The following is a 57,671-nucleotide window of genomic DNA, read 5'->3' on the forward strand; positions in this document are numbered from 1 at the left end:
TGTACAGCGGTCTCGTTGATTGATGCCCCATATTCGTTCATATATTTAAGTACCTCTAGTTTAAAGGGCAGAGTGTAATTTGTATAGGATGAAGCAAGTCCTTCCATCCCATGTTTTAGATAGCGAGGGACCCATCTTTTCAGAGGGGATAAACCTACATTTCTTTCTTGTGCAATGGATTTATAGGATTTTTTCCCTTCTAAGTACTCTAAAACTGCATGTAAATTTTCGTCTATCGTATATTTAGTCAAAAAAACTGCACCTCCAATTGTTAGATGTTGTCTAACAATTGGGGTGCAGTTCACTCTTCCGGCTCTCTTTTTTGTAGTAAGAAAGAAATGTTTTTAATCTCATTGATGTTATCTGAGTGTGGATATTCAGCTTGAATTGAGATGAATAAGAGGGTATCCAAAATTGAGATCACTCTTTTACAAAAGTAAGGCGGCCCCTGTCGGAACCGCCTCCTATATAAACGAATGGCTAGAGTATACCTTGAGTCAGCATCGAGTCCGCCACTTTAAGGAATCCGGCAATATTGGCCCCAACAACTAAGTTGCCAGGCTCACCATATGCTTCTGCAGCCTCCACACTGTTTTTATAGATGTTTTTCATGATCTCATGCAGTTTGGCATCGACTTCTTCAAAAGTCCATGACATTCTGGCACTGTTTTGGGCCATCTCGAGTGCAGACACAGCTACGCCGCCTGCATTTGCTGCTTTTGCTGGTCCAAAAAGGACGCCGTTATTTAGGAATACTTCAATTGCCTCAAGGGTTGAAGGCATATTGGCACCCTCACCGACTGCCTTCACATTATTTTTGACCAATAATTTTGCGGCTTCTTCATCGATTTCATTCTGTGTGGCACAAGGCAGTGCGATGTCACATGGTAAAGACCAAATGCCGTAGCTTCCTTCATTGTATACTGCTTCCGGGTGCGCATCGACATACTCGCTCAATCGTTTACGTTCCACTTCTTTTAGACGTCTAACTGTATCTAGGTTAAGACCATTTTCATCATATATGTAGCCGTTGGAGTCACTGCAAGCAACAACTATAGCTCCCAATTGTGTAGCTTTCTCAATGGCATGAATGGATACATTACCAGATCCGGAAATAACGACAGTGCTGCCATGGAATTGTAGCCCTTTGTCATTAAGCATCTCTTCGACGAAGTAAACCGTTCCATATCCAGTTGCTTCTGTACGGGCTAAGCTTCCGCCATAAGTTAATCCTTTACCAGTTAAAACACCAGCATGGTAGCTGCCTTGAATCTTTTTATATTGACCGAACAGGTATCCGATCTCTCTTGCCCCGACTCCGATATCACCAGCAGGCACGTCTGTATCAGGGCCGATGTAGCGAGCTAGTTCCGACATGAAGCTTTGGCAAAAACGCATGATTTCTGCGTCCGATTTACCTTTTGGATCGAAGTCTGACCCGCCTTTCCCTCCACCAATCGGCTGGCCTGTAAGAGAGTTTTTAAAGATTTGCTCGAAACCAAGAAACTTAATGATGCTGGAATTGACAGTAGGGTGGAATCGAAGTCCGCCTTTGAATGGTCCGATTGCACTGTTGAATTGTACACGAAAACCACGGTTGACTTGAACATTTCCCAGGTCATCAACCCAAGAGACACGGAAGGTGATCATTCTCTCGGGTTCAACCAGCCTTTCCAATATCCCGCTTTTCATATATTCAGGATGTTTTGCAAAAACGGGTATCAATGAAAGGAATATCTCCTTTACTGCTTGATGGAACTCACTTTCATGAGGGTTACGCTCTTTAACCTGTGCGTATACTTGACTTACGAACTCTCTAGCAACTTGTAATTCCTCATGCTCGACTGCTTGTGAAGTTGTCATTGTTCTATCTCCTTTAGATAAAGTCATAAAATATTAATTAGGGTATGCATATCGGTTTTTATATAATACTTTCATGGTATAATTTAAAAACGAAACAAACAATCTGAATATTAGATAAATAGCATGCTTTTTTGATATGAAAGAGGGAGCTTAGATTGGAATTAAGGCAAATCGAATATTTCATTGAAGTGGCAAAGCGTGAACATATGACAGAAGCAGCAGTGGACTTGCATGTTGCCCAGTCTGCCGTCAGTCGACAAATCTACAATTTAGAAGAAGAATTAGGCATACCCTTATTTATCAGGGAAGGCCGAAAAATTAGATTGACGCCTATAGGACATACATTTTTAGCTCATATGGAACAAGCTATGGATATAATCGATCGTGCCAAGCGTGAGATGGCTGAAAGTCTGGATCCAGAAAGAGGGACAATCCGCATTGGCTTTCCAAGTAGTTTAGCTTCTTATATATTGCCAAGGGCCATTTCCGACTTCAGAGAAAGTTACCCGCAGGCGAAGTTCGCATTGAAGCAAGGTTCATATCGGTACCTGATAGATTCGGTAATAAAAGGTAACATTAACATGGCCCTGATTGGTCCTCTGCCGAGTAATGAAAAGAAAATCAAAGGTGAAACGCTATTTATTGAGAACTTAGTTGCCCTTTTACCAGAAAGTCATCCTTTGGCCTTGAAGAAATCACTAAGCTTAAATGAGCTTCAAGGAAATCCATTCATCCTATCTCCAAAGGGATATGTTTTGAGGGATCTTGTTATGAACGCTTGCAAACTGCATGGTTTTGAACCGGAAGTGGCATTTGAAGGGAAAGATACGGATGCTATAAAAGGCCTTGTGGCAGCAGGACTGGGTATAACCTTGATACCTGAGATTTCATTGATTGATAGCTTGCCTCGTTTTACGGTTAAATTGCCGTTAGTGGATCCATCCGTTACCAGGGCTGTAGGGGTCATTATTCCAACTGATAGGGAACTGATGCCAACGGAGAAATTGTTTTACCAATTTCTGAGGGACACTTTTGCAACATTGGAAGGTTTTCAATAGAAAATCCTTAAAAATATTAAAATGGGTAACTATTGGAAAGGTCATAAACCAGCTAGTGAGGGAATCCTATAAATCGGGTTCTTTTTTTTATCGCTATTGGACCGCTGCAGCAAGAGATAATTTATTTTGAAATAATACAATATTAGTTTTTATTGTGTGAAACCGTGTAAAAACCTTATTTGTGAAAGCGTTTTTATTTTATTAGAATAAAATTAGTCCTTACATTATCAGAAAATTCATGTTATTATACTGACAGACTATAGGTAGCGGATAGATATATTGCTTAGACTTTTAATATGGAGAAATTGATTTTTTTTGGTTTTTTTAAATAGAATATTCTGATGATTACAAGGAGTGGAGATAAAGTGAGCAGGAAAAAATACATCAGCGATCGAATGTACAAGGCATCAACAGGGATAGCCAACGCTGTTTTGGTTACATTGGGGATCGGGTTATTGTTTGAATCCATAGGGGGATATTTAGGTTGGGAGGTCTTCCTGGCAATAGGCGGGGCCGCAAAGGTCTTGCTAGCGCCAGCTTTAGGAGCAGGTATCGCCTATCAGCTAGGAGGAAATTCATTAATTATCTTTAGCGCCATGGCTTCAAGTGCTGTTGGAGGTGCTGCCATTCACAGAACGGCTGAGGGTGCCTTCACGATTGTTACGGGTCAGCCACTAAGTGCCGTCTTGGCAGCAGTAATTGCAACATATATAGGTAAGCGCCTAATCGGCAAAACGAAGTTGGACATCATGGCCATCCCAATGGGAGCAGTTCTTGTAGGTGGAGTTTCGGGATATGGCCTGGCTCTTGTTACCACACCATTCCTAACATGGATAAGCAGTCAAACCACCGCTGCGGTCGAGGGTTCTCCCTTAATCGGTTCCATGGTCATAGCCTTGGTATGGAGCATTTTATTGATGACACCAGCGTCTTCCGCTGCACTGGCGATCGCCTTACAATTAGATCCTGTTTCCAGTGCGGCAGCTTTAATCGGATGTACCGTTCAGTTTGTCGGTTTCACCGTCATGTCTTATAAAGATAATGATATGGGCGGGTTCCTAGCACAGATGGTCGTTACGCCAAAAGTTCAATTTCCTAACTTAATCAAAAAACCATTATATGTCGTTCCGCCTTTTGTGGCGGCAATCATCTGTGCGCCTATCGCTACCTTGGCATTCGATTTTCAAGTGCCGTATGAGCTTGGTGGTATGGGGTTAAGTTCAATGATTGCCCCGATTGCCATCATAACTAGTCAGGGGTTGTACACGTTCTTGGTTTATGTGGCAGTGGGTATGGTATTGCCAGCTGTAATCACACTTGCCTTGCATCGGGTATTGAAGAAGATGGGTAAAGTAAAACCAGGCGATCTGCATTTAGAAGTTTCATAATTAAAGTTTTCTTAGAAACCAGCCTGGTTAAGGAACCGGGCTGGTTTTTATTTATAAAGGGATTAGGGTAAAATGGGAAGGAAAGCATTTGCATAGATAGGATGATATATATGATGGGAAAAGAAATAGATATAAAAGTGAAAGCTAAGTTCGTGAGTAAAATCGGCAAGGGTTTTCCCTTGATTGTTAAAGAGTCGATATCCAACATTAATGATCTTCAGGAAGAGGGATCCTTAGTGCGTTTGTTGGATGAAAACAACCGTTTTCTAGCAAAAGGGTATTATGGTAAACAGAACAAAGGCTATGGCTGGGTGTTGACCAGAAGAGAAAATGAAAAAGTCGATCAAACCTTCTTTAACGGCAAAATCCAGGCAGCTTATGAATTCCGAAAGTCTTTTTTTGAAGATACTGAGACTACGGCTTTCCGCTTGTTTAATGGGGAAGGTGATGGAATTGGCGGCTTAATCATTGATCATTATGATGGTCACTATGTCATTAGCTGGTATAGCAAAGGGATATATTCCTTTAAAGACTACATCATTAAGGCATTGCAGGAAACGGTCGAGGTCAAATCGATTTATCAGAAGAAGCGATTTGATACAAAGGGGCAGTACGTGGATGAAGACGATTTTGTCATGGGTGAACAGCCAACGTTTCCGCTTCTTGTAAAGGAGAATGGAGTCCATTTCGCTGTTTATTTGAATGATGGGGCAATGGTTGGCGTCTTCCTTGATCAGCGCGATGTTAGAAGGAAAATCCGGGATGAATATGCAAAAGGGAAAACTGTGTTGAATATGTTCTCCTATACAGGGGCATTTTCCGTGTTTGCCGCTTTAGGCGGTGCTGTTAAAACAACGAGTGTCGACCTGGCGAATCGCAGTCTACCGAAGACGATCGAACAGTTCAGTGTGAATGGAATAGATCCTGAAGCTCACAATATTGTGGTGATGGACGTATTTAAGTATTTTAAATACGCAGTGAAGAAGGCTTTGAAATTTGAAATGGTCATCCTCGATCCACCCAGCTTTGCCAAATCGAAAAAGTTTACTTTCAGTGCCGGAAAAGACTATACGGATCTATTGAAGGATACCATTTCCATTACGGAAGACAATGGGGTCATTATCGCATCAACTAATTGCAGTACATTTGATATGAAAAAATTCAAGAGCTTCATTGACATTGCCTTCAGGGAAATGAATGGGAAATACGAGCTCCTAGAAGAATTTTCATTACCGGCAGATTTTAAAACAAGTTCTGAATATAAGGAGGGCAACTATTTAAAAGTAGTCTTCATAAAGAAAATTAAAGGTTGAAAAAGGGCGTCCACAGTTCCATTAGAGCTGTGAATGCCTTTTTTAATGAAAAATTGTTTCATGTGAAACGAACGGATATTCGGAATTCAAAAGTTTGGCCGTTCACTCTTCAAACCTTTTGATAAATGGAAAGAAGGTTTTATGCGAATGCTGTTAGCAATGCAAAACTGGGCTGCATAGTAGGTAAGCATAATCAGCGGACCAGAATAGGCAACATCATCGATAAATTTGTTCCAAGATAAAATGGAGTCGGAAATTACGAACAGAACCCCGCCGATGATTGCGGCCGCATTTCCGGTCATAAATGCCGCCCAGCCCATGAGGGAGATGACCGTTACATAACAGATGACAGGGATGATGAGGCTACTTTCACCTTTTTCAATTAAAGAAACTACAATTTCATGACCAATCCAAGTAGAGTAAATGCCAATAGGAAAAATCGTAGCGAATCGAAGCCATGAAAAGGTCCATAGTTTAAAGAATGCCGCAATATAGAAAAGGTGGCCGATTAAGAAGGCGGAAAGGCCGATGACGAACCAGATTAACAAACCATCTCCAAGCATGCAAAAGAATAAACCAAGAAGTATTAAGGATTGGTAACGATCCCGTCTACCCTCTGTTTTGTAGGCAAAAAGAAAAATCAATAACATGGGAATGATCTTGAACATGATTTTAATGATTAAAGGTTCTTCCGGTATAAAAAAAATATATAATAGTCCCGTGATAAGAATTGCAGCAGGTAAGCTTTTCATTAGCATTTCATTCCCTCCTTCAATGTTTAATTCTATGTAATGGGAAGGAACCCCTTGTCAATTAATGAACTGTTTTTAGGGGAAGTCGTGAAAATGAAAAAACTGACTCCTGGTTAACCAGGAATCAGTTCGATGTTTTATAGAATCATACGGCCGAATTTTCTTTAACGAATGCTTGTTTTAACCAGTTTTTCCCCTCAACAAGCCTTGTGACAAGCATGGCACAAACTGTGTTTCCCGTTGAGTTAAGCAATGTAGCTGGAGCATCGATAATCGTGGATATAACAGCAATGATCGGCAGGACTTCAACAGGGAAGCCGAATACGCTAAGAATCAACATTTCCCCAATCATCCCGCCCCCAGGAATGGCACCCATAACAGCCCCAACCAAAAAGGCAACTGCAAGTATACTTAAAATACTTGAAATGCTTGTCATATCCTTTCCGAATAAGCTGAATAGGAAAACAATTTTCATTATCCCGCCAAATACAGAACCATCTTTATGCATGTTGGCTCCAAGTGGGATGACAGTCTCCGCTATGTCCTTTGGCACACCCATTTTCTTGACCGATTCCAGGTTGACTGGAATGGACGCGGCACTTGAACAAGTTGCGATGGCTGTAATGGAAGGCGCCAGGGCATTTTTCCAAAAAAGTTTAACGCCATCTTTCCCCCCTGCAATAAAGGCATACAAAGTGAAGAAGCCGAAATAATAAATCAAGGCCAAGACTAGGTAAAGACTGAAAGTGCGGGCATAGCCTTCTAAAATCTGTGGCCCCAGCTGACCGATTATCGTCGCAAAATAAGCACCAAGTCCAATTGGGGCATAGTACATGACGATTTTGACGACCTTCATCATGATAGCTGTACCCGCTGTCAAAAACTCGGTAACCGGTCTTGCTTTCTCACCGACCAGTGCAGTGGAAAGTCCGATTAATACAGAGAAAACGATAAGCTGAAGCATATTGCTTCTGGAGAACAGTTCGGGAAAGTCGGAAACGGTTACTGTGTTGACCAACTGACTGAAAAATGAAACTTCTTCGATGGTCTCTTCAGAGGAACTCTTTTCCATCAGTTCTTTAATGGCTGTCGTATCTGTGCCTTCCAATGGATTGACGATGGTTGCCCCAATAAATCCAATGACGGCAGCTAAAGCGGCAGTTGTCAGGAAAACGATAACAATACTACCCATGATTTTGCCAAGACGATTCATTCCGCTCATATTGGCAATCGCTGAAGCGATGCTGAAAAATACCAATGGCACGATGATCGTGAACATCAGGTTTAGAAATAAGTCCCCTAGCGGCTGTATGACCGAGGTTTTCTCCCCGAAAACGACGCCCGCTATCCCGCCTATAATAATGGCAGTCAGTAATATTAAAGAGGACCGATAGTTTTTAATAAAGCTCTTCATTAAATTTCCGTCCTTTCAGGATGAAGATATCAATAAAAATATACTTCATTATCAACTCTAAAAGGAGGTTTGACAATATTTTTTTATAGGAAGGAATGTTAAAAGATAAAGCGCAATAAATAATAATAGGGAATGGTTTGTGAATATATGGTGAAGGAGGGATAGAATGGCATTCGTTGAGGTGGAAGAAGGCGTCCGATTGTTTTATGAAGAAAAGGGCCAGGGGAGGCCAATTATTTTTATCCATGGAGTATGGATGAGCAGTCGGTTCTTTAGAAGGCAGCTTCCGTACTTTTCAGATAAATATAGAACGATCCTACTTGATTTAAGAAGCCATGGCCAGTCAAATCATGTTCATTACGGAAATACGGTATCCGTTTATGCTAAAGATCTTCATGCGTTCATTGGTAAACTGGGATTAAAGGATGTCATACTTGTAGGCTGGTCGATGGGGGCTTTTGTCGTCTGGGATTACCTCAAGCAATTCGGCGAGGGAAATATTCATTCAACAGTGATTGTCGATGAATTGGCCTCGGATTTTAAGTGGCCCGATTTTGATATCGGTGCTTTTGATATTGGCACATTGATTGCCTTCATGACTGAAATACAAAATAATCGTTCCCTGTTTTTAAAAAGTTTCCTTGCCTCCATGTTTAAAAATGAATTATCAGTGGAGGATGCAAGCTGGATGCTTGGGGAAGTGACCAAAATGCCTGAATCCATTGCCAGTGCCATTCTATTTGACCAATCGATTGTTGACTATCGTGAATTTTTGCCTGAAATCAGGGTCCCCACCCTTCTCTGTTTTGGAAGGCATGAAAAAGTCATTCCGGTAGCTGCAGGGGAACATTTGCATGAAAATATCCCGAACTCCGTACTAGTAATCTTTGAAGATAGTTGCCATTGTCCATTTATGGAAGAAAGCGAGCTGTTTAATAAAACCGTGGATGGCTTTATTCAAAAAAGGCGTGAATCCGTAAAAGGTTGCTGATAACGGGATATAAAAAGAGGATGCAGGCTTCTTGCTGCATTCTTTTTTCATTATATTCTACATCTCTTATCATTATTTTTTCTATTAACTGGGCGGTTTTTGCTTGAAATAAAGGGAATACTGCAACAAAGGATGGCAATGCTGCATTTAATTCTTAATGATAATGAACGAAGGAAATATTTTTCTACCCTTTTGACAAGAGTTGGGCTATTATGAGGTGGATTTAAACTGGTAAATTCGTGATCTGTGAATGAAAGAAACTCATGCAGAAAGTGATGGAGAGGATAAAATGGAAGATCAGTTACAATACAATGAAATTATAGATGTATGTTTACTCGCGGGGAAAATCATGCTTTCGAACGGCGCTGAAACTTCGCGGGTGGAAGATACGATGGTCAGAATTGCAGCAGCGTTTGGATGCGGGGACTCACACAGCTTTTCAACACCAACTGGAATCATTTTTTCTTTGGATGGTATGCATCCAGCTTCTAAATTAATTCGGGTTTCCCAACGGTCTACTGATTTACACAAGGTAACACTGGTTAACAGTATATCCCGAAGCATTTCCAGCAAGGAAATGACGCTAGGAGAAGCCTTTTTACAGTTAAAACAAATCGAAAAGGCTGGGATGGGTTATCCAATGTGGGTTCAGGTCTTTGCTGCCTTTATAGCGAGCGGTTGTTTTTTAATCATGTTCCAAGGACAGTGGAATGATTTCTTCTGGTCCTGCATTGCGGGAGGGATGGGATTCTCTTGTCTGTTTTATTTGCATCGGTTATTGGAGGTTCGTTTTTTTGCCGAATTCATTGCCTCTTTAGTTGTAGGTCTAGTAGCATTGTTCTTTGTCCAAATTGGTGTAGGTACTCATTTGGATAAGATCATCATTGGATCGGTGATGCCGCTTGTGCCCGGGCTGTTAATTACGAATGCAGCAAGGGATTTAATTGCAGGTCATTTAGTTTCGGGCCTTTCCAAGGGTGCAGATGCAGGTTTAACAGCTTTGGCCATTGGGGCAGGAATATCGGCTGCATTTGTTTTCTTATGATGTAAGGGGGGAAGAAGGATGTTTGCACAGCTTATTACAAGTTTCATTGCCTCAGCCGCCTTTGGAGTCATTTTTAATGTACCGAAAAATTCATTGATACAATGTGGTGTTGTAGGGATGCTAGGGTGGGGCTTATACTTTTATTTGGTTGAAAATGAGATAAACAGCATCATTGCAACCTTGGCTGCTTCATTTATCGTAGCGGTTATCAGCCAGTATTTTGCTAAAAGGTATAAAATGCCAATCACAATTTTCAATGTTTCGGGAATCATCCCCCTTGTGCCTGGCGGTTTATCATATGATGCAATGAAACATTTTGTCGGAAATGATTTTTATACCGCGGTCCAATTGGCCGCAAAGGTCTTCATGCTGGCTGGTGCCATTGCAATGGGACTGATCTTTGCAGAAGTCATGAATCAGTTAGTGAATAAATACAGTAAAAGGAAAACAAGGTTGCGAAGTTAGAGGAAATGTTAAGGGATTTTGAAGGAATTCAACATTCCGGATAATTATGATTACAAAAGAAAGAGAAAGGAGAGCAGGGGGTAATACCTGGTTCTTCTTTCTCTTTTTAATATTTTAATATAATAAATAAATCTCGCTTATAAAGGATCTTTCATTCCAGTGTTAGCAGTAACCAATATTTCGTCGTATTTTTTTGCATCAGCTTTCTTGCTTGACAGCAATGTCCCGACGATGGCAGCGATAAAACCTATTGGAATGGAGACGATGCCTGGATTAGCAAGTGGGAATAATGGTTCTCCAACGAATATTGCTGCTCCCTCTACCGGTGACCAGACATTTGGACTTAGGAACACAAGTAATAATGAACTGACCAGTCCCACTATCATACCTGAGACAGCCCCTGCTGTGTTAAAGCGTTTCCAAAATACCGTGAAGACAATGATTGGCAGATTGGCACTGGCAGCGACGGCAAAGGCAAGTGAAACAAGGAACGCAACATTCATGTTTTGGGCAAATAAGGCAAGGATGATGGAGAGAACGGACACCCCGATGGATGCCCAACGAGCTGCAACGACTTGTTCTTTATCAGTGGCTTGACCTTTACGAATGATGTGGCCATAAAAGTCATGGGCAAAAGCGGAAGCTGCCGATAGAACGAGACCTGCTACAACAGCTAAAATGGTAGCAAATGCAACTGCAGACACGAAGGCAAATAGGAAGTCGCCTCCGATGGCTTCGGCAAGAAGTGGAGCGGCCATATTTCCAGCCGCATTCGCGGCTATGATTTTGTCGTATCCGACAAAAGCTGCCGCCCCAAAGCCAAGGAAAATGGTCATGATATAAAAGATGCCAATGATCCAAGTGGCATATACGACGGACTTTCGTGCTGTGATGGCGTCTTTTACCGTAAAGAAGCGGATGAGAATGTGAGGAAGTCCAGCTGTACCGAGTACAAGCGCTAAATTAAGTGATAAAGTATCCAATGGATCCTTGAATTTGTTACCAGGATTGAGGAAATCCCCGCCTAAAGGGGTGGCTGTTTTCATCTGATTGAACATCTCGATCACGCTAAAGTCGAATTTAGCCAGTACGATAATGGAAATGATGAATGTTCCTGCCATCAATAAAATGGCTTTTACGATTTGGACCCAGCTGGTGGCCGTCATTCCGCCAAATACTACGTAGACGGTCATTAAAATACCTACAATGATGACGGAGTATAGATAATCAATTCCAAGTAAGAGTTTTATAAGGGCACCTGCACCGACCAGTTGGGCAATCATATAAAAGGTTGAAATGGAAATGGTGTTAAGGGCAGCGACCCCGCGTACTTTCTTTTCATTAAAACGGGCAGCAATCATGTCCGCAAGTGTATACTTACCAAGGTTACGAAGCGGTTCTGCCACGATATAAAGAACGACAAGATAAGCAACCAGAAATCCTATGCTGTAGAAAAAGCCATCAAATCCAGAGAGTGCAACCATTCCGGCTATTCCTAAAAATGAGGCGGCTGACATATAATCACCCGCAATGGCCCACCCATTCTGCCAACCAGTCAGAGAACTGTCCGCCGTATAAAAATCCGCGGTCGTTTTCGTTCGCCTTGAAGCAAAGTAGGTAATGACCAATGTTAACCCAACAATGATTAAAAATAATATAAATGCAAGTATATTCATTGTAAATTCACCTTTATCCTTTCGCTTCTTTAACGATTTCTTCAACTAATTGGTCAAAAGTAGCAGCCTTCCGTGAATAAAGGATGCATAAGGTCCAGGTCATGATAAATTGAGCGAAGGCCAAGACCCATGCCCAACTGATTGCCCCAAATGCATATGTGTTAAGAACTTTAGAATAGGAAGTTAGTATAGGTAGGGTGAAATAAAAGGCCATGAAAAAGATGGATAGTGGGACAATGAAATTGCGTTTTTTCCTTAGGAGCTCTTGAAAAGAGTGTGATTGGACGATCTTAGTGTAGTCCGTAGAAGCGCTTACCTCGGTTTTCTTAGCTATTGAATCGTTTGATGCCAAGTTGGTTCCCCCTTCATTGAATATTATTTTGGTTTTCATTACCAATTTTTCTGATAACAGTATCAGTATATATTTTTCAGAATATATTGTAAATTTAAAATTGTGAAATAAATCTTTTTTCGTTCGACATAGTGTTAATTATTAAGGAGAGTAAAGGCTGACATAAATGTACGACCATGAAATCAAATCCGACCATTAAGGAAAAGTTAAGCTTCTTTCACGATACTTGCTTCAACGAAGGAAATCTGAAGGGAGCAAAATGATGAAAAAGTGGATGATGATAGGTACGGTTTTAGTGTTGGTCATTGGAGGGAGCCTTTGGCTTTTCATGAAGGACAATGCAAAGCCCGTCGTTGCAAAGACGATGACGACTACAGTAGAAAAGGGAGATCTTGAAGTTCAAATAAGCGGTTCCGGGTCGGTCGCCGCAATCAATAGTGAGGACCTTACTTCATCGGTAACGGATGAAGTGGATGAAGTTCTTGTAAAGAAAAATGAATTGGTTGAGAAGGGTGACGAACTGATTACCTTCTCGAATGGAAGTGACCCGATAACGGCCCCATTCGATGGTACTGTAACAACATTGGACGTAGAAGAAGGGGATCGTGTATCTAGCAGTGAGGTTGTGGCACATGTTACGGATTATAAAAAATTGAAAACTACGATCAGTGTTGATGAATTGGATGTTCCAAGTGTTAAAAAAGGACAAACAGTTGAAATAAAAGCCAGTGCTTTTGAAGATGAAACGTTCACGGGCCAAGTGACCAGTGTAGCAAAAGAAGGTACATATGAGAATGGAGTTTCTTCGTTCGATGTTACGATCAAAATTGATAAACCCGGTGATATTAAAATTGGGATGTCGACTGAAGTGAGCATTGTAACGAATAGCGTAAAAGATGTTTTATATGTTCCGATTGAAGCAGTCCAAATGGACGGTGAAGAGAAATATGTGAATATACAACAATCCGGTGCAACTGAAGGAGCTGCTAGTACAAAGTCAGCGGTTGAGACTGGAATCAGTAACGATAGATATATCGAAATAACTTCAGGTCTTGAAGAGGGCCAGAATGTTTCCTTGCCCATTACCATCAATGAAAGCGCAACTGGCAGTGGCGGCGAAGGAATTAGGGGAGGCCAAGGAGGCGAATTTCGAATGCAGAGTGGCAGCGGAATGCCGAGCGGCGGGATGTCAAGCGGTGGCGGAATGCCAAGCGGTAAGGGAGGTCAGTAATATGGCGAAACCCATCATAAAGATTAAGAACATGTCTAAATCGTATGAATTAGGCGGTGAAACGGTCAAGGCACTTCAAGATGTATGTCTTACAATCAATAAAGGGGATTTCATTTCTATCATCGGACCATCCGGATCAGGGAAATCGACGTTCATGAATATGCTTGGCTGCCTTGATAAGCCTGATACAGGTGAATACCTTCTAGATGAAAAAGAAGTAGAAAAAATGAAGGATAATGAGTTAGCTGCTATTCGTAACATTAAAATAGGATTTATCTTTCAAAATTTCAACCTGTTGGCAAAATTGACAGCGTTGGAAAATGTCGAACTTCCTCTGGTCTATAGAGGAGTAAGTGTAAAGGAAAGAATGAAGGTGGCCAATGCCTGTCTTGATATGGTAGGCCTGGGTGACCGGGTTAATCATTTGCCGACTCAACTTTCAGGAGGACAGCAGCAAAGAGTTGCGATTGCTAGGGCACTTGCAGGTAACCCTCCCGTTTTATTGGCGGATGAGCCAACAGGGGCTCTTGATAGTAAGACAAGTAAAGAAGTGTTGCAAATGCTGAAAGATTTAAACCAAAAGGGACAAACAATCATTCTTATAACGCACGACCTGGAAGTGGCAAAAGAAGCCACACGTGTCGTACGGATACAGGATGGTCAGCTATTTGAAAACGGAGGTGATTGGATTGAACCTGAGCGAATCAGTGAAGATGGCTATATGCAGTATCAAAACCAATAAAGTCCGTGCATTTTTAACGATGCTTGGGATTATTATTGGAGTTGCCTCTGTGATTGTCCTAGTTTCGATTGGACAGGGATCCTCACAGTCCGTTCAGGATGAGATCAACAGCTTGGGAACGAACTTGTTAACGGTAAGTGTCACGGATACGGATTCTGTGGAGCTGACGGATGACATAATTGAACAGTTTAAAGACCTGGACGGGATATCAGATGTTGCACCTGTTGTCACTGGACGAGTTTATGCTAAAAACGGTGAAGCTTCGGCACAAGTTTCCATGACAGGCACAACTTCTTCCTACTTATCAGTGAGGGATTTAGAGCTTAGTCAAGGCCGCTTTTTAACGGATATGGAAACGGAATTACGTTCTAAGGTTGTTGTTTTGGGGTCAGATACAGCTGATACGCTTTTTGAAAATCAAAAAGCGGTGGACCAGAGCGTTCTTATTGGCGGTGTTTCCTATCGAGTGATCGGTGTTTTGAAGTCAGTAGGCACCTCAATGGGGTCGAGCGGGGATGATGTAATCATTGCACCGATCACTACTGCCGAACGGGCTACGGGCAGCACAACAATCGGAACGGTATATTTAAAAGCCAAAAATGAGAATATCGTAGAGAGGGCGATGTATCAGGTACAAGGGACGATGACCACATCATTCCCGGAGCAAAGTGACAATTATTCGGTGTCCAATCAGGAAGACCTGATGGATACAATGAGCTCAGTTTCAGATACGTTCACTCTCATGCTTGGCGGTATAGCGAGCATTTCGTTACTTGTAGGCGGTATTGGAATCATGAATATCATGTTGGTCTCCGTTTCGGAGAGGACGAAAGAAATAGGGATTAGAAAAGCAATTGGTGCGAATCGGAAATCCATCCTTCTTCAATTTTTAATTGAAGCGATGTCCTTGAGCTGCTTAGGAGGGTTATTGGGTGTCGGAATTGGATTGGGGATAGCTAAATTGGTTTCCGTTTTTTCAACTTTAACGATTAGTTATTCATGGTCGGTGACACTGTTGGCTTTCTTATTCTCCATATTAATCGGTATAATCTTTGGCGTATTTCCTGCAAATAAGGCATCTAAATTGAATCCAATCCAGGCACTGCGTCACGAATAAATATGCAAATTTTAGGAAAGCGGCTATAAAAAGCCCGCTTTCTTTTGCTTATGAAAAAGGATAAAATCAACATATATCGCAATTGAAACGGTCAGGAGGGGAACTCTGTATGAAGATTTTGGTGGTTGAAGATAATGTTTCATTATTAGAATCGATCCGGCAAATTCTGACGGATGAATATGAAGTCGATACAGCGAATAATGGGGAAGATGGATTATTCATGGCCCTGCAAAGTATATACGATATCATTATATTGGATGTAATGCTTCCGGGAATGGATGGATTTGAAATTGTACGGAAAATCAGGGAAGCAAAGATTGATACAAGCGTCTTGTTTTTGACGGCAAAAGATGCGCTTGAGGATCGGGTCAGAGGCTTGGAGATGGGTGGCGATGATTATTTAGTCAAGCCGTTTCAAGCACCGGAACTTAAGGCCAGGATACGTGCTCTCCTTCGCAGGAGTGGTATTTTATCGTTGGAGCAGCATGTGAAGTATCGTGGAATTGAATTGTTGGAAAGAGAAAAGGATATATTGGTTGATGGAAAGATCATTAAAATGACCTTGAAACAGTATGAACTACTTGAGTATCTCATTCAGAATAATGGGAAAATATTGACCCGAGAGCAGATTTTCGACCGTATTTGGGGGTTTGACTCAGATACGACGATTGCCATTGTGGAAGTGTTCATCCATCATCTAAGAAAAAAGTTGGAACCTTTCAATTATCATAAAGATATTCAAACGGTTCGGGGAATTGGTTATATGTTAAAACAACCATAAGGGGATCATTATGTTCCAAAAAACACGGCTTCAATTAACATTATTGAATTCTATCGTCTTTATTGTCTTAATAGCCATATTAAGCAGAACGATTTATTTCTATACGGAAAATCAGATCTATAGGGATGTCAATGATTCACTTGAAAAGGATTACAGGGATTTCAATCATGGAGGCATGCCAGGCGGACGTCCGCAAGGTGAGTTTCTCTTAGGACCGGGACCGAGTGTCATCGTTTGGGGACCGGAAGATACGATCATTGAGCCAAGGCTGAGTGTAGACAATTTCATTAAGGTTAATGAATCAGAATTTTACCCTAAAAAGTTTGATGAGATTGAAGAAATATCGGTAAATGGGCCGACGTATCGTGCACTTTCCACCAAGGTCGATACGGAATATGGAGAAATGACCGTACAATTCATCCGGAATGTCGATTCTGAAAAAGATATGCTTAATCGCTTGTTGCTCATATTATTTGTTGGTGGAGGAATTGGAAGTCTAGTGGCGATAGGCGCAGGCTATCTTCTGGCAGGACGGGCTCTCATACCAGTCAAGAAATCCTGGGATCAGCAACAACAGTTTGTCTCGGATGCTTCGCATGAAATCCGAACGCCGCTTGCCGTCATTCAATCGCGGGCTGAATTGCTATTTCAATCACCGAACGCGACTATCGAGGAAAAGGCCGTCGATATATCCATCATTTCAAAAGAAGTCCGCCGATTGAACAAACTAGTTAACGGTCTTTTAACCTTGACCCGAACGGATTCGAATCAAATGGAGGTTAAAAAATCGAACTTTTTCCTCGATGACTTACTTATTGATATAGTGGAACAATATACGGATATTGCTTCTTTTCAAGAAAAATCAATAACTAGCCATGCTCCCGAACAAGTCGTGTTTCTTGGGGATAAAGAGAGAATTCATCAGCTATTGGTGATCTTGGTGGATAATGCCATGAAGTTCACGGAGGTAGGCGGGGAGATTTCCCTTTCCTGCATCAAGAATGCTTCATCCATCATTCTTTCTGTAGAGGATAATGGAAAAGGCATTCCACAGGAAGAAATCCCCTTGATTTTTAATCGTTTTTATCAAGTGGAGCAATCCCGCTCAGCAAATGAAGGCTCCGGTTTAGGTTTATCCATTGCTAAGTGGATTGTAAACACACATCAAGGAACCATCAAGGTTACGAGTGTACAGAATGAACGGACCCGTTTTGAAATCACTTTTCCGAGAAATCAAAAGAAAAATTAATCAAGTTGTCATCCTATAGTAAAAGACCCTTACTTTTTTCCTTGGTGCTTAAGGAAAAATTAAGGGTTTTTTTAGATAATCATCTTATAAGAAAATTTTGGAGGAGAATCAATGATGAAAAGACTTGGTAGGTTACACTTTTTGGTTGGAATATTGGCTTCGGTCCTTTTAATGGCACAAGCAGTTATCGGGATCCTGATGTATGTGAATGGAAGCGGCAATGAACCCATGAATCGTCAGGCGATGATGGGTCAGCCTGCTGACCGCAACACAACAGATTCCGATAGTACGGAAGATTCAACTAATAGCAGTTCTGCAACCGAAGATTCAACTACGGAAACGACACCTAATGTTACACAGGGCAATATGGGGGCAACTCCCCAAGGCGCTGGAACTCCAGGAGAGATGCCAAGCGGTGGCGGATTTCAAGGCAGAGACTCTTTTGCAGGCCAATTTATCGCCTTTTATCAAGGGGCAGGCGGCTTGGCTACATCCATCATCATCTTTGTGATTGGAGGCGCAGGGTTGGTGATATCTGTGATGTCCAGAAAAGCGGCAGCCTAAAAAGTCGATCCTCATAAAAACATGTTTCAAGGAAAGCTGCTGTTTCGTTTGCTAATAGAGAAGGTTCCTTTTGAGGGAAGCCTTCTTTTTTTATTCACGAAATCCATTATTGTCACTAATTGTTAGTATAAAAAGAGAAATAATAATTGCACTTAAAAAAATATTGGTTTAATATATACTTCTGAGAGGTACGTACATGTAGTTTGGATAAAAGAGAAAACGTTTGCATAAATTTTTTGAGGGTACCCTATTCTTAATGCACGATCATTAAATTCACCTTAGTGGAGGCAGAATATGAAATTTCTGATAGCAATTTTAGGACTGCTCATTGTTTTTGGACTAGCTTTTTTAGCGAGTAGTGACCGGAAGAAAGTTAAAATTAAACCGATTATCCTTATGGTGATCCTGCAGCTTATTTTAACTTATCTATTATTAAATACGAAGTTTGGTCTAGTGATCATCAATTCGATTGCCGATGGTTTTGGAAAACTATTAGAATGGGCAAATGAAGGGATTACATTTGTATTTGGTGGGATTGTAAACGAAGGAGCATCGCCCTTCTTTTTAAATGTCCTTCTTCCTATCGTATTCATCTCGGCATTAATCGGGATATTACAGCACTTCAAAATCCTTCCGTTCGTCATGAAGTGGATAGGATTCCTGCTGAGTAAGGTTAATGGAATGGGGAAATTGGAATCTTACAATGCGGTCGCATCAGCAATTGTCGGCCAATCCGAGGTTTTCATTACCTTGAAGAAGCAACTCGGTTCCATTCCGCCATCACGTATGTATACTCTTTGTGCGTCAGCCATGTCAACCGTATCGATGTCGATTGTCGGTGCTTATATGACCATGATTGAACCAAAGTATGTTGTGACGGCTATTGTTATTAACATGTTTGGTGGATTTATCATTGCATCCATTATTAACCCTTATACGGTAACGGATGAGGATGATATTCTCCCTGTTGAAGTAGGGGCAGAGAAACAGTCGTTCTTCGAAATGCTTGGGGAATATATCATGGATGGATTTAAGGTTGCTATCACTGTAGCCGCGATGTTAATTGGTTTCGTTGCACTAATTGCAGGAATCAACAGCTTATTCGATATGATCTTCGGCATCAGTTTCCAAGACATCTTGGGGTATATTTTTGCCCCGTTTGCCTTTATCATGGGGATACCGATTTCAGAAACCGTGACTGCAGGCGGAATCATGGCGACAAAGCTAGTAACTAATGAATTTGTTGCCATGCTGAGCCTAGGGGACGCATCAGCAGCCTTGAGCGAAAGGACGATAGGAATTGTTTCGGTTTTCTTGGTTTCATTCGCGAATTTTTCATCTATCGGAATCATTGCAGGTGCTGTTAAAGGCCTACATGAAAAACAAGGAAATGTTGTGGCTCGTTTCGGCTTGAAGTTGCTATACGGTGCGACTCTTGTCAGCATCCTATCTGCAATCATCGTCAGTGTGATACTTTAAGTAACGGTATTGATAAGAGGCACTTGGGTTTACTCCTAAGTGCCTCTTTTATTTTTGGAATTTGAAGGTGATTTGCGTGCTGGTATATAATACATAAAATGGCTGGCCATGAAAGGGAAAAGGGAGTGAGGAGGACAATGAAGGAGAATGAAACGGCAATCTTTGCAGGAGGCTGCTTTTGGTGTATGGTTGCTCCCTTCGATGAAATGGATGGAATTATTAAAGTGACATCGGGTTATACGGGCGGTAATTCAACCGCACCTAGTTATAAACAGGTGATTACTGGCTCGACTGATCATGTTGAAGCGGTTCAAGTGGTATTCGATCCGTCAATCATTTCCTATAAAGCGTTATTAGAGATGTTTTGGCAGCAAATTGATCCTACAGATGACGGTGGACAGTTCTCCGATAGAGGAAGGCAATACAGGGCAGCCATTTTCTATCTTAATGAACGTCAGAAACAGGAGGCAGAGCGGTCGAAGGAGGATTTAATGATGAGCGGTCGGTTTGAAAAGCCTATTGTTACGGGTATTTTACCCTCAGGGAAATTTTACGCGGCTGAGGAATACCATCAGGATTTCCATCGAAAAAATCAATTTCGTTATGCACTGTATCTTAGAGGATCAGGACGTGATGCTTTCATAAAAGAAAATTGGCCTAAGGATAATGCACATCTTAGAACAACCTTAACCGAGAGTCAGTTTCATGTCACCCAGGAAAATGGCACGGAGCCTCCCTTTGAAAATGACTATTGGAATCACTTTGAAGAAGGCGTTTATGTGGATGTCGTTTCTGGAGAGCCTCTATTCAGTTCAAGGGATAAGTATGATAGCGGATGTGGGTGGCCGAGCTTCACGAAGCCCATCATGTCAGCAAGTGTCAATGAAAAAGTGGATCTCAGCCATCGGATGACCCGGACCGAAGTGCGCAGCAGGGACGCTGATTCACATCTGGGACATGTTTTTCCTGATGGCCCCAGTCCTAAAGGCACGAGATATTGCATAAACTCTTCAGCCCTTCGATTCATCCCTAGAAATGAAATGGAAAGAGAGGGATATGGCGATTTATTATTGCTTTTTAAAATGAAATAATTAGTTAGATAGGGGAACAAATATGAACAAAATAGATGAGGATTTATACCGATACATCCTTGATAACTCTTCCACAATTACGGAAAGCTGGCTGGCTTTACGCGAAAGGCAGATCGGGTCGATCTATTCAGTGGATAGTGATGAAGAAGTTGAGGAGCTCCTTCGGAGACAGAACACGTTGACCATCAAGACAGTGACCAGTGCTTTACTTGAGGATGAAACGGCTTTTGTAGAAAGTATGGAGCAGTGGGCAAAACTCGTCTCGAAAAGCAGGGTTGAATCAGATACACCTATTTATGAAGTGTTGGAAGCGCTTAATAAGGTGCGGGAAACTTACTGGGGTTTTATCACTGACTATATGCTTCAGGATGATGTGGAAATTACGAAGGAAACAATCATTCGGTGGAGCCAGCTTATTAATCGCGCATTCGATCAATTGAACCGCGAGTTCACTGAGCAGTATTATCTTTTGACAAGTGAGCGTTTGCTAGCTCAACAGAATCTGATTAATGAATTAGGCGCACCTGTCATTCCGATTGTTGACTCCATTGCGGTATTGCCGTTAATCGGTGAAATCGATACCTTCCGTGCAAAGGAAATCTTGGATACGACTCCAATCAAATGCATTAACAAAAATGTTTCTCACTTATTCATCGATTTATCAGGAGTCTCCCTTTTGGATACGATGGTTGCCCATCAAGTCTACCAATTGATAAGCACCCTGAACTTGTTAGGCATACAATCGACCATTTCAGGAATTCGCCCCGAAGTGGCCCGGACATCGATTCAGTTAGGTCTTGATTTTAGTCAGGTTTCGACTCAGGGAACACTAAAACAGGCTCTTGCCAAGCAAGGGATCAAACTTTACGAGGGAAATTGATAGATGTGTGTTGAGAGTGAAAAAGAACCAGAATCCTCTGAGGGACCTGGTTCTTTTCTGTGATTTTATAATTTAAAGGAACTTTTCAATCCAACAATTTGGTTGAAGACCAAGTGATCGGCGCTAGTGAGTTTGGAATCAACATTGTAATAGCCATGTCTGAAGAATTGGAATTTATCCTGAGACTTAACATCCTTCATGTTAGGCTCGACAAAACCTTGTAAAATTTCTATGGATTCAGGGTTTACCCGCTCCAAGAATGATTTTTCTTCTTCCTCTTCATTTTCCTTATCCAAAATTAAAGGCTGGTAATTACGGAACTCTGCTGAAACGGCTTGTGAAGCTTCGACCCAGTGCAAAGTACCTTTTACTTTACGGCCAGTGAAACCGGATCCGCTTTTTGTTTCAATGTCATACGTGCAGCGAAGTTCGACGACGTTACCGGCTTCGTCTTTTATCACTTCTTCACATTTAATGAAATAAGCATGTTTTAAACGGACTTCATTGCCCGGGAAAAGTCGGAAATACTTTTTCGGCGGGTTTTCCATGAAATCGTCCTGTTCAATATATATTTCACGTGAGAAAGGAATTTGTCGCGTGCCCATTTCCGGAACCTCCGGGTTGACCTCAGCATCCAGCCATTCAACCTCTCCTTCCGGATAGTTGGTGATGACCACTTTTAGGGGATTTAGAATAGCCATAGTCCGTGGAGCTTTCAGCTTTAAGTCTTCCCGCACGAAATGATCGAGCATTTGAGAGTCTACGACACCGCTGGTTTTTGCAACACCAATCTCTTGGCAGAATGCACGAATCGCTTCAGGTGTATATCCGCGTCTTCTAAGGCCTGATACGGTAGGCATCCGTGGGTCGTCCCAGCCATCCACGAAGCCCTCATCGACAAGCTGCTTCAGTTTTCGCTTGCTCATTACGGTATTGGTCAGGTTAAGACGGCCAAATTCATATTGTTTTGGTTTGCTTTCCATTTCACAATTTTCAACGATCCAGTCATAAAGCGGGCGTTGATCTTCGAACTCAAGTGTACAAATGGAATGGGTGACACCCTCGATAGCATCCTCAATGGGATGAGCAAAGGCATACATTGGGTAAATGCACCATTTGTTGCCTGTATTATGGTGTTCAGTATGGGAAATACGGTATATAACAGGATCGCGCAGATTAATGTTAGGTGAGCTCATATCGATTTTTGCACGCAATACTTTTGTGCCATTCTCGAAATCGCCGCTGCGCATCTTTTCAAATAGTTCAAGGTTTTCCTCGACTGTTCGATTTCGGTAGGGGCTATCTTTCCCAGGAGCGGTCAATGTTCCGCGATATTCACGGATTTGGTCGGCATTAAGGTCGTCCACATATGCCAGTCCTTTATTGATGAGCAAGACAGCTCTTTTATACATTTCATCGAAATAGTCGGAAGCGAAGAAAAGGTTATCCCAGTCGTAACCAAGCCATTTAACATCCTCTTTAATGGAATTGACATACTCGATATCTTCTTTCAATGGATTGGTATCATCGAATCGTAGGTTTGTTTTACCATTGAAATCATCAGCCACTCCAAAATTCAATATGATTGATTTGGCGTGTCCGATATGTAAATATCCATTTGGCTCAGGAGGGAAGCGGGTGATGATATGATTATGTTTTCCGGACTCAAGATCATCTTTTATAATATTTTTAATAAAATTCGAAGAGTTATTTTCCAACTGAATTCGACCTCTTTCATTTATATACTTCTTTTAATTTTACCTGTATATATACCATAAATACAGATATTTTTCCATGTTCGAGCCGGAATCGGGGTTTTGGGATACGTTCTGAAACCATATCATCAAGTATTTAGTTTGTGTAATCAGTTAAAAAAATATCCCTGAAACTTTTATCTTTTAATCAAGGAAACTATCTAATTGGCAATGAAAGAAAAGCAAATCCCAGGCGGGTTTATATACAAAAGAAGCAATACAGGAATTTACGCCTGTATTGCTTATAAAGATGTCCGGGACCGCAATGAAGGAGGAAATCTCCCCGCCAAATCAAAAGATTGTCGTTTGCAAGAACTCTTTTGTACGCTCTTCTTTTGGATTTGTGAAGAATTCTTTTGGCGGGCCGCTTTCGACGACCCTCCCATCATGCATGAAGACAATCCAATCGCCAACTTCTCGTGCAAAGCTCATTTCATGTGTAACGACTACCATTGTCATCCCCTCCAAGGCAAGTTCCTTCATCGTAGCCAGTACCTCCCCGACGAGTTCGGGATCCAGAGCGGAGGTAGGCTCATCAAAGAGTAGGATATCAGGCTTCATGGCAAGGGCTCGGGCTATCGCTACACGCTGTTTCTGGCCGCCTGAGAGCTTGCTTGGATAGACATCCGCTTTATCTGATAAGCCGACTTTGGCAAGCAATGCTTTTGCCTCTTCAATCGCCTGTGCCTTCGGGACCTTTTTGACGTGAGTCGGCGCTTCGATGACGTTTTCAAGGACGGTCATGTGCGGGAAGAGATAGAAATGCTGAAAAACCATTCCCACTTTCTCACGGATTTTATTAATATCATGGGTACCCGGTGTGACCTCCGTTCCTTCAATAAGGATTTGCCCGCTGTCTTTCTTCTCCAAATAATTCAAACAGCGGAGCAGGGTGCTTTTTCCTGAACCGCTTGGCCCAATCAAACAGACAACATCGCTATCCAGTACCTTCATATCAATATCTTTAAGTACATGCAGGTTCCCATACGATTTATTTAAATTCCTAATGCGAATCATTTCTTTTTGTTCCATTTCAATTCCCCCTATCGATCACTTATGGACAGTTTCTTTTCGAATAAATTGACGATAATGGTCAGGAATGCCACAAGAATCAAGTAGTAGACCGCTACAATCAGTAAATACGTCATTTCATCGAAATTATTCGAACCTAACGTGGTGGCTACGTTAAACAGCTCATTCATGGATATGAAGGCTGCCAGTGATGAATCCTTCAGCCCGATGATGAATTGGTTGCCTAGCGGCGGCAATGCGCGACGGAAGGCCTGAGGCAAGATAATTCGTTTTAATGCGAGTGAATTGCTCATGCCAAGTGAGCGTCCGGCCTCCATTTGGCCTTTGTCGATCGATTGGATCGTACCACGCAGTATTTCGGAGATATAAGCTCCATTATGGAAGGCAAGGGCAAGTGACGCCGCCCAGAAGTCTGGTAGTAAAAAGAGATTGCTGATACCGAAATAGAGTATGAATATCTGTACGATAAGCGGTGTTCCCCGTACCAGGAATACATATGTATCTGAAATCCATGCAAGAATTTTTATATTGGATATTTTTAAAAGTGCAAATAGCAACCCGATGACGATTCCTACCAATATGGAGACTACCGTCAGTTCCAAAGTGAGGAGCATGGCTCGGATGAATACGTCCGAGGAGCTAAATAATATATCAAAAAAATGTGAAAAACTTGGCAATGTAATAACTCCCTTTCTATCAATCTTTATTCAGGCTTGGTTGTGATATCCTCACCAAAGTATTTTTTGCTGATTTTCGCAAGTGTTCCATCTTCCCGGAGGTTTTCAAGTGCTTCATTGATGCGTGCAAGCAGCTGTGGGTTGTCATTAGGCAGTACGATGGCCTGCTCGCTTCGTTCGATCAATTGCCGTCCTTCGATGTCGAAACCTTCCTTGGTCGCTTCCTTGCCGGTTACAAAGTCGGTGATGACGGCATCATGACGTCCTCCGCTCAATGCTTTAAGGGCGGTGATATCACTGTCATAGGTTTTTACATTGGTTGTATACTTTTCTGCTGTGGTTGCGTATGTGGAGCCTTTAGAGGCCGCAACTTCCTTTCCCTTTAAATCCTCCACCGTTTTAATATCACTATCTTTTCGGACGAAAATTTGAGGACCTGAGTAGTAATAAGGGGTGGAGAAGGCAACATGTTTACTTCGTTGTTCATTGATCGTATGACTGGCAACCGCGGCATCTGCCCGACCGGTTTTGACACCTTCCACGATACCTTTGAATTTTATCCGTTTAGGCACCGGCTCTAAATCGAGTTCCTTGGCTATGGCATCGCCGACTTCAATATCGAATCCTGTTACGGTCATGTCATCATTGACATAACTGAATGGCTTGAATTCACCTGATGCAGCGAAAACAAACTGATCCTTATTGATCAGCTTACTACCATCCTCTAGTTGGTCTTTTTCAGCGCAGCCGGACAAAAGTCCAAGAATGACCAGAATGGATAGAATGAATGTAACGGATGATTTCATGATAATTTCATTTCCCCCTTTGAAAAAAACTAATCGAATGGTCTATACCCTTATGAGGGAGTGGATAACCTTTTTTTATAAGAAAAATAAACTGAATTTTTAAATTTCTCGTGGTGGGATATGAATGAGGAGGATGGTTTTGGCCCTAAGGGGACTGCCTATGATTTTACAAGTGTTACTAAAGTAGAAACTAGTGACTCTTGAAATAAAAGACCCTCATTCCATATCATCACTTTCTCTTTATTTACTCAAAAATGAAACTCATAGTTCCAATGTTGGAACGTTAAACAATTTACTTTTATATACAATTAAATTATTACAATTCAAAGGAGGAACTATATTGATTTAATAAAAAGTAGTTAAATGCTACCCCAGTACTACACATTTTTCGGACTCACGTAATATTGTTGATCAACATTTCAGTAAGTCATCACGTTTACGCGAGTTTCAACTCCTTAAATTCCAACTTAATTGTTCAGGAAGCTGAACAATTAAGTTCCGAAATATTACTTTTAAAAAATGGATTAAAAGCAAGCTACGCACCTGTAACTGCACTTTCAACATAATTTAATCGCTGAAAAAAATTTCACTTTAGCAGCTAAAATAATGTAGTCGCACTTCTCTTTTACGAGTGCTATGGGCCTGTTGTTTTATAGACAAACTAAAAAAATAAAAGGGGAACAACAATGAAGTTTATTAGTTTAAAAGTCTTAAGTGTAATTAGTATTTTATCATTAAGTTTTACTGGCTTTAGCACAAGTAGTTATGCAGAAAGTAATTCCACAGTAACAAACATGGAACAACTTCCTTATAATCTTATTGAAGATGTGGAAGTAATGGATTATCAAGTACAAGAAAATAACATTGTTACTGAAACAGAAGATTTCACTTCAAATATTAATCTTGATAAAAATGAAATTACATATACTGATTCAGAAGAAAATTCAGTCGCTATCTCGATAGACGACCCAGATTTAAAATTTGTTGAGAATGTTGATGGTACAATTGTTTACGAAAATGAAGAAGATGGGTACTCAGTCGATAATCAGATACTAGATGGTGGATTTAGACAGATGTTTAAAATTGAATCTGAGTCTTCTCCTAAAATATTCATTTGTCATGCTGTAAATCCATTAACAATTTACAAGTCACCTTGGAACTTAGAACCTTGGCGTCCTGATTTATCACTAGTATTAACCTATAAAAACGGATGTAATCCAAAGTAGTAGGGATACATTAGTTTTTAATAAGAGGTGATTTCATATGTATAGCAGTTCGAATCAAGCGATATTTGATCCAGGTTATATTTTTTTACTGTTAGTTATTTTAGGGATTTTCTATTTAGTATACTTTGCGTTAATTGTAGTTACTATAAAATTAAACGCTCTAAGTATAAGTAGTTTAACTATATCTTTCATTACTTATTTGCTTGTTGGATTTTATATGGCGGGAGCCGGTTATTATATGGATGAACATCCAGATTATAACTTAGTGTTTAATGGCTATGGGTTTCCGGATTTAATTTTATTGGCATTCCCTTATATCTTTTTATCTCTGGCGGCAAGTTTAGGTGAAAAAAAAACAAAATAAATAATAAATAAAAAAGCATCTCTAAACAGAGACACATTGGCGAAAACGATTTTATTGTATACGGGTCCTTTTGATGAGCCTACTTGGATGCAAGTTTTGTTTTTATTTCCGACCGTAACATTTACATATATCACAATTAAAAACAAATCACGATTCTCATTTATTATTGTAAGTATTTGTTCTATCGTTATGTTTTTTTCTTTATTCATGCATTTTGTTTCGTATATTCAACTGAAGAATAAACTGTAAGCTACTGTTTTTATGCAAAAAATCCAAAAGCAATGTAATAGAGAGCGTCTAGTTATTACTAAGGTATTCAATCCCGTATTAATTGACTGACTTTAATTTTGCCTATGAATTGAAGTATAATGTAGCAAAATAGAAGAAGGGCAGTTGGGAAAATGGTGAGCAACTTTGTGCAAGAGCAGTTAGAGGAATTTCGTGAAAAAAATCAAGATAGAGGCCGTTTAATTATAAAATGTCCGGACCAACCAGGAATTGTTTCGACAGTTACGGCCTTTCTTAAAGAATATGATGCAAATATTGTCGAGTTGAGCCAGTATTCGTTGAACCCTGAGGGCGGCACCTTTTTTACCAGGATTGAATTCGATTGCCCAGGATTAAAGGATAGGGCAGCGGATATGGAAGTGGCCTTTCATGAAGTTTCGACAAAGTTTTCGATGGAGTGGACACTTAATCATGTGAGTGATTTGAAGAGGACGGCTATCTTCGTCTCCAAAGAACCGCACTGCTTACTGGAATTGCTCTGGGAGTGGCAAAGCGGGGATTTATTGGCCGATATTGCGCTAGTTATCAGTAATCATGAAGATACGAGGCAAATTGTCGAATCGATGGGGATCCCTTTTTATTATATTCCTGCAAATAAGGATATACGCAAGGAAGTGGAGACAAAGCAGCTTGGACTTTTGGAAGAATACAATGTGGACCTAATTGTATTAGCTAGGTATATGCAGATCCTGACGCCGGATTTCGTAGCCGCCCATCCAAATAAAATCATCAATATCCATCATTCATTTTTACCTGCATTCATTGGTGCACGGCCTTATGAAAGAGCATATGACCGCGGGGTCAAGCTGATAGGGGCGACTTCTCATTATGTGACGAATGATTTGGATGAAGGACCAATCATCGAGCAGGATATTGAACGTGTGGACCATCGTGATTCTGCAGAGGATATGAAGAAAATCGGTCGTTCCGCTGAACGCAGGGTGCTGGCACGTGCCGTTAAATGGCATTTGGAGGACCGGGTCCTCGTTCATGAAAATAAAACGGTAGTCTTTTAAAGTGAAAAACCCCCTTTGGTTTGCCAAGGGGGTTTTATATGGAATGAGTGCTTTAATACGTATATTCGACTCTTACTGAGGCAGTGATGTTCAATTCTCCGGGCTGAATCGGGGTAGTCGCCATTTTTGAAAAGGTACTTGTTTGGTAAAGCATTGGAGTAGCTGTTTCAGATACCTCTTCAACCTTAATAGGGACTGGGTTCAATGAGATTCCCAGTGTTCGAGCCATGGAGAGTGCTTTTTCGTATGCATTATTTAAAGCGAGCGAGAGTGCTTGGTTATAGTAAGATTCTGGATTGGATAAGGAAAAGCGGATGCTTGTTATTGAGTTGGCACCGCTTCTGACTGCCGTGTCGATTATGCTGCCGATTTTTTCGATGTCGGTCGTTTGGGCCTGGAGGATGTGCTGGACTTTGTAGTTCTTGAACAATTCCTTTCCGTCGATATAATCATATTGTGGATCGATTCTGTAATCACTCGTTTTCAATTGCTCTTCTGGAATGCCAGCGGATTTAAGTGATTCGATGACATTTGCAATTGCTTGAGAATTGGCCTGCTGGGCCTTTTGCGGGTCTTCATTCTCTGTTATGACTCCAAGGGTTATCGTCGCTTGATCCGGAGCGGCAGATAGCGTCTCTGAGCCGGAGACTTTCAATGTATTTTCATCATTTCGGTAATCATTCCGATCAGGGGCATTATATTCTTGATTCATTTTGACACCAGCCTTTTTAAAAGAGATAATCTCAACCCTATTGTACGAAGTATGAGCGGGAAACATGATTGAAATATCCGCCTCGTTAACGATTCCTTCGGAAAATCAAAAAAAATACACTCGGCCTTGGCCGAGTGCAGATTACTTATGAATGACTTGAACCCTGCCAACCTGGCCGTCCGTCAATCTTACTTTAATTCCGTGAGGGTGACTGCTGGAGTTGGTTAAAATATCCTTTACAGTGCCGCTCGTCAGTTTTCCGCTGCGTTGATCCGCTTTAAGTACAATGTCCACAGAGGTGCCTGGTGTAATATCTTTTCGATTTTTACCGTTCATATTCGATTCAATCCTTTTTAGAGTTATTTGCAACCATTCGTTCATGCAGTAACTTCAGTATAAGGAAAACAGCAGAACTAGTCGACTATTAGGGTACATCATAAATTGACCATTAGCGTATTTTTTTCAATGGTTCGACAGCAGGACCATTTAAAACTTCACCAGTGATAGAGTAGCGGGAGGCATGGCATGGGCAGTCCCAAGTACGGTCGCCGCTATTCCATTCAACCTCGCATCCCATGTGTGTACATGTGGAATCGACTATATGCAGCTGGCCATCATGATCACGGTAACACCCAGCTTTGTCTCCATTCACCTTTACGATTGCCCCTTCATCGATGCCTAAGTCTTCTGGCTTTTTATCAATGACGGCCACTTTGCCTTTGATCAGATGCTTCGCCACATCAGCATTATCTTGGATCATATTTTTCAAGCCTTTTAAACGGGCAGGATCATACAATTCCGCATACCGGTTATCTTTTTGCAAAATCCGGTCCGTCAAGATTTTGGCAGCAATCGATCCATTCGTCATTCCCCATTTCGCATAGCCGGTAGCTATCAGGACGTTTTGATGATTGGATGTTACTGGACCGACGAAGGGGATATTATCCGGTGTCACAATATCTTGTGCCGACCAGCGGTAGGGAATGTCCTTCACATCGAAATACTGGGAACTGAAATCCTTCAGGGCCTCATAATGCTCGATTGTCGAGATTCCCTGCCCTGTTTTATGGCCTTCTCCGCCAACCAGTATAAGTTTTTCCCCATTGTCCAATTCCGTATAGCGAAGGGAGCGGGTAGGGCTGTCGGCACTGTAATACATCCCCCCGGGAAATTCCTGTTCAGTCCTAATTCCAAGTACATAGGACCTTTTTACATGAACACGGGCAAAGTATAAGCCCACTTCATCATTAAAAGGGAAGTGGGAGGCGACGATAACATGATTGCTTTTGATGGTATGTCCAGTATCCGTCAGAACGGTTGGTGGATCGCCGTCTTCAATCTTCATTGCCGTTGTCCGTTCATAAATTGTGCCTCCACTTTCGAGAATTGTCGAAATGAGGGCAGTTAAATATTTTAATGGATGAAACTGGGCTTGATCTTTCATGATCACAGCAGCTTTACAAGGAATGGAGAATGGGATTTCTTCTGCATAATCGCCTCGAATCCCAAGTTTTTGATAGGCTTTCAGTTCTTTTTGAATTTTGCTTTTATATTCATCCGTATTTGCGTAAATATAGGCATCCTGTGCAGTCAGATTACATTCAATGGAATGTTCCTCTACCAAGTCTTTGATTAGCTTCATTCCATCTGCATTGGCTTCATAATAAAGTTTGGCCTTCTCTTCACCATGGTCAGTGATCAACTGGTCGTAAATCAGGCCATGCTGGGCCGTGATTTTTGCTGTAGTGTGTCCTGTCGTTCCAGTAAGGATTTCGCCTGCTTCAATCAGTGTGACTTTAACACCTTGTTTAGCTAGTAAATAGGCTGAAGTGATTCCAGTAATTCCACCACCTACTATTAAGACATCAGTGGTTATATCTGTATCTAGTTTGGAAAAAGAAGGGAAAGTTAACGCGCTGCGCCAATAGGGTTCCGGAAATCGGGGAAGGTCTGTATTTTTTTCAGTCATTTGAATACCTCCATACAGTTCAGTTAGTGAATCGTCCATTTATTACCATACCCAAATCCGCTATTTATACGCTAATTTTTGTAAGAAGAAAGATTAAAAAATACATTATTTGGTTTGTTTACAAAAACGTATACATGTAAACAAAAATAGATGGAATGTACACAATAATGTATACATGTAAACAAAAGCGTACACATGGCTATATATAAGGTGTATACATAATTGTTCCTATTGTAAACAATTTGAAAACAATTCGAAAAATATAACTACAACTAATGAAGGGTTGACTATCGTGGAAACTTCTTCAGCTTCCAGAGTCGTGGAGAGGAGGGCCGTTAAATATTTTAAAGGGGTGAAACTGTGCTTGGATCATGGAAGATTTACAAGGAAAGGAGAAAGGGATTTCTTCTGCATAATCCCCGCGAATGGCTAGTTTCGATAGGTTTTTAGTTCTTTTTGAATTTGGCTATGTTAAAGTTCTTGGTTGTTTTTTAATAAACCGTAATCAGTTGTGGTATCCTGGAAGTTTTATCACGGCTTTCATTGCCGACAATGTGGAAGTATGTCAGTTGTTCGCTATGGTAAGCGAAATGGTCGTCAACGTTAGAGGTGCAAAGATTCTCTTAAATTGAGCTGCCATTTGACAAACTCCCCTATGTATCGTTCGAAAAAGGCAGACAAATGGATTGGGTTTATTGAATGTATGCTGAAAGGGTTATCTGCTCTTGTGAAAGGAAGTGTCGGTACATTTGAAGGAATAGTAGAAGTAGATGAAACCTAATTCTTAGAAAGTCATAAAGGTCGAAAGGTTATTTCGAACCGTAAATCAAGAAAACGTGGTGGCTCAGCTACTAAAAGAGGTATCTCCAATGAACAAGTCTGTGTCTTGGCCGCAAGAGACCGAAACAAAACAGCCCTCTCGAAGCGTGTCGGTTCAGGTAGAATTCTAACAGAGCAAATGATACAACCCTTACAATGCATTTCCAAAGTGAAACTGTGCTTATTTCTGCTGCTCATCATTCTTATAAATCTTATTCGACTAAAAACGATGTTTAACACATTATCATAAATGGCAGCAGTAAGAAAGAATACGTCACGAAAGGCATCTATCATCTTAATAATATAAATAATTACCATTCCGGACTAAAGAAATGGTTGAGTCGATTTAATGGAGTATCTACGAAATATTTGCAGCTATATTTAGTGCGGTTTCAGTTCCTTGACAATAGAAAAATGGAAAGTGATTTGAATAAGAAAAAGGTAATGCTTATCATAGCGAGTGTTCACGGAACTTGGGAAACCGCAGACACGTTAAGACTTAGAAACACCGCCTTCTAAGGCAGGTTATTTCAAATTGGAACATCAAAATGAGCTGTCAGTTTACTAAAGCAGCAAGTTAGTTGAACAAAATTTTCACATTTAGTCACCAACAATGGAGATTTTATCAATGAATTCTTGATACTCTTCTTTCTTATGCTGGGTTATAAACATCTTATACCTTTTCAAATCATCAATTAACCCCGTAATCGATGTTCCTATATATTCTTCATCCGCCAAGTAATAATCTCTTAGAGTTAAATATTTCATTGTGTAAAGTTTCCGTTATTGCATAAGAATCTATTATTTTGTCATCCTTGTCATAAAGCACAACATCTAGTCCCATATGTTTACACTCCTATTTTCTTATTTTTAATTGTATCTTCTTTTTCAACTAACCTGCCCCGTTAGTTGAAGGGGAGACCTTCACAATCTAATATTTATTTCAGTATTAATATCCAGGTGACCAATAGAAACCCTTTTAATTTCACATAGGATATAGTTATTTAGAAACTATCAACCTTTACCTGTAACATAGCTTTGAGTTTTACTTTTATATTCATCAATATTCGCGTGAATATAGGTATCTATTGCAGGTAAATTACATTCCATTGAATGTAATTTTAACGCACTGCGCCAATAGGGTTCCCGAATTTGGGAAGTTTCTGTATTTTTCTCAGTCTTTTGAATACCTCTATACAGTTATACAGTTCATTAGTGAATTGTCCATTTATCACCATGACCAAACTCACTATTTATACGCTTATTTTTGTAGGGGAAAGATCAATTAAAAATACAATATATGGTTTGTGTACAAACACGTATACGTGTAAACAAAAAAAGATACATCGTACACAATTATGTATACGTGTGTACAAATACGTATACATAGCTATATATAAGGTGTATACATATTTGTTCCTATTGTAAACAATTTGAAAACAATTCGACAAATATAGCTATTACTAATGAAGCATTGACTATCGTGGAAACTTTTCCTATCCTTAAAGGGAATGCTTCACTAAATTTTTTCTATAAAAAAGGGGATGTTTTTAGATGAGTTCTAGAATCGCAGCAGTAGACGTAGGAAATGATGCTATCAAAGCTATTTTTGGAAAACTAGAGTCTGAACTATATATACCAAATGTCATTGCAAAAGACATAGAGGACCGTCCGGTCATTGGGATTGAGGAACTTAATGAAAAAAACCCAATGGAAGGGATTCATATTAGGGTCCATTCACCGGCTCTGCAAGACAATAATGCGATTTATCGCGTTGGAAACTTGGCGACAAAAAGTGATAATCCTACAGAACTGGATTTAGGAAGCAGTAAATCGGAAGAAGATCAAACATTAGTCATGCTTTTTGCGGCTCTTGCATTAGACGCTGCCAAGTTGGGGGACAACGATACATTCAAAAAAGTGAATAACGTTGTGGAAGCCAACTATACGCTTGGAACAGGGTTGCCACTTCGGGAGGTTAAAGAAGGGAAAGACGTCGGGTACCGCTCGAAATTACTTGGTTCCGTCCATCAGGTGGAATTTTTAATTACTCCTAAATATCAAGGCATGAAGGTTAATATCAAGTTCGATGAAGTGAAAGTCTATCCAGAGGGCTTCGCTGCATACATAAATTTGGTCATGGATAAAGATTTGAATATCATTAACCGTGAATTAATAGATAGAAGAATACTTATTCAGGATATCGGTGGATTATCGACGGATATCGCGGTCATTAAAAATCGTAAAGTTGACGATGACAAGGCACAAGGATTCAATTTGGGAGTTGCTGAAGCACTTGAATCAATTCGTGAAGAAATCAGGAAGAAACATGGTGTCGAGTTGGATAGCAGGCGCGATGTCGTAGAAATCATCACGAAGAAAAATGATCGCAATCATATTATGGTTCGCGGAAGCCGGACAAGCGTCCATGATATCGTTGACCGTATTTTGGGAGAACTGGCCAAAAAGCAATATCGCCACCTGCGCAACGTATGGCAAAAAAATTCACAAACAGAAATCTGCTATTTTGTAGGCGGGGGATCGATTGTCCTGAAAGATTACTTGAAAACATTGAATCAAAATTTCGATGGCTACAATATAGACTTTTTCGAAGACGAGCGGGAAAGCGTTTGGATGATGGCAAACGCCTATTATAAATTGATTTCCGATTTTAATCGCCGGAATGCAAAGGAACAGAATCAATCCCAGCAAAAGAAGAAAGAACAAAGAACGGGTTCCATTAAATAGGTGAGAGAATGAAAAAAACAGCTTCTTCTGAAATTAAAAGAGGACAAGCCATCACTTTTCGTATTCCTTCGGATGTATCAGATTATACGTTAAGACAGCTGCAGAAATTGAAGGAAACGGAAAGAAGGAATTTTTCCAGTAAAATTGCTGAGTATGTTCTCGATGGAGTCGGGCAATCCACCCATCAGGATCGGGAAATGATTGCCCTGCCCATGCCGAACAAGCTAAGCAAATCTCAGCGTGATTGGCTCAAGCATTCCCACTCAGAAGCTATGCTTGGAACGATTATGTACAACCTTTTATCCGATCCTTTACGCGCAACGGCCTTACTTGCCTCCTTGAACAGTAATGGATCGAATGATGAATCATATATGAAGGCTGAGCCTGAAGAACAGGAAGCTGAGGAGGTCCGGGAGGACTTGCCTAAGAAAGATCTGGATGATTTTGATTGGAGTTTAGATGAACCCGTACAACAAGAGGAAGAATCGGAACCGGAAGAGGAAAATCTCGACGATCTCCTGGGTGATTTCCTTGATCAAATGAACCAGTGAATATGTAGAGGGATATCTGACGACAAGTTGGATATCCTTCTTTTTTTGGAAAGGAATTCATAAAAAAAGGAGGGGCCTCAGGGGTCCCTCTTAAAACGATCAGGCTAGGAAAATCAGTTGATAGAGGAATAGAATCGCAAACATGTACACGAACGGATGTACTTCGAGGAATTTTCCTCTAGCCATTTTTAAAATGGGATAAGCGATGAATCCAAGTGCTATCCCGTTGGCGATGCTTGATGTTAACGGCATGGCGACAATGACCAAAAAGGCTGGAAATGATTCATCAAAGTGTGTCCAGTCAATTTCGTTTATGCTTTTGATCATCATACTTCCCACGATGATCAAGCTTGGTGCCGTGATTGCAGCTACATTTGAGACTGCACCTATCAGCGGGCTGAAGAAGGCGGTTATTAAGAAAAGGAGGGCCACTACAAGTGCGGTTAAACCTGTCTTACCGCCTGCCCCTACTCCAGCTGAAGATTCAACCGAGGCCGCGGTCGGGCTTGTACCGAACATGGCGCCAACGGTAGTGCCGATGGAATCTGCAAAAAAGGCACTGCCGGATTTTTCTAGCTTATTTTCCTTCAACAATCCTGCTTGACGTACGATCCCCAATAAAGCTCCCGTCGTATCAAACAGCATGACAAGCAGAATGGAGAAGACGACGCCATAAAGCCCGTAGTTAATGACATCCGCAATAGATGTGATGGGATTGGCGACAATTATTCCTTCAGGTAATGAAGGTGTGGAAACAAGTCCATCTATTTTCAATTGACCTGTAAAGAAAGCGATTATGGCCGTCACGATCATTCCGATGAATATCGCTCCCTGCACATTGCGAACGATCAGCACGATCGTTATGACCAAACCAACCAATGTAAGCGCCACACTAGCGTCCCTGAAGCTTCCAAGGGTAACCAGGTTGGATTCATGCTGTGTTACGACACCTGACAAGCGAAGTCCGATAAAGGTGATGAAAAGCCCGATTCCGGCACTGATTGCATGCTTCAAGTTATTTGGGATGGCCTCGATCAATTTTGAGCGGAAAGAGGTTAGGGATAAAAGGATAAAGATGATACCGGTAACAAAGACTGCAGAGAAGGCAACTGTGTATGTAATATCATGGGTTCCCAGTACCGAGTAGGCAAAATAAGCATTCAATCCCATAGCAGGCGCTATGATAATCGGGTAATTGGCTAAAAGGGCCATGCATAGGGTACCGACTATTATTGCAATTATGGTTGCTGTGAATGCCTGGTCGAAAGGAACACCGGCATCAGAAAGAATCATGGGGTTTACAACGATGATATAAGCTAGTGTTAAAAAGGTTGTAAGCCCCGCAAGTACTTCCGTCTTGATATTTGAATTCCGTTCTTTTAATTTAAACATGAGGTCACTCCTTTTTTATATACAAAAAATCCTTGTATAATTCTACAAGGAGGAGACGCTTACCCTTTATTTTCAAGTAAGTAGCTCGATTGGATAATCTTATAAATTATATTAGAAAAACAACTAAAGTACAATAGGATGAAAAATTTTAAGTGACACGTTTTCTCGAAAATAGATAATGATATACTAACAAATAGCTTAGAATAAGATAAATGACCTTAAGTTGAAGGGAACTGCATGCCATTTCCCCTTAAGATTTACTAGTTAATTAAATGAAGAAATTCAGAAAGTAGGACAATTCATGACAAATTTCATCGACCTTGGCGTCAGCCCGGCGATTAACATGATATTAAAGCAAATAGGAATATCCAATCCAACTCCTATACAGGAGAAAGCGATACCAGATATCCTTGATGGAAGAGATGTCATCGCGAAGGCGCAGACGGGGACGGGGAAGACCTTGGCATTTTTGTTGCCAATCCTGGAAAAAGTTGATCCGGCTGCATCCCACATACAATCACTAATCGTTACGCCAACTAGAGAATTGGCTTTGCAAATCACTGCGGAATTGAAAAAATTCGCTAATGAAATCGAAGAGTTGCAGGTTCTTGCTGTTTATGGCGGACAGGATGTCGAGCAGCAAATGAAGAAACTGACAAGGAATATTTCTGTAGTGGTTGCCACTCCTGGCAGGCTATTGGATCATTTACGTCGAGGCACCATTGATCTATCCCAAACTCAAACACTCGTGCTGGATGAAGCTGATCAAATGCTTCATATTGGATTTTTGCCAGAAGTGGAAGAAATCATGGGACAACTTCCAGATGAACGCCAAACGTTGCTCTTTTCCGCCACGATGCCTGAACAAGTTCATCAACTGGCTAAACGTTACATGAATAAACCATTAACTGCCGCTGTAAAAGCTGAGCAAGTGACGGTCGAACAAATCAGGCAACTTGTCATCGAGACGACCGATCGTGCCAAACAGTCTTCATTAATTACCATAATCAAAGAAGAACAGCCATACTTGGCGATTATATTTTGCCGCACAAAACGTCGCGTTTCAGTTTTGAATGATGCTCTAAAAGCAGAAGGCTTCAATTCCGAAGAACTTCATGGGGACCTATCACAGGCAAAGCGGGAGCGTGTCATGAAAAACTTCAGGGATGCAAAGCTTCAATACTTAGTGGCAACGGACGTTGCGGCACGAGGGCTTGATGTAGAAGGCGTGACCCATGTATTTAATTATGATGTTCCTGAAGATGCGGAAAGTTACATCCATCGAATTGGCCGTACAGGGCGAGCGGGTGAGAATGGCTTGGCTGTAACCTTTATTGCAACGAAGGATCTTCAGCTTTTAGGCGATATAGAAAAAGGGATTTCCATGAAGATCGAAAGAAGGAAGATTGAAGGAGTCACAATGTTCCAACCTGATGAGGTGGGACATAAAAAGAAACGATATGAAGATACTTCTGAAGAGAGTGCCCGTCGACCACGTACAGGAGGGGGAAGACGCCATCGGGAACGGATAGATACGAGAGGACCGAATCGTGGCAGTCACCGCTCTGTAAACCAAACTGACAATCGTGAAATCGAGAGGGAAAAACCACGAGGAGGCCGCTCAGAAGACAGCCGTGGACCCAAACGTGAGGATTCACGGGGAAGCCGTTCGGAAGACAGCCGCGGACCAAGACGAGAGAATCCGCGGGGAGGCCGCTCGGAAGACAGCCGTGGACCAATTCGAGAGAATCCACGGGGAGGCCGCTTGGAAGACAGCCGCGGACCAAGGCGAGAGAACCCGCGGGGAGGCCGCTCAGAAGACAGCCGTGGACCAATGCGTGACAATCCACGAGGAGGTCAAAGAGACAGCCGTAGATCAACTAGTACACAGGGGCCGAGTAATCGCAGGGGTGGATCTGGCAGCAGTCCCAATAGGGGGAGAAACCGGTAAAAGGAGGAGACGGGTGTGGAAAAGCCTTGGTTGGCAGAATATCCAGTTTCCTTAGATCTGGCAGGGAAATTGATCAGGCTACAGTTTCCAGAAATTGAGTTGAAAGAGATCAAGCAACTTGGGGAGGGTTTCGATAATACGGTGATACAAATCAATGGGGAATTTGTATTCCGTTTCCCTCGACGCCCTATAGCAGTTACGTTGATTCAGGTGGAGAATCAGCTTTTGCCTTCAATTGCAGGCACATTGCCGCTTGATATCCCTGAGCCGATCTTTTTTGGGAAACCAAGTACCATCTATCCATATCCATTTACAGGTTATAAAATCGTAAAGGGACATTTACCTGTAGAGGGATCTGTTGCAAATAAGATAGAATCGGCAAAAAGATTTGCCCATTTTTTGAAAGTCCTTCACAGTTTTCCTGTAGAAAAGGCCAGGAATTTAGGTGTGCAGCCTGATGGATTGAGAAGGCTCGATGTATCCTTTCGCCAGAAATCACTAATGGAAAATGTCTCAACGCTATTAAAGCTAGGATACAATGACCAGGCTTATGCGGTTAAAGATTTTGTTGAAAGGCTAGGCGATGTGGATGTTCAACATCCAATTACACTCGTTCACGGAGACATTCATATACGGAATGTTTTACTGAATGACGAGGGTATTCTCACAGGTATCATTGATTGGGGAGATGTCCATATCGGAAACCCAGCCATTGATTTCTCTTTTTTATACAGTTATTTTCCAAAGGAGGCTCGCCAATCCTTTTTTGAGATCTATGGTGAAATCGAAAAGGAAACAGAGTGCTTAGCAAGGTTCAGAGCAATATATATGCTGGTTACATTACTCGTTTATGGCATTGACCGCCATGATGAAGAGCTGATTGCTATTTCGAGTATCGGTTTGAAATTTGCTATAGAAGAATAATTGTTATGCTCTTTTGATGTTAAGGAGGTTAATATGAAGGCGAGTTTTTATCATACAATCACATTAATGGGGAACAAGTTAGATCAAGCTAATATTCCTTACCAATATACAGGTAGATCTGCTCTGTTCGTACAAGGAGTGGATATTGACGAGTATAAGAACATTGACCTGGATGTACAATGGGATGTCTTTAATGAAGCTATGGATCTTTTTTCTGCATACTCCCCAACAAAGCTTGAAAAAAGTCCGGAGACTTCTTCCTTTCTAATGGATGTTGAGGGGGTTTCTGTCACTGTTCGCTGCAGGTTCAACACGACCATTAAAACCGACCCATATCGTTTGTCCATAAAAATGGGGGATATGGAGGTTTGGTGCACGTCATTGTACAGTTATTTATATGACGAAGAAATGAAAAGGTACAGTGACGAGATTCATGCTTATTTATCTGCCGGGCAGCAGGGATTCACGGAGGAAAATGAACAGGCGTGGAACCAGAATAATTATCTGGCGCTTGTCAATCGTTATGGTGATCCCGTAGAATTGGCATCCAAAATAAAGCAAAATCCAAAATGGAGATTGTACCCATTTTATAAATATATGGGAGATGTAACCGGTAAAAAAATTACCCATCTAATGGGGTCGAATGGTGTTAAAGCAGTTGCCCTGTCCATATTGGGAGCCAAAGTGAAAGTTGTCGATTTTTCGCAGGAAAACGCGACATTTGCAAATGAGCTTGCCAATGGGGCCAATGTCTCCATCGAGTATATCGTTTCGGATGTTCTCTCTTTATCATCCGAGCACGAATCAGAAAATCAGGAACTGGTTTTAATGGAGCTTGGTGTGCTTCACTACTTAATTGATCTGGAGCCGCTTTTTGAAAAAATTAAAAGGATGTTGACCCCTGGAGGCCGATTCATCCTGCATGAATTTCACCCCATTTCAACAAAACTCATTACCTCTAATGGTAAAAAGCATAAGATTACGGGCAACTATTTTGCTCCGGCAATCGAAAACAATGTGGTCGCTTTTTCCAAACATATGCCTGATGAAGAAAAAGGGAGCCTTTCAAAAGTTGTACAGCGTAAATGGACAATCGGGGAACTTATAACGGCAATTGGTCAATCAGGGCTTGTCATTAAAGTACTCGAGGAAGAACCGAATCATAAGATCCATGATATTGGTCTTCCGAAAACATATACATTGGTGGCGGAACGGGTATGATCTGTAAGGTGAATAGTTAAGGGACAAGGCTGACTGAATGAGCTTTTTCAGTCAGCTTTTTATTTATTTCATAAGAAAGGGGATGCCGCTTTTCTGCGACATCCCCTTAAAAAAATTAATTTTGGGCCGACCATTCTTCTACATCCCATACTTTTGTAACCCAGTCTTCATAAAAATCAGGCTCATGGCATACAAGGACAATCGATCCTTTATACTCTTTCAATGCACGTTTCAGTTCTTCTTTTGCAACAACATCCAAATGATTCGTCGGCTCATCAAACAATAGCCAATTGCTTTCGGTAAGCATAAGCTTACATAAGCGCACCTTGGATTGTTCACCACCGCTTAAATGGCTCATTGGACGTGTAATATGTTCATTTTTCAATCCGACACGAGCAAGAATAGCACGTACCTGCGGTTGGTCGAGATGCGGGAAAGCATTCCAGACTTCGTCGATTGGTGTCGTATTGCCTGCTTTCACTTCCTGTTCAAAATAAGAAGGAAAAAGGAAATCACCAAGTGATCTTTTACCGCCAAGAGGATCAATTTTACCTAAAATCGTTTTTAACAGCGTTGATTTCCCAACTCCGTTACAGCCGACCACGGCAATTTTTTCTCCTCGTTCGATGGTCATCGTCAACTTCGGAAGCAGCGGGCGGTCATAGCCGATTTCCATATCCTCGCCTTCAAATACATAACGGCTGCTCGCACGAGATTCCTTGAAGTCAAAGGTCGGTTTCATCGCAGTTTCAGGACGATCGATACGTTCCATACGATTCAATTGCTTTTGACGGCTCTTTGCTCGACCGGTCGTTGAGTAGCGGGCTTTATTTTTTGCAATGAAATCTTCCTGCTTTTTAATGAAATCACGTTGTTTTTCATAAGCATTGATATGTTGGTTCTTATTCAATTCAGCAAGCTCAAGGAATTTTTCATAAGTCGCCGTGTAACGGGTCAATTTAGAAAATTCTAGGTGGAAAATGACGTCGACAACGCCGTTCATGAACTCGGTATCATGCGAAATCAATAGAAATGCATGAGGGTATTCCTTTAAGTAGCTGCTCAGCCAGCGGATATGCTCCACATCCAGGTAGTTGGTCGGTTCATCAAGCAGCAGGACTTCTGGTTGTTCTAATAGTAACTTCGCTAGTAAAACCTTTGTCCGTTGTCCACCACTTAGCGCAGAGACATCACGGTCCAATCCAATTGCATCCAGTCCTAACCCGCGTGCCGCCTCTTCAATTTTAATATCCAGATTGTAGAAACCGCCTGCTTCAAGCTTGTCCTGAATTTCACCCATTTGTTCCAGGAGTTCTTCAAGTTCTTCTGGAGTGGCCGTCCCCATTTTCTCGGTTACTTCATTCAGTGCTTTTTCTTGCTCGAACAAAGGTAAGTAGGCATCCCTTAAGACGTCGCGAATCGATTTACCCTTTGAAAGTATCGTATGTTGATCAAGATAGCCATATTCGATACCAGGTGTCCATTCCACCCGGCCTTCATCATGGATAAGCTGTCCAGTAATGATATTCATCATCGTTGATTTTCCTACACCATTTGCCCCGACCAAACCTACATGCTCGCCGGCCATCAGGCGGAAGGAAACGTCCTTGAATAAGGTACGGTCGCCAAAGCTGTGTGCTAATTTATCTATAGAAAGTAAGCTCATTTATATTGAACCTCCCAATTAATTTGAAAAAATCCCTACGTTTCATCATACTAAAATCTGAACGGGATTGCTATCTAATCTATTAATTTACATATATGACCTTGGGCACATTCCCACCCATTAGGTAAATTTTGAGTAGGAAAGATGATTTTTTCATGATGAATAATGGGGAGCTGTGCTTTATCGCCCTGTCCTAAATTATATGCGATAATAGAGGAATCAGTTTAAAAGGGAAAGGATGTTACTATGAGTAAAACAGTCGTACTGGCCGAGAAGCCATCGGTCGGAAGAGATATAGCAAAAGTGTTGAATTGCGGGAGAAAGGGCAATGGTTTCTTTGAAGGCGATCAGTATATCGTCACTTGGGCTTTAGGTCATTTGGTGACCCATGCCGATCCGGAAACGTATGATGAAAAATATAAAACCTGGCGTTTAGAGGACCTGCCTATGTTGCCGCCGTCTTTGAAATTAGTCGTGATCAAGCAATCAGGCAAACAATTTCAATCGGTTAAAACACAATTGAACCGCAAGGATGTCAAGGATGTCATCCTTGCCACAGATGCAGGCCGAGAAGGGGAACTTGTTGCACGCTGGATACTTGAAAAAGCGAATGTGAAGAAGCCAATCAAGCGGCTTTGGATTTCCTCTGTAACGGATAAAGCAATCAAAGATGGATTTAAAAAGCTGAAGGATGGCAAGGAGTATGAAAATCTATTTGCCTCTGCTGTAGCACGGGCCGAAGCGGACTGGATCGTTGGAATGAACGCGACACGTGCCCTTACAACCAAGCACAATGCGCAGTTATCGTGCGGCCGGGTCCAAACGCCGACACTTGCGATGATTGCCAAAAAAGAAGAAGAAATAAAACAATTCCAGCCAAAGAAATACTATGGCGTATCGGCAACGGCAGAATCCAATTTGCGCCTAATCTGGCAAGATGCCCAATCAAAAGATATCCGTACATTTGATAAAACCAAGGCAGAGAAGGTTCTTGCGGCAGTGAAGGGGAAAAAGGCAGAAGTGGTGGAAGTGAACAAAGCCGATAAGAAAAGTTTTGCTCCTTCTTTATATGATTTAACGGAACTTCAACGGGACGCCAATAAGAAATTCGGCTATTCGGCGAAAGAGACGTTATCAATCATGCAGCGCTTGTATGAAAGCCATAAAGTCTTGACTTACCCAAGGACGGATTCACGCTTTTTATCAACGGATTTGGTTGATACGCTAAAAGAAAGATTACAGGCTGTCAGCATAAAACCATATGCCCAGTATGCTTCGAGAATCCTGCGCAGCCCGATTAAGGCCAATAAATCGTTCGTGGATGATAGCAAGGTTTCGGATCACCATGCAATCATCCCGACTGAGCAAACGCCGCTGCCGGGAAAACTGAGCGACAAAGAATCTAAAATCTATGATTTGGTCGTTAAAAGGTTCCTTGCCGTATTGATGCCACCCTTCGAATATGAGCAAACGACCATCACCGCCAAAATAGGGCAGGAGACGTTCATGGCAAAAGGAAAGGTCGTCCTGAAATCCGGCTGGAAGGAAGTCTATGATCACCAGTTTGATGAGGAGGAAGCTAAAGATGGCCTTGCAGAGCAGCTGCTTCCGACCGTTCAAAAGGGTGACAGTTTAACCATTTCGGCTGTGAAACAAACCGATGGTGAAACAAAGCCGCCAGAACCCTTCAATGAAGGATCACTCCTATCCGCGATGGAAAACCCTGCTCGTTTCATGGCAGGGGAAAGCAAAGAACTCATCAAGACCCTTGGTGAGACTGGCGGGATCGGAACAGTGGCAACGCGTGCTGACGTTATTGAAAAACTGTTCAATAGCTTCCTGATTGAAAAGAGAGGGAAGGGCCTTCATGTAACTTCAAAAGGAAAGCAACTCCTCGAGTTGGCACCTGAAGACCTACGATCACCAGCTTTGACAGCTCAATGGGAGCAAAAGTTAACAGCCATTGCAAAAGGAAAGCTACCAAAACAGGCTTTCATCGGCGATATGCGTACCTATGCGAAAAACATCGTTCATGAAATCAAAAATAGTGACCGGAAATTCAAGCATGATAACGTGTCAGGAACAAAATGCCCGGATTGCGGCAAGCTGATGCTTGAAGTGAATAGTAAAAGAGGAAAAATGCTTGTCTGTCAGGATCGTGAATGTGGCCACAAAAAAGGTGTTTCACGTGTAACAAATGCAAGATGTCCACAATGTCACAAAAAGATGGAAATGCGCGGTCAAGGAGAAGCGCAGACATTCACATGTAAATGCGGTTTTCATGAAAAACTTTCTTCTTATAATAAACGAAGAGGACAAAATAAAAATCAAAAAGTATCAAAAAATGAAGTCTCCAATTATATGAAAAAGCAAAATAAAGAAGAGCCGATCAATACTGCCTTGGCGGATGCGTTGGCCAAACTTAAATTCGATAAATAAGAGAAAGAGCCCTTCACGTTTAGCATAAATGTGAAGGGCTCTTTTTCTATATATCACTGCTTCGACTAAACTTCATTCAGTACGGTGCCATGTAATTCATATTCAAGTGTGTTGTCCATTTTTAGTGTGTGATTATCCGAATCTACTCGTATGAGTGTACTGAATGGCTGCTGATCACCTGGACTGAAAATCGCTTCATCATTCTCAGCGTTCCATCGGCTGTAAATACTCATGATCAGTATCTTCCTCCTTTGGATGAGAAGAGTAGTAATTCCCATTTTGATTAGCATCTAACACTTCAATTGACTCTAACGCTGATCACCGGGACTAAACACCGCTGCGTCATTCTCCTTGTTCCATTGGCCTCTGATTGTACTCATGCACATCATCTCCTTTGGTTGAGAATGTCTTACAGTATTTATATACCCGGGTGGGACAAGTTCAAACATTTATTTCAAAAATGATTAAATGATATATTCGATGTAACAATGTCCATTTCACGCCGACTGGAGATCTGATCAAGCAATTCTATCGTAATTACGAGAATACGCGGCTCCAGTTCCTTCAGAACGAGTGTGATTTCGTTCTTTTATCTGTGTGCCACGTTTTACTACTTTTTTAGCCAAAAAGAAAAGCACCTCCAAACAATGAAAAGTTTTAGTGAATAGAATCACCATTGTTTCCAATGTTCAGAAGTGCTTTTATCCGACATACGTGATACAGCCTTTTTCAGTTAAGCCAAAAGAAAAACCCTGCTATAAAACGGCTTTAACCGCACTATAACAGGGTCTTCCATACATTAGCGTCCCAGATAGGAATCGAACCTACGACCTACAGCTTAGGAGGCTGTCGCTCTATCCTGCTGAGCTACTGGGACATATAAAAAGTCGACGACTTATTTATTATATTTCTTATAGGCAAACTTTTCAAGCTAATAGCTTGTACTTATGAAAAAATTTCATCATTAAAGCTTAACTGGTGATAAAGTACAGTCCAATAAAGTTTGGTGAGGATGGGTACCAACTCTTTATATTCCTTTTTTTGTGTTAATTGGGATACTTTATTATTCAATACTTTTCTGGTACTATTATGCTAGAAAAAAATAGGAGAATGATAGTGGGAAAATACAGAGTTTTAAGCATAGCAGCATTGCTGGGGATGTTCATTTTACCTGGATGCTCACAAGGGGTTTTAGATAAAATAGGTAAAAAGACGGCTGCACCGATTACGGAAGAGAATATTGAGGTGGCTGCTGCAGCGGAGAATGATGCCAAAATCGATTCGGAGGATGAAGCAAGTCCTGAGCGAATCGATACGAGGAACTGGATAAGGGCCGAGTCCACGGTTCAGCTTCCGATATTGATGTATCATAGCATATCTGAAGGTAATAACCTTCGGGTGCCAAAAGAGGAATTCCGAATGCAAATGGCTTGGCTTCGGGAAAATGGATACCATACATTATCCCCTAATGAAGCATTTCACGTTTTAACCGAAAATCGAATGCCAAGTGAAAAGTGTGTCTGGATTACTTTTGATGATGGGTATACAGATAACTACACGGAGGCTTTTCCTATATTAAGAGAATATGACATGAAAGCGACCATTTTCATGATTGGGAAATCCATTGAAAAAGGTCATCACCTGACGGAAGGTCAAATGATGGAGATGAGCAGAAATGGGATTTCCATCGAAAGTCATACAATCAACCATCTTGAGCTGAACCGGATGACCCCAGAGCAGCAAGCAGTCGAAATGGTCCAGTCAAAGGATTTATTCGATCGAATCCTCCATCAGGACACGACAGTACTTTCGTATCCAGTTGGTCGGTATAACGAAGAGAGTCTCAGGCTGTCGGAAGAAGCTGGATACAAGATGGCAGTTACGACCGAACCTGGCGGGGCCTCCGGTGATCAAGGTATGTATGCCCTGCATCGCGTTCGGATTTCACCCGGATTATCGGTTGGTGGGTTTGCGTCACTGATTGAAAATGCTACAAATCATTGAAGAGGGACAGGGCATTTTGGAGCCAGTCAGAAAAATCATATAATAATAGATTCTTACATGGTGTATAATGAAAAGCAGTGAAAATTACATACATATGAGCGATTTGGTGTCTTAATGACTTAAAAGGGAAGCTGGTTGAATGCCAGCGCGGTCCCGCCACTGTATATGGGAGTTAACGGCTGTGAACCACTGTATGAGATATGGGAAGGTGCCGTTGACGATAACCATGAGCCAGGAGACCTGCCAAGATTCGTACACCTATAACCTACGCGGATGGGAAGGTGTGTGGCAGACCCTAAAGAGTCCGTAATTATATTGTTGCCATACAAGCATCTTCCGTTTAACGGGAGATGCTTTTTGTTTTGATGCGCATCTTCGTTTGAAGGAAGCGCTATTTCATAGGTGGGAAAAACTAAATAAAAAGATTGTGGGGAATGAAAATGAAGAAAATTTTTGGTCTGATACTGGTGTTATTACTGACTGCAGGTATGATCGTTGGTTGCAGCGGGGGATCTAATGACGGAACGGAAAAGCAGCAAACGAATCATGCTCAACACCAAGCTTTCCCGATTACGATTAAAGATGCAACGGGTGAAAAAGTAACGATAGAAGAAAAACCGAAGAAAATCGTTACGTTGATACCAAGTAATACGGAAGTGGTATTTGCTCTTGGTTTGGGTAAAAAGGTTGTTGGTGTTTCCGACAATGATAATTACCCGGAAGAAACGAAAGAAATCGAAAAAGTTGGCGGAATGGAAATGAATACGGAGTTGATTGTTTCCTTAAAGCCTGATCTTGTTCTTGCCCATGCATCCAGTGCCCATAATTCAAGTGAGGGATTAAAGCAGATTAAGGATGCTGGAATAGATGTCCTTGTAGTCAATGATGCACAAAGCTTCGACGAAGTGTATGAGTCTATCGATATGATTGGACAGGCAACAGGAGAACATGATAAGGCAAAAGAAATCATTACCGATATGAAAACGAAGCTGAAGGCTTTATCTGAAAAAGCCAAATCCGTAAAGGAAGCGGATAGAAAGACCGTTTTAGTGGAGGTTTCGCCGTCTCCGGAAATATATACACCTGGAAAAAATACATTCATGAATGAAATGCTTCAAATGATTTCAGCGAAGAATGCAGCGGCTGAATTGGACGGTTGGGCAAAAATTGATGAAGAGTCGATGATTGCTGCAAATCCGGATGTCATTATTACAACGTATGGTTATTATACAAAAGATCCAATCAGTGAAGTGACCGGCAGAAAAGGATGGCAAGACGTAAAAGCTGTTAAGAACGGCCAAGTCTTTGATGTCCAGTCTGACTTGGTGACACGTTCCGGTCCACGCTTAATAGAGGGAGTAGAGGCACTTGCCAAATCAGTCTATCCGAACGTATTTGACAAATAAAGGGACGTTTGCTTATTTGATTGCGTTATTGTTTTTACTTTTTGCTTGTACGATTGGCATTTCCTTTGGTTCGGTGCCAGTACCGATTCCAGTACTTATACAAATAATCGGCAAAGAGATTTTTCATTTACCGCTTTCCGTTGATCCGGATGTGATGCTGACGAATATCGTGATGAACATCCGCTTGCCGCGTGTATTGCTTGCGGGTTTGGTTGGTGCTTCACTTGCGATTGCCGGTGCGGCATTTCAGGGATTGCTCCGGAATCCGCTCGCTGACCCTTACACATTAGGTATATCATCAGGAGCATCAGTGGGAGCTGTATTGACCTTATTCTTGAATATATCACTGCCATTCATCGGTTTATATACTCTTCCGGTATTGAGTATCTCATGTTCCGTGATCACGATTTTCTGTGTATTGGCTTTTGCAAAAAAAATGGATCGATCGATGAAGGTGGAAACGATCATATTAACCGGAATCATTTTCAGCTCGTTTTTAAGTGCCTTCATTTCTTTGATGATTGCGTTGACGGGTGAGGAATTAAGGCAAATCATTGGCTGGCTCATGGGCAGCGTTTCAATGCGTGGTTGGACGTATATCGCGATCATTTTGCCGTTTTTTATCATTGGTTCACTGATCTTGCTCATGAATACAAGTGAATTGAATGCGATGACTTTCGGGGAAGACCGGGCAAAACACTTAGGTGTGAATGTGCAGCGGCGAAAAATGTGGATCTTGATTGCTGGTTCGATATTGACAGGGGCAGCCGTTGCAGTTTCCGGGACGATTGGCTTTGTAGGATTGGTCATTCCTCATTTGGTCCGTAGGATTTGGGGGCCAGACCATAAACATTTGCTTCCGTTGTCTTTGCTGATAGGAAGCGGATTCTTGATTCTGGCGGACCTTGTCGCACGGACGATCATAGCCCCATCGGAACTGCCGATCGGGGTCATCACTTCACTTATCGGGGCACCGGCATTTGCGCTGATTTTATTAAAGAGACGGAGAGTGGGTAGGACGGATGCTTGAAGTAAAAGGGTTAACAGGTGGATATGGCAATAAAACCGTTTTAGACTCTGTCTCATTTGACGTACATAAAGGGGAGTTATTCGGAATTCTAGGTCCAAATGGCAGCGGGAAAACGACGCTTTTGAGCATGCTCAGCGGGGTGCTCGATTATAAGGGAGGAAGCATACGGATAAGGGGAAGGGATTTGAAGGATTATTCGTCAAAACAACTTGCACAGGTCATTGCGGTGCTTCCTCAACATTCCTCATTAGCTTTTTCTTATACAGTAAAAGAGACGGTCTCACTTGGGCGCTATTCCCATCAAACAGGTTGGTTCCATAGTTGGTCAGCAGAAGATGAAACGATTGTCCAACGGGTGATGAATCAAACGGGGGTGGCAGATTTTCAGGATCTTCAATTTGAACGATTATCAGGTGGAGAGAGACAGCGGGTCTTACTGGCGCAGGCACTTGCCCAGGAACCAGAAATTCTTTTTTTGGACGAGCCAACGAATCACTTGGATCTTTCCTATCAAAAGGATCTTCTTGATTTAATGAGGAAAATGGCAAAGGAGCAAGAGTTAACCGTTATTTCAATATTTCATGACTTGAATTTGGCTGGATTATATTGTGATCGGCTTATGCTGCTTGAAAAAGGTCAAATTCAAGTTATTGATGTGCCGAATGAAGTGCTCCAACAGGACCGGATTCAGGGTGTATATCAGACGACGATTGAAAAACATCCGCATCCCGCTCTTCCAAAACCGCAGATGTTCATCGTTCCGGAAATGCATAGCAGTGATACTGCCCCTATGGAAATCGATGAATCATATCTGACAGTTGGTCCAGAAATGATTCAATTGAACTCTCCGATCCCATTAAGAACGATGTCTTCTGGAGTGACTGGTTCGGGGACGGGCTGGCATCGATATTTCGTGAATAGGCACGTCCATCGCGATTATAATTGCGAGGATCACCTTGTTGAAATGGCGGAATATTTAAGAACGCAAGGTTTTGAACCGCAGGAAACGGTAGGGATGATGACGGCAGTCTTTCTCGATACGGTTGTTTTCAAGTTTTTAAGAGGTGAAAATTTCTCGGCTTTTATCATCGTTACGGCTGGAGTGGGGAATGCCATCGACGCTTCTTTAGCCGACCGACATTCTTGGAGTTCGACTCCGGGAACCATCAACACATGGATATTCGTAAATGGTCACTTGGCAGAAGAGGCGTTCATCCACAGCATTGTTACCGCGACCGAGGCTAAAGCAAAGGCTCTTCATGATTTACATGTCTTGGATAAGGTAACAAATACATGTGCAACAGGAACATCGACTGACAGTATTTTGATTGCGGCAACTCAAAGAGGGGCAAAGCTTCACTATGCAGGCACCATCACTCCGCTAGGTAAGCTGATCAGCCGTGGTGTATATGATTGTACCGTAGAAGCGATAAAGAAAAATCGGAAACGGATTGAGGAACTATGATATACCATCACCTTTTTGCCGTTACACTGGCGTTTTTCCTTGACTTATTAATAGGTGATCCGCCAAATTGGCCGCATCCTGTAAAATGGATTGGAACGATGATAAGCAAGTTGGATCGGGCATTCAATAAAGGTAGATCTAAGAAACGTAATGGGCTTTTCATGTTGATGATCGTATTAAGTGTGGTGATTGTGGTTACAGGTCTAACCGTCTATTTAGCATACCGAATCAATCCGCTTGCGGGTATACTTTGGGAAGCTGTCGTCGTTTCTACTACGATTGCTCAAAAAGGCTTAAAGCAAGCAGGGTTGGATGTTTGCCATCCGCTGAATGAACGGGATTTTCCTGAAGCGAGGCTAAAGCTTTCCTATATTGTAGGCCGTGATACAGCAGATCTTGATGAATCCGAAATAGTCAGGGGTACAGTAGAAACCGTTGCTGAAAATACGAGTGATGGTGTCACTGCCCCAATGTTTTGGGCAGCGATTGGCGGTGCACCGCTCGCGATGATGTATAGGGCAATTAATACCTGTGATTCGATGGTGGGTTACAAAAATGATAAATATGCTCAATTTGGCTGGGCTTCAGCAAAGCTCGATGATATCGTAAACTGGATTCCCAGTCGCCTCACGGGGTTCCTGATGCTGCTTAGCTCGAAATCCAGCTATCACGGATTGGGTGGCAGATGGAAGATTTTAATCAAAGATGCGAAAAAACATCCAAGTCCGAATAGCGGGTGGTGTGAAGCGGGCGTTGCTGCCATTTTGGGCGTGCAGCTTGGCGGTCGGAATATGTACAAAGGAGTTGTTTCTGACCGTGCGAGGATGGGAGTTCCACTTGTTCCATTAGAAGCAATACATATACCGAAATCGATTACCATCATGCATCGGTCTTCTTTTGTATTTTTACTGATGCTTTGGCTAGGGGGGCTTACTATTGTCATTACCAACTCATGGCTCTAATCCGCATTATCTTTACGAAGCGCTGGAAATTGAAATGCCTGAAATTGTTCTTGATTTCAGTGCGAACATTAACCCATTGGGCCCTCCTTTACGCATAAAGGAACGGTGGACGGAATTTTTCGATGGAATCCTGCAATACCCAGATCCACATGCCGTTGAACTGACAAAATCAATTGCAAAAAAAGAAGCACTTCCAGAGCAAGCCGTTTTAGTAGGAAACGGCGGTGCAGAAATAATCATGTTGGTAGCGAACAAGTTAGCCAACAAAAAGGTGTTGATCATTCAGCCGGCGTTTGCGGAATATGCAGAAGCTTGTTTGGCAGCAGGGTGTGAGGTCGATTTTCATCAGCTTGAAGAGCCTGAGTGGCAACTGGATTTGGATCGCCTGATACCTCGATTATCAAATTATGATGCAATTTTCTTATGTACGCCTAATAATCCTACAGGGGTTTCATTTAAGCGGGATGACGTTAAGGAATTAATCAATGAATGCCAAAAAGCGGATTGCCTAGTTGTCATGGATGAGGCTTTCTATGATTTTACGGAAGACTCCTTTTCTTATGCATCTTTAATCAACCAATTTCCACATTTACTCATTCTAAGATCGATGACTAAAATCTTTGCAATTCCGGGTTTGAGAATAGGCTATTTGCTTGCGGCACCGGACATCATAAAACGGGTAAAAACTTATAAGCCGCATTGGAGTGTCAACCATGTAGCGTTGGAAGTAGGGAAGATCTGTCTTGCAGAAGAAGCATATATGAGAAAAACGAGAGACTATATACAATTGCAAAAGCAAAAACTTTTCCGGTTTTATGAAGAGCAAGGGTTGATTGTCTCCAATAGCACGGTTAATTTTTATTTAGTCAAAGATGAATCCTTATCCCTTTTCCCTTTTTTGTTGAAAAAAGGAATCGTTCCGCGCCATACCTATAATTTCCCGGGTTTGGATGGATTATGGCTCCGATTTGCAGTGAAGAGTGAACGTGATAACGAAGCACTGATGGAGGGGGTAAGACAGTGGAGAAAGCAAGGCTCTGTTTTATAACCGGGGGTGTCCGAAGCGGGAAAAGTGGTTTCGCGGAAAAAAAAGCCCTGGAATATGCACTCCAAATGAATGGCCAATTGCATTACCTCGCTTGCGGCCGTGTCAGTGATGCTGAAATGGGGGAACGCATTCTTCGGCACCAAAAAGATAGAGAAAACAGCCCGATTGCCTGGAGGACATCGGAATACGCAACGGATATTACAAGAATCGGGGCTGATATTAATCAGGATTCGATAATCCTGCTCGATTGTTTGACAACCCTTCTTGATAATGAACTATTTGGCCCTGGTATTCCGCTTGAAAAGGAATTTTTACATAGCGTTTTTATAAAAATATTAGACGGGATCAATGAGATCAGAAAACAATCCAGTTGTTTAATCATCGTGAGCAATGAATTGGTTCAGGAACCGATTTTTCAAAATGATTTCCTCCATATATACGGAAAAACACTAGGGTTGCTTCATCAAGCGATCGTCGGTCAGGCTGATGAGGCTTATCTTGTTGAATCGGGTATTCCATTAGTGATGAAAGGGTGCATGCAGGTATGAACGGTGTAATCGGATTTCTAATTAACCTGCAGTTCTTTACGGTTTTTCCGATAAAGAAGCAGCTTCCGATGGAGAAGAAATATATTCATAGTGCCATTCAAACCTTTCCGTTCGTCGGTCTTTTGCTAGGCTTGATATTGGGCGGTGTTTTATATGCATTAGTGGAATGGACCCCTTTGTCATCCCTTGCAATTGCGTTTGTCCTTTGGTTTTTGACGATGGCGTTAACGGGGGGCTTGCACCTCGATGGGTGGATTGATGCCAGTGACGCTTTTTTTTCCTATCAGGATAAAGAACGCCGATTGGAAATCATGAAGGATTCCAGGACAGGTGCATTCGGTGTCATCTCCGTCATCGTTCTATTGGCTGCCCGATTCATATTCATTTATGAAATTGTCGAACGGGTCAATGAATGGACATACTTCTTGATTATTGGCCTTCCATTCTTAAGCAAATGTGTGATGGGTTATTTACTTAGCCGGATGCCACTGGCTAAAAAAGAGGGGCTGGGTGCTTTCTTTCAAAGTGCTGTAAAGAAAAGCAGTTTGCCTATTTATTGGCTATACCTCCTTGTATGCCTTGCGATTGCTTGGATCATCGATTTTAAGCTTATCACTTTATTTTCCATCATGTGTCTGGCTGCGCTGTTCTTCCTATTTTATATAAAACGTAAAATCATCAGTTGGTTCGGTGGGATAACAGGGGATGTACTGGGTGCATCAGTGGAAGGGGTTGAGCTTTGGTTATGGCTGATACTGTGGCTATTACACTACTTCGCCATGGGCTGACGGAAGCAAATGAGCGAAAATCCTATTTAGGCTGGACGGATTCTCCATTAAGCATCGAAGGAGAAAAGGAAATTCTGTTCTTGAGGGGTTGTTACCCAGTATACGAAAAAATTCATACGAGTGATTTGCCTCGTTGTGTGGAAACCGCAAAACTGTTGTTTCCAGAAGTTGTTCCGGTCAAAAACCCTTCGTTCCGAGAAATGAACTTCGGCAATTGGGAAGGACGAACGTACGATGAGTTGAAGACAGATGGCGATTATCTTAATTGGTTGGAACGCCCCATGGCGGCAATGGTGCCTGGGGGTGAAAGCTATCCGGGGTTTTCCGAACGTGTTCAAAATGGCTGGAACCAATTGATTGCCAGTGAGGAAAGTCATTATGCACTAATGACCCATGGAGGGGTAATACGTGAATTACTGGTCCGCTATGCCCCGATGGAAAAGTCCTTTTTTGATTGGAGTATTTCTCACGGAAAGGGATATGAGCTCATATGGGAGGACCGGGACAGTTTAAGGAGGGGTGAACGGTGCACTTCGTTACAGGCGGCGCCTATAATGGGAAAACGAAATGGGTAAAGGAATTATATGGTTTGGAAAATAAGGCCCTTTGGTTATCCGGTTATCGGAAAGAACAGCCGGAAATGTTTGATTTTCAAGGTAATACCGTCATATTGCAGGGGTTGGATGCATGGATTCAACAAGATGCCGAAACGATGGATACAGATTCGATTCGAATAAGATGGAAGGAAATCATGGCTGACTGGCGAATATGGGAGAAGGAAAGGGATGAAAACATCTGCATTGTGATCGGTTCTGATATATCGAAAGGTATCGTCCCGATGGAAGCAAGGGATCGCCGATGGCGCGATGCCTGCGGATGGGTATTTCAAGATGTAGCATCCTTATCAACGCGTGTTGATATCATTTGGTATGGAATTAACCAGCGAATAAAATAGAGGAGGTAATTGGGATGAAGATTTATACACGTACAGGAGATAAGGGACAAACAAGCGTAATTGGAGGCCGGCTTGACAAGGATGACATCCGGGTCGAATCTTATGGAACAGTGGATGAAGTCAATAGTTATATCGGTCTTGCGGTGACTGAATTGGATGAAGCGATATTTAAGGATGTATTGGCCGATTTAGAGAAAATCCAGCATGAGTTATTTGACTGTGGCGGTGATTTGGCAACGGTTTCCGAGAAAGCCCCGCAAAAGCTGACGGATGAGGCCATTACCTATTTGGAAGAACGTATTGACGCTTTCATAGTTGAAGCGCCGGAACTGGAGAAGTTTATCCTGCCAGGGGGTTCAAAAGCGGCAGCAACGATTCATATTGCCCGTACGGTTACCAGAAGGGCAGAACGATTGGTCGTTTCATTGATCAAATCGGGTGCAGCCGTATCACCATTATCGCTTCAATATTTAAATCGCCTGTCCGATTACTTCTTTGCAGTAGCACGTGTGATCAACTTCCGACTTGGTGTGAAGGATGTGGAATATATCCGCAGCGCAAACGTATTCCGTGGAGGGAAAAGAAAGGAAAAAGAGTAACATGGATGTAAGAAAAATCAGTGCAATTGCTTTATTCATTGCCTTATCTGCTGTTGGGGCCATGATCAAAATCCCATCCCCGATCGGCAGTATCGCTTTAGACAGTTTTCCGGCCCTTTTGGCGGCTGTCATACTTGGCCCTGTACCCGGTGCGATTGTAGCCGGGCTCGGTCATATCATTTCAGCGTTCATCGGCGGCATGACTTTAGGGCCCTTCCATTTTTTGATCATGGTCGAAATGGCAGTGCTCGTTTGGATGTTCGGCGTTTTATATGTACACGGAAAGAAAATGGGCGCATTCTTCCTCTTCTTTATCGGTAATGCCTTCATTTTAGCCCTGCCTTTCGTATTTTTGATCAGCCCTGGATTTTACACAGTGCTGGTTCCGGGGTTAACGGCGGCAACAGCAGTGAATGTAGCATTGGCAGCATTGTTAATGCCACGCTTGGCTCCTGTTTTGAAAAAAATGATTCATAAAGATGGTCTTGTAGAATGAGTGATTCATTGATTCTACCGTTTTCCGAAGCAGAATCATTAATTGTTTCGAGTGATAATAGTGGCGGAATCGGACTGAAGGAAAAGGATCTTGTCCAGGTCCCTTATGAGGTCGTTGGCTATTACTCTTTTCGGGTTGCCGTCATGGAATGCATGGGTGTTGGCGGAAGGCCAATATCGGTTGTCCTTCACAATTTCTGCGGTGATGAAGCCTGGAAGGCATTGAGCAGAGGTATCTCGAAGGGATTGAATGAATTGGGAATGGTCCTGCCCATTACAGGAAGCACAGAAAGTAACATGCCGCTTCTTCAATCAGCACTAGGTCTTATGGTTATTGGTAAACGAAGGAATGAACGTGTAATTAAGCAATATCCTTTTCGGAAAATCGCTCTGATCGGCAGGCCGCTCGTTGGGAATGAAGTTATGGAACAACAAGAGAGGGTCGCTCCATTGTCTTTATTTAAAAGCCTTTGTGAGATGGAAGATGTACAGGTACTTCCAGTCGGTTCAAAAGGGATAGCATATGAATGGGAGCAACTGGATCCAAGTGGTGAAGGCGTTCCTGTAAATATAAGTAGTAAAGTGGATATCAAAAAATCTTCTGGACCATCCACTTGCTTCCTTATTGCTTATCCTGTACATCTTGAGGCAGAAATCAGACACCAATCCGGTCTTCTTTTTATGAGGGAATGATCCGACCAGTTCATGAATGAGGTATCGAGTTTAGTTCATAATGAACGGATTCGGTCCCTTTTTTTCATTGAATAATCCTTACTTTGTATGGATAAGTTTATATTGTAAAATAGTATTTTGAGTTAGTTTATATACATAGAGAGATGCCAAAGATTCAGGGTGATGTCTAGTTTATTTGGATTGAGCATTAACGATAGTTTGTTATTATACGCTCGTTATCATAGCCAAAGTGAAAGGCATCCAGTTAATGCTGACCTACTTGCATCCGGAATTATCACAGGTATGGATATTCCGGATGTTGCAGATGCTGTTCAGATAGGGGCATCACCCTGCTGGTCTGTTAGGGTGCTTCATTCTTTACATAAGGTTGCGCTAAAGGTTTAATAAAGATGGACAAAATCAATCAGCCTGCATCCATTATCTAGATCATCGGTGTTGGCGAATACATGGCTAGTCGAACTACATCCATTCATATTTCACCGATTCTCGCTGGCTCGTTGCTGCCGTGACTTGTGTGCCTACTGGTTTAAGCTACTGTAGCAATGATAAGTATTATGCAGAAGCCAATTTCTTCTGTATCAGGTGTTAATATTGAGAATTGGTGGTCCTTGTAATCGGTTTCAGGTTCATTAATTCTATCCTGCGTAAATGATGCAGGATTTTGGATGATTA

Annotated in this window: 55 protein-coding genes, 1 tRNA gene, 2 pseudogenes and 1 riboswitch (1 of these 59 running past the window's edge); of the genes and pseudogenes, 40 read left to right on the top strand and 18 right to left on the bottom strand. The window is 41.8% G+C overall.

The genetic code is table 11. The annotated features are described in order from the left end of the window. A partial coding sequence (locus tag LQ203_RS14555; RefSeq protein WP_230159102.1) for a transposase occupies positions 1-251 on the bottom strand: 251 nt, incomplete at its 3' end. A gap of 229 nt (positions 252-480) precedes the next feature. After that, entirely contained in the window at positions 481-1,863 is a 1,383-nt protein-coding gene (gene gdhA, locus LQ203_RS14560) for an NADP-specific glutamate dehydrogenase (protein WP_230159103.1), read from the bottom strand. Positions 1,864-2,018: 155 nt separating this feature from the next. Here gdhA and LQ203_RS14565 point away from each other — a divergent pair, with 155 nt between their 5' ends. From LQ203_RS14565 to LQ203_RS14575, 3 genes are all read left to right on the top strand, one after another. Then, positions 2,019-2,921 (top strand): LysR family transcriptional regulator, encoded by a 903-nt coding sequence (locus LQ203_RS14565; protein ID WP_230159104.1) that lies wholly within the window; start codon positions 2,019-2,021, stop codon positions 2,919-2,921. Positions 2,922-3,262: 341 nt separating this feature from the next. Next, positions 3,263-4,309: a PTS sugar transporter subunit IIC gene (locus LQ203_RS14570; protein WP_230159105.1), complete on the top strand. Its 1,047-nt coding sequence runs from the start codon at positions 3,263-3,265 to the stop codon at positions 4,307-4,309. Between the two features lie 113 nt (positions 4,310-4,422). Next, positions 4,423-5,622 carry a class I SAM-dependent rRNA methyltransferase gene (locus LQ203_RS14575; RefSeq protein ID WP_230159106.1) on the top strand — a complete coding sequence of 400 codons (1,200 nt, stop codon included), beginning with the start codon at positions 4,423-4,425 and terminating at the stop codon, positions 5,620-5,622. An 86-nt stretch (positions 5,623-5,708) separates the two neighbouring features. Here the strand turns inward: LQ203_RS14575 and LQ203_RS14580 are convergent, their stop codons facing one another. Next, positions 5,709-6,380, bottom strand: a complete 672-nt coding sequence (locus tag LQ203_RS14580; protein WP_230159107.1) for a lysoplasmalogenase — start codon at positions 6,378-6,380, stop codon at positions 5,709-5,711. Positions 6,381-6,519: 139 nt separating this feature from the next. Further along, positions 6,520-7,788: a dicarboxylate/amino acid:cation symporter gene (locus LQ203_RS14585; RefSeq protein WP_230159108.1), complete on the bottom strand. Its 1,269-nt coding sequence runs from the start codon at positions 7,786-7,788 to the stop codon at positions 6,520-6,522. A gap of 166 nt (positions 7,789-7,954) precedes the next feature. On the opposite strand from LQ203_RS14585, the gene LQ203_RS14590 reads away from it, so the two are divergent. The 3 genes from LQ203_RS14590 to LQ203_RS14600 all read left to right on the top strand — a co-directional run bounded on the left by LQ203_RS14590 (position 7,955) and on the right by LQ203_RS14600 (position 10,289). Beyond that, a complete protein-coding gene (locus LQ203_RS14590) occupies positions 7,955-8,779 on the top strand; it encodes an alpha/beta hydrolase (RefSeq protein WP_230159109.1) in 825 nt (274 codons plus the stop codon). Positions 8,780-9,068: 289 nt separating this feature from the next. Beyond that, the gene (locus tag LQ203_RS14595) at positions 9,069-9,824 is read left to right on the top strand and encodes a threonine/serine exporter family protein (protein WP_230159110.1); all 756 of its coding nucleotides are present in this window, start codon (positions 9,069-9,071) and stop codon (positions 9,822-9,824) included. A gap of 18 nt (positions 9,825-9,842) precedes the next feature. Next, on the top strand, positions 9,843-10,289 hold the full coding sequence (locus LQ203_RS14600) for a threonine/serine exporter family protein (protein ID WP_230159111.1): 447 nt from the start codon (positions 9,843-9,845) through the stop codon (positions 10,287-10,289). A 137-nt stretch (positions 10,290-10,426) separates the two neighbouring features. Here LQ203_RS14600 and LQ203_RS14605 read toward each other — a convergent pair whose 3' ends face one another. Together LQ203_RS14605 and LQ203_RS14610 are read right to left on the bottom strand one after the other, a co-directional pair. After that, positions 10,427-11,965 (bottom strand): cation acetate symporter, encoded by a 1,539-nt coding sequence (locus LQ203_RS14605; RefSeq protein WP_230159112.1) that lies wholly within the window; start codon positions 11,963-11,965, stop codon positions 10,427-10,429. Between the two features lie 13 nt (positions 11,966-11,978). After that, positions 11,979-12,317 (bottom strand): DUF485 domain-containing protein, encoded by a 339-nt coding sequence (locus LQ203_RS14610; RefSeq protein ID WP_230159113.1) that lies wholly within the window; start codon positions 12,315-12,317, stop codon positions 11,979-11,981. Between the two features lie 259 nt (positions 12,318-12,576). Between LQ203_RS14610 and LQ203_RS14615 the strand changes: the two genes are divergently transcribed. The 9 genes from LQ203_RS14615 (at position 12,577) to LQ203_RS14655 (ending at position 21,451) form a co-directional block, all read left to right on the top strand. Next, the gene (locus LQ203_RS14615) at positions 12,577-13,548 is read left to right on the top strand and encodes an efflux RND transporter periplasmic adaptor subunit (protein WP_230159114.1); all 972 of its coding nucleotides are present in this window, start codon (positions 12,577-12,579) and stop codon (positions 13,546-13,548) included. Between the two features lies 1 nt (position 13,549). Next, complete coding sequence (locus LQ203_RS14620; RefSeq protein WP_290370588.1) at positions 13,550-14,290, top strand: ABC transporter ATP-binding protein; 741 nt, start codon at positions 13,550-13,552, stop codon at positions 14,288-14,290. Further along, positions 14,217-15,407, top strand: coding sequence for an ABC transporter permease (locus LQ203_RS14625; RefSeq protein WP_356714516.1), 1,191 nt, complete (start codon positions 14,217-14,219; stop codon positions 15,405-15,407). Before LQ203_RS14620 ends, LQ203_RS14625 begins: the two co-directional genes overlap by 74 nt. Positions 15,408-15,516: 109 nt before the next feature. After that, positions 15,517-16,188, top strand: a complete 672-nt coding sequence (locus LQ203_RS14630) for a response regulator transcription factor (protein ID WP_230159115.1) — start codon at positions 15,517-15,519, stop codon at positions 16,186-16,188. A 10-nt stretch (positions 16,189-16,198) separates the two neighbouring features. After that, positions 16,199-17,437: a HAMP domain-containing sensor histidine kinase gene (locus LQ203_RS14635; RefSeq protein WP_230159116.1), complete on the top strand. Its 1,239-nt coding sequence runs from the start codon at positions 16,199-16,201 to the stop codon at positions 17,435-17,437. A gap of 111 nt (positions 17,438-17,548) precedes the next feature. Next, positions 17,549-18,001 (top strand): hypothetical protein, encoded by a 453-nt coding sequence (locus LQ203_RS14640; protein ID WP_230159117.1) that lies wholly within the window; start codon positions 17,549-17,551, stop codon positions 17,999-18,001. A gap of 294 nt (positions 18,002-18,295) precedes the next feature. Then, positions 18,296-19,480 (top strand): nucleoside transporter C-terminal domain-containing protein, encoded by a 1,185-nt coding sequence (locus LQ203_RS14645; RefSeq protein ID WP_230159118.1) that lies wholly within the window; start codon positions 18,296-18,298, stop codon positions 19,478-19,480. Positions 19,481-19,617: 137 nt separating this feature from the next. After that, positions 19,618-20,571 carry a peptide-methionine (R)-S-oxide reductase MsrB gene (gene msrB, locus LQ203_RS14650; RefSeq protein ID WP_230159119.1) on the top strand — a complete coding sequence of 318 codons (954 nt, stop codon included), beginning with the start codon at positions 19,618-19,620 and terminating at the stop codon, positions 20,569-20,571. Positions 20,572-20,593: 22 nt separating this feature from the next. Further along, positions 20,594-21,451: an STAS domain-containing protein gene (locus LQ203_RS14655; RefSeq protein WP_230159120.1), complete on the top strand. Its 858-nt coding sequence runs from the start codon at positions 20,594-20,596 to the stop codon at positions 21,449-21,451. A 65-nt stretch (positions 21,452-21,516) separates the two neighbouring features. Here the strand turns inward: LQ203_RS14655 and LQ203_RS14660 are convergent, their stop codons facing one another. From LQ203_RS14660 to LQ203_RS14675, 4 genes are all read right to left on the bottom strand, one after another. After that, the gene (locus LQ203_RS14660) at positions 21,517-23,169 is read right to left on the bottom strand and encodes a glutamine--tRNA ligase/YqeY domain fusion protein (RefSeq protein ID WP_230159121.1); all 1,653 of its coding nucleotides are present in this window, start codon (positions 23,167-23,169) and stop codon (positions 21,517-21,519) included. A 327-nt stretch (positions 23,170-23,496) separates the two neighbouring features. Further along, positions 23,497-24,237 (bottom strand): amino acid ABC transporter ATP-binding protein, encoded by a 741-nt coding sequence (locus LQ203_RS14665; protein WP_290370589.1) that lies wholly within the window; start codon positions 24,235-24,237, stop codon positions 23,497-23,499. 11 nt (positions 24,238-24,248) lie between these two features. Further along, the gene (locus LQ203_RS14670) at positions 24,249-24,914 is read right to left on the bottom strand and encodes an amino acid ABC transporter permease (RefSeq protein WP_230159122.1); all 666 of its coding nucleotides are present in this window, start codon (positions 24,912-24,914) and stop codon (positions 24,249-24,251) included. Between the two features lie 26 nt (positions 24,915-24,940). Then, positions 24,941-25,720, bottom strand: a complete 780-nt coding sequence (locus tag LQ203_RS14675) for a transporter substrate-binding domain-containing protein (RefSeq protein WP_230159123.1) — start codon at positions 25,718-25,720, stop codon at positions 24,941-24,943. Between the two features lie 686 nt (positions 25,721-26,406). Between LQ203_RS14675 and LQ203_RS14680 the strand changes: the two genes are divergently transcribed. From LQ203_RS14680 to purU, 3 genes are all read left to right on the top strand, one after another. Further along, positions 26,407-26,946 carry a DUF2599 domain-containing protein gene (locus LQ203_RS14680; RefSeq protein WP_230159124.1) on the top strand — a complete coding sequence of 180 codons (540 nt, stop codon included), beginning with the start codon at positions 26,407-26,409 and terminating at the stop codon, positions 26,944-26,946. A 37-nt stretch (positions 26,947-26,983) separates the two neighbouring features. Further along, complete coding sequence (locus tag LQ203_RS14685) at positions 26,984-27,310, top strand: hypothetical protein (protein ID WP_230159125.1); 327 nt, start codon at positions 26,984-26,986, stop codon at positions 27,308-27,310. A gap of 404 nt (positions 27,311-27,714) precedes the next feature. After that, on the top strand, positions 27,715-28,614 hold the full coding sequence (gene purU, locus LQ203_RS14690) for a formyltetrahydrofolate deformylase (RefSeq protein WP_230159126.1): 900 nt from the start codon (positions 27,715-27,717) through the stop codon (positions 28,612-28,614). Positions 28,615-28,666: 52 nt separating this feature from the next. Here purU and LQ203_RS14695 read toward each other — a convergent pair whose 3' ends face one another. From LQ203_RS14695 to LQ203_RS14705, 3 genes are all read right to left on the bottom strand, one after another. Then, positions 28,667-29,326 carry an SIMPL domain-containing protein gene (locus LQ203_RS14695; protein WP_230159127.1) on the bottom strand — a complete coding sequence of 220 codons (660 nt, stop codon included), beginning with the start codon at positions 29,324-29,326 and terminating at the stop codon, positions 28,667-28,669. A gap of 141 nt (positions 29,327-29,467) precedes the next feature. Next, on the bottom strand, positions 29,468-29,662 hold the full coding sequence (locus LQ203_RS14700) for a YwbE family protein (RefSeq protein WP_057914066.1): 195 nt from the start codon (positions 29,660-29,662) through the stop codon (positions 29,468-29,470). Between the two features lie 112 nt (positions 29,663-29,774). Beyond that, the gene (locus tag LQ203_RS14705) at positions 29,775-31,295 is read right to left on the bottom strand and encodes an FAD-dependent oxidoreductase (protein ID WP_230159128.1); all 1,521 of its coding nucleotides are present in this window, start codon (positions 31,293-31,295) and stop codon (positions 29,775-29,777) included. Positions 31,296-31,818: 523 nt separating this feature from the next. Between LQ203_RS14705 and LQ203_RS14710 the strand changes: the two are divergent. Next, positions 31,819-32,633, top strand: a pseudogene (locus LQ203_RS14710) (IS1595 family transposase); the annotation flags it as partial. Between the two features lie 81 nt (positions 32,634-32,714). On the opposite strand, the gene LQ203_RS14715 reads toward LQ203_RS14710, so the two are convergent. After that, positions 32,715-32,882: a hypothetical protein gene (locus LQ203_RS14715; RefSeq protein WP_230159129.1), complete on the bottom strand. Its 168-nt coding sequence runs from the start codon at positions 32,880-32,882 to the stop codon at positions 32,715-32,717. Between the two features lie 786 nt (positions 32,883-33,668). Between LQ203_RS14715 and LQ203_RS14720 the strand changes: the two genes are divergently transcribed. Further along, entirely contained in the window at positions 33,669-34,862 is a 1,194-nt protein-coding gene (locus tag LQ203_RS14720; protein ID WP_230159130.1) for a ParM/StbA family protein, read from the top strand. An 8-nt stretch (positions 34,863-34,870) separates the two neighbouring features. After that, positions 34,871-35,413, top strand: a complete 543-nt coding sequence (locus LQ203_RS14725) for a hypothetical protein (protein WP_230159131.1) — start codon at positions 34,871-34,873, stop codon at positions 35,411-35,413. A 99-nt stretch (positions 35,414-35,512) separates the two neighbouring features. On the opposite strand, the gene LQ203_RS14730 is transcribed toward LQ203_RS14725, so the two are convergent. Beyond that, entirely contained in the window at positions 35,513-36,805 is a 1,293-nt protein-coding gene (locus tag LQ203_RS14730; protein WP_230159132.1) for an NCS2 family permease, read from the bottom strand. 301 nt (positions 36,806-37,106) lie between these two features. Here LQ203_RS14730 and LQ203_RS14735 point away from each other — a divergent pair, with 301 nt between their 5' ends. From LQ203_RS14735 to LQ203_RS14745, 3 genes are read left to right on the top strand one after another with little or no spacing between them, the layout of a single operon-like run. Then, positions 37,107-38,756 (top strand): DEAD/DEAH box helicase, encoded by a 1,650-nt coding sequence (locus tag LQ203_RS14735; RefSeq protein ID WP_230159133.1) that lies wholly within the window; start codon positions 37,107-37,109, stop codon positions 38,754-38,756. Positions 38,757-38,771: 15 nt separating this feature from the next. Then, positions 38,772-39,680 (top strand): phosphotransferase, encoded by a 909-nt coding sequence (locus LQ203_RS14740; protein WP_230159134.1) that lies wholly within the window; start codon positions 38,772-38,774, stop codon positions 39,678-39,680. Positions 39,681-39,713: 33 nt separating this feature from the next. Continuing rightward, entirely contained in the window at positions 39,714-40,901 is a 1,188-nt protein-coding gene (locus tag LQ203_RS14745) for a methyltransferase domain-containing protein (RefSeq protein ID WP_230159135.1), read from the top strand. A 115-nt stretch (positions 40,902-41,016) separates the two neighbouring features. Here the strand turns inward: LQ203_RS14745 and LQ203_RS14750 are convergent, their stop codons facing one another. Then, positions 41,017-42,567: an ABC-F family ATP-binding cassette domain-containing protein gene (locus tag LQ203_RS14750; RefSeq protein WP_230159136.1), complete on the bottom strand. Its 1,551-nt coding sequence runs from the start codon at positions 42,565-42,567 to the stop codon at positions 41,017-41,019. A gap of 246 nt (positions 42,568-42,813) precedes the next feature. Between LQ203_RS14750 and LQ203_RS14755 the strand changes: the two genes are divergently transcribed. Then, on the top strand, positions 42,814-45,006 hold the full coding sequence (locus tag LQ203_RS14755) for a DNA topoisomerase III (RefSeq protein WP_230159137.1): 2,193 nt from the start codon (positions 42,814-42,816) through the stop codon (positions 45,004-45,006). A gap of 65 nt (positions 45,007-45,071) precedes the next feature. On the opposite strand, the gene LQ203_RS14760 is transcribed toward LQ203_RS14755, so the two are convergent. After that, positions 45,072-45,239 carry a hypothetical protein gene (locus LQ203_RS14760; RefSeq protein WP_230159138.1) on the bottom strand — a complete coding sequence of 56 codons (168 nt, stop codon included), beginning with the start codon at positions 45,237-45,239 and terminating at the stop codon, positions 45,072-45,074. A 570-nt stretch (positions 45,240-45,809) separates the two neighbouring features. Beyond that, positions 45,810-45,883, bottom strand: a tRNA-Arg gene (locus LQ203_RS14765). Between the two features lie 239 nt (positions 45,884-46,122). Here LQ203_RS14765 and LQ203_RS14770 point away from each other — a divergent pair. The 15 genes and pseudogenes from LQ203_RS14770 to LQ203_RS27670 all read left to right on the top strand — a co-directional run. Further along, positions 46,123-47,010, top strand: coding sequence for a polysaccharide deacetylase family protein (locus LQ203_RS14770; RefSeq protein ID WP_230159139.1), 888 nt, complete (start codon positions 46,123-46,125; stop codon positions 47,008-47,010). A gap of 87 nt (positions 47,011-47,097) precedes the next feature. Continuing rightward, positions 47,098-47,273: riboswitch (cobalamin riboswitch) on the top strand. Positions 47,274-47,450: 177 nt separating this feature from the next. Continuing rightward, positions 47,451-48,416: an ABC transporter substrate-binding protein gene (locus tag LQ203_RS14775; protein ID WP_230159140.1), complete on the top strand. Its 966-nt coding sequence runs from the start codon at positions 47,451-47,453 to the stop codon at positions 48,414-48,416. Further along, positions 48,379-49,446 (top strand): iron ABC transporter permease, encoded by a 1,068-nt coding sequence (locus LQ203_RS14780; protein WP_230159141.1) that lies wholly within the window; start codon positions 48,379-48,381, stop codon positions 49,444-49,446. Before LQ203_RS14775 ends, LQ203_RS14780 begins: the two co-directional genes overlap by 38 nt. Beyond that, positions 49,439-50,911: a heme ABC transporter ATP-binding protein gene (locus tag LQ203_RS14785; RefSeq protein WP_230159142.1), complete on the top strand. Its 1,473-nt coding sequence runs from the start codon at positions 49,439-49,441 to the stop codon at positions 50,909-50,911. Before LQ203_RS14780 ends, LQ203_RS14785 begins: the two co-directional genes overlap by 8 nt. Continuing rightward, the gene (gene cbiB, locus LQ203_RS14790) at positions 50,908-51,873 is read left to right on the top strand and encodes an adenosylcobinamide-phosphate synthase CbiB (RefSeq protein ID WP_230159143.1); all 966 of its coding nucleotides are present in this window, start codon (positions 50,908-50,910) and stop codon (positions 51,871-51,873) included. Before LQ203_RS14785 ends, cbiB begins: the two co-directional genes overlap by 4 nt. Beyond that, positions 51,848-52,921 (top strand): threonine-phosphate decarboxylase CobD, encoded by a 1,074-nt coding sequence (cobD, locus tag LQ203_RS14795; protein WP_230159144.1) that lies wholly within the window; start codon positions 51,848-51,850, stop codon positions 52,919-52,921. The genes cbiB and cobD overlap by 26 nt, the downstream gene beginning before the upstream one ends. Next, on the top strand, positions 52,894-53,469 hold the full coding sequence (locus tag LQ203_RS14800; RefSeq protein WP_230159145.1) for a bifunctional adenosylcobinamide kinase/adenosylcobinamide-phosphate guanylyltransferase: 576 nt from the start codon (positions 52,894-52,896) through the stop codon (positions 53,467-53,469). Before cobD ends, LQ203_RS14800 begins: the two co-directional genes overlap by 28 nt. Further along, positions 53,466-54,257, top strand: coding sequence for an adenosylcobinamide-GDP ribazoletransferase (cobS, locus tag LQ203_RS14805; RefSeq protein WP_230159146.1), 792 nt, complete (start codon positions 53,466-53,468; stop codon positions 54,255-54,257). Before LQ203_RS14800 ends, cobS begins: the two co-directional genes overlap by 4 nt. Then, positions 54,215-54,832: a histidine phosphatase family protein gene (locus tag LQ203_RS14810; protein WP_230159147.1), complete on the top strand. Its 618-nt coding sequence runs from the start codon at positions 54,215-54,217 to the stop codon at positions 54,830-54,832. Before cobS ends, LQ203_RS14810 begins: the two co-directional genes overlap by 43 nt. Then, the gene (locus LQ203_RS14815) at positions 54,784-55,212 is read left to right on the top strand and encodes a bifunctional adenosylcobinamide kinase/adenosylcobinamide-phosphate guanylyltransferase (protein WP_230159148.1); all 429 of its coding nucleotides are present in this window, start codon (positions 54,784-54,786) and stop codon (positions 55,210-55,212) included. The genes LQ203_RS14810 and LQ203_RS14815 overlap by 49 nt, the downstream gene beginning before the upstream one ends. A gap of 14 nt (positions 55,213-55,226) precedes the next feature. Beyond that, positions 55,227-55,811 carry a cob(I)yrinic acid a,c-diamide adenosyltransferase gene (locus LQ203_RS14820; protein ID WP_230159149.1) on the top strand — a complete coding sequence of 195 codons (585 nt, stop codon included), beginning with the start codon at positions 55,227-55,229 and terminating at the stop codon, positions 55,809-55,811. 1 nt (position 55,812) lies between these two features. After that, positions 55,813-56,307 (top strand): ECF transporter S component, encoded by a 495-nt coding sequence (locus tag LQ203_RS14825; protein ID WP_230159150.1) that lies wholly within the window; start codon positions 55,813-55,815, stop codon positions 56,305-56,307. Next, complete coding sequence (locus LQ203_RS14830; protein WP_230159151.1) at positions 56,304-56,999, top strand: ATP-binding protein; 696 nt, start codon at positions 56,304-56,306, stop codon at positions 56,997-56,999. Before LQ203_RS14825 ends, LQ203_RS14830 begins: the two co-directional genes overlap by 4 nt. Positions 57,000-57,161: 162 nt before the next feature. Next, complete coding sequence (locus tag LQ203_RS14835; protein WP_230159152.1) at positions 57,162-57,383, top strand: hypothetical protein; 222 nt, start codon at positions 57,162-57,164, stop codon at positions 57,381-57,383. A 245-nt stretch (positions 57,384-57,628) separates the two neighbouring features. After that, a pseudogene (locus LQ203_RS27670) lies at positions 57,629-57,671 on the top strand (permease DsdX) (its annotated part continues 107 nt past the right edge of the window); the annotation flags it as partial.

The sequence above is a fragment of the Peribacillus sp. Bi96 genome, assembly GCF_918698115.1.
Classification (GTDB): Bacteria; Bacillota; Bacilli; order Bacillales; family DSM-1321; genus Peribacillus.

Excerpts from the sequence above, each read along its gene's own strand:
- gdhA (WP_230159103.1), bottom strand. The coding sequence starts at position 1,863 with ATGACAACTTCACAAGCAGTCGAGCATGAGGAATTACAAGTTGCTAGA.
- LQ203_RS14570 (WP_230159105.1), top strand. The coding sequence starts at position 3,263 with ATGATTACAAGGAGTGGAGATAAAGTGAGCAGGAAAAAATACATCAGC.
- LQ203_RS14575 (WP_230159106.1), top strand. The coding sequence starts at position 4,423 with ATGGGAAAAGAAATAGATATAAAAGTGAAAGCTAAGTTCGTGAGTAAA.
- LQ203_RS14580 (WP_230159107.1), bottom strand. The coding sequence starts at position 6,380 with ATGCTAATGAAAAGCTTACCTGCTGCAATTCTTATCACGGGACTATTA.
- LQ203_RS14585 (WP_230159108.1), bottom strand. The coding sequence starts at position 7,788 with ATGAAGAGCTTTATTAAAAACTATCGGTCCTCTTTAATATTACTGACT.
- LQ203_RS14590 (WP_230159109.1), top strand. The coding sequence starts at position 7,955 with ATGGCATTCGTTGAGGTGGAAGAAGGCGTCCGATTGTTTTATGAAGAA.
- LQ203_RS14595 (WP_230159110.1), top strand. The coding sequence starts at position 9,069 with ATGGAAGATCAGTTACAATACAATGAAATTATAGATGTATGTTTACTC.
- LQ203_RS14600 (WP_230159111.1), top strand. The coding sequence starts at position 9,843 with ATGTTTGCACAGCTTATTACAAGTTTCATTGCCTCAGCCGCCTTTGGA.
- LQ203_RS14605 (WP_230159112.1), bottom strand. The coding sequence starts at position 11,965 with ATGAATATACTTGCATTTATATTATTTTTAATCATTGTTGGGTTAACA.
- LQ203_RS14615 (WP_230159114.1), top strand. The coding sequence starts at position 12,577 with ATGATGAAAAAGTGGATGATGATAGGTACGGTTTTAGTGTTGGTCATT.
- LQ203_RS14620 (WP_290370588.1), top strand. The coding sequence starts at position 13,550 with ATGGCGAAACCCATCATAAAGATTAAGAACATGTCTAAATCGTATGAA.
- LQ203_RS14630 (WP_230159115.1), top strand. The coding sequence starts at position 15,517 with ATGAAGATTTTGGTGGTTGAAGATAATGTTTCATTATTAGAATCGATC.
- LQ203_RS14635 (WP_230159116.1), top strand. The coding sequence starts at position 16,199 with ATGTTCCAAAAAACACGGCTTCAATTAACATTATTGAATTCTATCGTC.
- LQ203_RS14640 (WP_230159117.1), top strand. The coding sequence starts at position 17,549 with ATGATGAAAAGACTTGGTAGGTTACACTTTTTGGTTGGAATATTGGCT.
- LQ203_RS14645 (WP_230159118.1), top strand. The coding sequence starts at position 18,296 with ATGAAATTTCTGATAGCAATTTTAGGACTGCTCATTGTTTTTGGACTA.
- msrB (WP_230159119.1), top strand. The coding sequence starts at position 19,618 with ATGAAGGAGAATGAAACGGCAATCTTTGCAGGAGGCTGCTTTTGGTGT.
- LQ203_RS14655 (WP_230159120.1), top strand. The coding sequence starts at position 20,594 with ATGAACAAAATAGATGAGGATTTATACCGATACATCCTTGATAACTCT.
- LQ203_RS14665 (WP_290370589.1), bottom strand. The coding sequence starts at position 24,237 with ATGGAACAAAAAGAAATGATTCGCATTAGGAATTTAAATAAATCGTAT.
- LQ203_RS14675 (WP_230159123.1), bottom strand. The coding sequence starts at position 25,720 with ATGAAATCATCCGTTACATTCATTCTATCCATTCTGGTCATTCTTGGA.
- LQ203_RS14680 (WP_230159124.1), top strand. The coding sequence starts at position 26,407 with ATGAAGTTTATTAGTTTAAAAGTCTTAAGTGTAATTAGTATTTTATCA.
- LQ203_RS14685 (WP_230159125.1), top strand. The coding sequence starts at position 26,984 with ATGTATAGCAGTTCGAATCAAGCGATATTTGATCCAGGTTATATTTTT.
- LQ203_RS14695 (WP_230159127.1), bottom strand. The coding sequence starts at position 29,326 with ATGAATCAAGAATATAATGCCCCTGATCGGAATGATTACCGAAATGAT.
- LQ203_RS14700 (WP_057914066.1), bottom strand. The coding sequence starts at position 29,662 with ATGAACGGTAAAAATCGAAAAGATATTACACCAGGCACCTCTGTGGAC.
- LQ203_RS14705 (WP_230159128.1), bottom strand. The coding sequence starts at position 31,295 with ATGACTGAAAAAAATACAGACCTTCCCCGATTTCCGGAACCCTATTGG.
- LQ203_RS14715 (WP_230159129.1), bottom strand. The coding sequence starts at position 32,882 with ATGAAATATTTAACTCTAAGAGATTATTACTTGGCGGATGAAGAATAT.
- LQ203_RS14720 (WP_230159130.1), top strand. The coding sequence starts at position 33,669 with ATGAGTTCTAGAATCGCAGCAGTAGACGTAGGAAATGATGCTATCAAA.
- LQ203_RS14725 (WP_230159131.1), top strand. The coding sequence starts at position 34,871 with ATGAAAAAAACAGCTTCTTCTGAAATTAAAAGAGGACAAGCCATCACT.
- LQ203_RS14730 (WP_230159132.1), bottom strand. The coding sequence starts at position 36,805 with ATGTTTAAATTAAAAGAACGGAATTCAAATATCAAGACGGAAGTACTT.
- LQ203_RS14735 (WP_230159133.1), top strand. The coding sequence starts at position 37,107 with ATGACAAATTTCATCGACCTTGGCGTCAGCCCGGCGATTAACATGATA.
- LQ203_RS14745 (WP_230159135.1), top strand. The coding sequence starts at position 39,714 with ATGAAGGCGAGTTTTTATCATACAATCACATTAATGGGGAACAAGTTA.
- LQ203_RS14750 (WP_230159136.1), bottom strand. The coding sequence starts at position 42,567 with ATGAGCTTACTTTCTATAGATAAATTAGCACACAGCTTTGGCGACCGT.
- LQ203_RS14755 (WP_230159137.1), top strand. The coding sequence starts at position 42,814 with ATGAGTAAAACAGTCGTACTGGCCGAGAAGCCATCGGTCGGAAGAGAT.
- LQ203_RS14760 (WP_230159138.1), bottom strand. The coding sequence starts at position 45,239 with ATGAGTATTTACAGCCGATGGAACGCTGAGAATGATGAAGCGATTTTC.
- LQ203_RS14775 (WP_230159140.1), top strand. The coding sequence starts at position 47,451 with ATGAAGAAAATTTTTGGTCTGATACTGGTGTTATTACTGACTGCAGGT.
- LQ203_RS14785 (WP_230159142.1), top strand. The coding sequence starts at position 49,439 with ATGCTTGAAGTAAAAGGGTTAACAGGTGGATATGGCAATAAAACCGTT.
- cbiB (WP_230159143.1), top strand. The coding sequence starts at position 50,908 with ATGATATACCATCACCTTTTTGCCGTTACACTGGCGTTTTTCCTTGAC.
- cobS (WP_230159146.1), top strand. The coding sequence starts at position 53,466 with ATGAACGGTGTAATCGGATTTCTAATTAACCTGCAGTTCTTTACGGTT.
- LQ203_RS14810 (WP_230159147.1), top strand. The coding sequence starts at position 54,215 with ATGGCTGATACTGTGGCTATTACACTACTTCGCCATGGGCTGACGGAA.
- LQ203_RS14820 (WP_230159149.1), top strand. The coding sequence starts at position 55,227 with ATGAAGATTTATACACGTACAGGAGATAAGGGACAAACAAGCGTAATT.
- LQ203_RS14825 (WP_230159150.1), top strand. The coding sequence starts at position 55,813 with ATGGATGTAAGAAAAATCAGTGCAATTGCTTTATTCATTGCCTTATCT.
- LQ203_RS14830 (WP_230159151.1), top strand. The coding sequence starts at position 56,304 with ATGAGTGATTCATTGATTCTACCGTTTTCCGAAGCAGAATCATTAATT.
- LQ203_RS14835 (WP_230159152.1), top strand. The coding sequence starts at position 57,162 with ATGTCTAGTTTATTTGGATTGAGCATTAACGATAGTTTGTTATTATAC.